The sequence below is a fragment of the Streptococcus sp. 17.1 genome (genome assembly GCF_016648655.1).
Classification (GTDB): Bacteria; Bacillota; Bacilli; order Lactobacillales; family Streptococcaceae; genus Streptococcus; species Streptococcus salivarius_E.
Window position 1 is genome coordinate 63,351 of record NZ_JACLQM010000006.1, and the last position, 50,918, is coordinate 114,268.

The window sequence follows — 50,918 nt, forward strand, 5'->3', positions numbered from 1 at the left end:
GCTATTGCAAATAACGGTGCAAAATCAGCTCCACTACCGTCATCGACTAGAATAATGTCAAACATTTGATTTTCCTTATCCCGAATATTTTTCAAAAGTTCCAACAAACGGTCATCAGGTTCATAGGCAGGAATGACAATAACAACATCTTGAAACATCATCGACGTTCTCCTTTCTGACTTTTATTTTCGTACATTTTCTTATCAGCTATTGCAAATAACGGTGCAAAATCAGCTCCACTACCGTCATCGACTAGAATAATGTCAAACATTTGATTTTCCTTTCTGACTTTTATTTTCGTACATTTTCTTATCAGCTATTGCAAAAAAATCAACGAAGTTTTTATGTGATTGATAAGAGTCCGTATAAGCACCTAAAGATGCTGTAATCCCCATATCTTTGAGAGTCATTTCTGCTTGAACAAGTTTTATTAAAAATTCAGCTTGATTTTCAGAAACTCCAGGGAGTAAAACCGCAAATTCATCTCCACCTAACCTTGCTATTACAGCACTTTCAGGCATTATCTTCGTTAAAATATCACCAAATTCAATTAGAATCTTATCTCCCGTAGCATGTCCAAAGGTATCATTTGCTTCTTTGAATTTATCCAAATCAGATATAATAACCGTAATTTGTTCTTCTTTACGTGTCAGACATTCCTCAAAAGCAAGCTCAATATATCGTCGATTATGAACCCGTGTTAAAACATCTTCGTATGCCATCCTCTGTATTTCAAGTTCATGAAGTCTCTGCTCTGTAACATCAAGAACAAAACAAAAAACACCAATCACTTTTTGGCGATTGTTATAAATGGGAGAATACATATTTTGCCAGTAAAGCGTTTTGTCGCCTGTCTTAATAGTATCCATAAATATAAATGTTTCACCCTTTTTCGCACGATCAACATTTGCTTTTAAACGCGCAGCATCTTCACTATTAAGATAATTCATTGGAAAGTCACCAATTTTGGGAGTGAAATAAAAGATTTCTTCCATGAGCCGAATATCATTCTTATTAACCGCAATAAAACGATAATCTAAGTCTACAGCATAGACGTTAATAAGTTTCGAACTCTGTAAGATAAAGTGGGATAGCATATGCTGTCTTCGATTAAGGTAAGATGCTAGGGTCCAAAGAACTAGTATTCCTATAAAGATTGCTAAAACGATGGGATTATCATGGTCAATCAAAACATCATCATACACTAAGCGCATTAATAACATTAACGCAGCAAAAATACTTAAGTATGTTAACAATCTTTGATGCTTGATTAAAAAATCACTTACTTTTCCTAATACCATTACAGTCTCACCATTCTAAGTAGTTTTAATACCTTCAGCATCCAAACTGTCTGTAACAAAACGTCCTGTAAAACCACCGATGAAGCCCGTAGCAGTATTGTCAATTCCTAAACGTTGTAGAATACGGCTGACATTAATACCCTTACCGCCAGCGAATTTATCATCACTCTCTATACGGTTAACTTCACCAATCTCTACCTTGTCGATACGAACAATGAAGTCGATTGATGGGTTTAGCGTCACAGTATAAATCATACTTCAATAACCCTCGTTTTCTCTTTTAATTATTTAAGGAGCCCTTCTTCCGAAGCATTTGTGATTATGGTTACTTTCTCAACCTCGGCTACCTTAGCATAGGTTGAGAAAGTTTAGAAGCATCAGCTAGAACATAGGCTTTTTGCGCATTAGCTATCACTGTTCGTTTAATGACCGCCTCTTCCATATCTGGCGTTGTGAAATAATTGGCATCAACTCCATTAGCACCAATGAAAGCACAATCAAAATTCAGTTGTCTGATTTGTTCCAGAGCTGTACTTCCAATAGAGGCATCTGTTGAATGTTTAACCTTACCACCAATAATCCTAGTACTAATACCGAGATCTACCAGCTTAACAGCATGATGGATAGAATTAGTCACAACCGTCACCTGACGATTCATTTCCTCTGGATATGGTGAATATTTGTCATAAGTTCTAAGCCCAGCCTCAACGTGACCAATACTTACTTTATTGTAAAATGCAACCAATCCAGCAGCAAAAGTTGTTGTAGTATCACTATGAACTAAAACCAAATCAGGTTGTTCTTTCTTAACAACTGGATCAAAATTAGCCAAAATTTTAGAAGTAATTTCCTGAAGTGATTGATTTTTTTCCCATGATATCCAAATCATAATCAGGAACTATTTCAAAAGTCTCCAAAACCTGGTCAAGCATTTGACGGTGTTGAGCTGTGACTACTGTAATAGTATTAATGGTTTCTTGATGTTTTTTTCAACTCAAGAATTAACGGCGCCATCTTAATTGCCTCTGGTCTTGTCCCAAAGACAACCATAATATTTAATTTTCCCATAAGATCCCCCCCTATGACCTATACGAAATCAATATAATATTGACAAATAAGACTCTACATTATCACTTTATTATCCCCAATAAAAAGGAAAATGAGTTATCCTTTCTCCAAAAGCATTAAAGGGAATGCCCTCGCTATTGGTCTTGTTTTGCAAATGATGTAAAGTAGATAAAGAAAAAGGTCTCAATAAAAAGACTATCATTACGTATAAAATTCAAGAAGTAAGACAAGAAAACTAAGTCATATCATCCAAGGATATCAATTGTTTTGAGATTTTCTAGTCTTCTCCCCCGAATTTAAAAATACACTATTTAATAAATAAAAAAACTGCAGGAGAAAAAACGCTTTGCTAATAAAAGTGTTTTTGAATCCAGCAGTATTGCTAATTTACATATATTTCATAAAAACTTCTCCCCATTTTAAAGAGCGTCCCCTTTACTTACGCTCTATCCCCATCTTACAAATCAAAACATCGGTATGATAACCCTATCCCAATACCATATCACATAGCACCAAGTACCAACAAGTAATCATTCAACTCTCCCCAAAAGAGTCAAAATATTACAAACAGGTTGGCTTCGAGTTACTACTACCCATGTTCCCTATTCATATAGACGCTATAATTATAGCATGTTATTTTTATTTTTCAACCTTCTTTCAATTTTTTATTATTTTAATGTATGTGATAAGCATTATAATGAGGTCGTTTGAATTAAGCACTCCTACTTAACAAATACTAATCAAATGATATTTATCTATATTTTAATAAATAATAATTAAACACCCTTTGGCTTTTAAATGGATTTGCATAAAAAAATCAGAATTCCTATTAAAATTCTGATTCAGAATGAAGACAAACATCGTTTTTGATGTTTGTCTTTTTTTATATTCACACTTAATTCTCCCATAATCCAATAATATTGAGGTATTTGGATAAAATAACAGGTCTTCCCTACCATCATTTTTACCAATTTTTTGATATTTAGACATGCCAAAGTAAGCCCAACCTTATCTTCCATTTTGGACTTTCCTTTTTCTCTGGTATAACGCAAGTTATGATATTCTTTAGCTGTTCCGAATAAACGTTCTATCGTTTCTTTCCGGTGTTGGTACCGTTCCTTCATCCCACTTTGATGACGGATATCTTCACAGATTTCTAAGGCATCTTTCCAAATATGACGCACAACAACTTTTTGGTGCTGGCGACTTTCAGTACAAATCGCTAACAAGGGACAGGTCTTACAAATTTCGGGATTACTTTTATATTCTCTATAACCTTCACGTGTCGTTGTACGGTAAGTTAATACCTGGTTCTCTGGACAAAGATAGCAGTCAAAATGCTCGTCATAGACAAAGTCTTTAGGACGTAGAAAGCCTCTCTTACTCTTGGCCTAGTGTAAGGGAATACTGGCGTAATCTCTTTTTCTAAAAGAAACTTGGCAATACTAGGTGTTTTGTAGCCTGAATCCGCAATAATGAATTCAGGGGAGAAGGGTTCTAACTTGGCGAAAAGAACAGGAAAGGCCTGACTATCATGGATGTTACCTGCTTCAACTGTATAAGCCAAGGCCCAACCATGTTTATCACAAGCTACCTGAGCATTATAAGCGAAGACTTCCTTGTGTTCTCCCTTGTGAAACCAACCACTATCTGGATCAGTCGTTGATTGTTTCTTAGATTTAGCTTCGCCTTTTTTGGCGGGCTTTAAGAACTTTTTTGCATGCTTCTTCCTGTCTAAATTAATCTCAACATCCAGTTGTTCACTCATGAATTTAGCTTTTTGATCAACAACAACATTTTTGTACTTATGATTATTAGCAGCTGCCTTGATATGTGTCCCATCGATGAAGATTTCTGAGGGATCAATGAGCCCCGCCTCCAAAACGTGATGAAGCACATGACTAAAAATGTGTGCTAACAATTCTTTATTTTGAAAGCGTCAGCTATAGTTCTTACCGTAAGTTGTAAAATGTGGTACCTTATCATCCAGAGATAAGCCAAGAAACCAACGATAAGCCGTATTCACCTCGATATCCTTGATGGTTTGGTGCATAGAACGAATGCCATAAAAACATTGAATCAAAGGAATCTTAACTAACAAAACAGGGGCTAGACTAGGGCGACCATTATCTGAAGAATAACTATCCTCAACAACATCATAAATAAAAGAAAAATCAATCGTTTCTTCAACTTTTCTTAGAAAATGGTCTTTAGGCACAAGTTCATCAAGTGTATAGAAACCTATTTGACGACGATTATATTCAGGATTATCTTTGTGAAACATAGGAGTACCTCATCAAATACCTTTTCTTTTATTATACTCCTTCGAAGCAAGAAAAGTCCCCAGAAGTATAACTTCTGAGGACTTTGTCTTCAATCAGATCTATTTATTTTTTATGAATAAGTTGTACAACCTTGCTAAAGGTTGATATAAAGCTATTTATAAATAACTTGGACACAAACCGTGTCCAATCAGATTTTACGATAAAAAGGTAGAGAAAAAGGTAGAGTTTGAATTGAAATACAGTGCAATAAACTGCAATTGACAAAAAGAAAAAACGCTTGAAATCAGCGTTTTTCTTTTGTATTGATTCGTATTGAATCCTTATTTTACCTCAGTAAAGATTACGTGTTTACGCAATTTTGGTGAGTATTTTTTCAATTGAAGACGGTCTGGAGTGTTACGTTTGTTTTTTGAAGTAAGGTACAAGCGTTCACCAGATTCTTTGTGTTCAAGTGTAATATTTACGCGCATGGTATCTCCCTTCTATTATTTAGCTGCGTTAGCTTTAGCGATTTTACGTCCTTTGTAGTATCCTTTAAGTGATACACGGTGTGAACGTGAGTAATCTCCAGTTGTTTCGTCAAATTGTACTGATGGAGCAGTCAATTTGTAGTGTGTACGACGTTTGTTTTTCTTCGCTTTTGAAGTGTGACGTGCAGGTACTGCCATTTCTTTATTTCCTCCGAATTAATATTTATGTTCTTGATTTTAAATCAACTATAACAGAATAACATATCTTTTTTGTAAAGTAAAGTTACTTGACAAAAAACTTCTCAAGAAAACATATAGTTAAAAACTATACAATTTGATAGTAAATACATATTTCACAGCTATAACAGCAAGTGCTAGAATAGGCTTATTATTACATTAAATGAAAGAATAAAAAGGAGTAAATAACTATGAGTAAAGTTCATTATCATTTTGATCATGTTGGTTCTTACCTTCGTCCACAAGCTTTAAAAGAAGCACGTGAAAAATTTGCCAATGGTGAGATTTCGCAAGAGGAATTGTTGAAAGTACAAGATGAATTGGTTAAGGAATTGGTTCATCATGAGGTAGAAAATGGCCTTCAAGTCGTTTCTGATGGTGAATTTGGTCGTTCTTGGTGGCACCTTGACTTCCTATGGAACCTAACTGGTTTTGAAGCTTACCAACAAGAGGATTCATATAAATTCCATGGAGCTAAGACACGTACAACTAACGTTCGTATCAATGGTAAAATTGCTGAAAATCCTAATCATCCTTTCTATCGTGACTTTGAATATCTTAAATCAGTGACTCCTGAAGGAATTACTCCAAAAGTAACTATTCCAAGTCCATCACTCATCATTAACCGTGACCACCGTAGTGATCTTTATGCTGATTACTATGATTCATGGACAGATTTCCTTGATGATTTGGCTAAAGCTTACCATGATACCATCCAACATTTCTACGATTTGGGTGCACGTTATGTACAATTGGATGATACGACTTGGGGTTATTTGATTCAACAGTTTGAGAATGAAAAAAATAATCCTGAGAAAACAGCTGAGTTGGCAAAAATTGCTGAGGATGATGTATATACTATCAATAAAGCTTTGGAAGGTCTTCCAGAAGATTTGACTTTGGCTACTCACATTTGTCGTGGGAACTTTAAGTCAACTTATCTTTTTGAAGGTGGCTATGATTCAGTCGCTAAATATCTTGGTCAATTGAACTATGATATCTTCTTCTTGGAATACGATGATGCGCGTTCAGGTAGCTTCGCACCACTTCCAACGATTTGGAATAACCGTGATCATGTTGAATTGGTACTTGGTGTGATTACTTCTAAGGATCCAGCTTTGGAAGATGTAGATGCTGTTATTGCTCGTATCCATGAAGCGGCTGAACTTGTACCACTTAAGAACCTTGGTATCTCAACTCAATGTGGTTTTGCCTCAACTGAAGAAGGTAATATCTTGACTGAGCAAGATGAGTGGAATAAATTGAAATTGATTAAAACAATTACTGATAAAGTTTGGTCATAATAGAAAAAATGCAGAGGACGGGCTCAGCCTGTTCTCTCTTTTTATGAATATAGAAAGGAAGTGTCATGAATTATAAAGAGACAGGTCAGAAGATTTTAGAAGCTGTAGGAGGAAAGGAGAACGTTCAGAATCTAACACACTGTGCTACACGTTTACGTTTTACCTTAGCAGATGATTCTAAAGCTGATGATGAGGCTGTTAAAGCTATCGATGGTGTGGTGAGTTTGGCTAAGAGTGGTGGCCAGTATCAAGTTGTTGTTGGGAGTGATGTACCAAATGTATACCGCGCTTTAGAAGGTTTATTGGATCTGGATGAAGTATCTAAGGAATCATCGGAAAAACAAGATAGAACTCCTCTTCAAAGCTTTTTAGCTCTTATTTCTGGGATTTTCACCCCAATCTTACCAGTAATTACAGCAGCAGGGATGATCAAGGCCGTTTTGTCCCTTTTGGTTGTCTTTAAGGTAGTAGCTGTAGATGATGTTAACTATCAAGTTCTTAATTTTATTGGCGATGCTGGATTTTATTTCTTACCTGTATTTTTAGGTGCCTCAGCAGCTCGACAGTTTAAGACGAATGCTCAATTGGGGATGTTGATTGGTGCTATTTTATTACACCCAACTTTTACTCAGATTGTGACAACTGCCAAGGAATCAGGTCATGGCGTCTCTTTCTTTAGTATTCCTCTTACATTAACTTCTTACTCATCAACGGTTATCCCTGTTATTTTGGCAGTTTGGTTTATGAGTTACGTGGAGCGCTTTGCGATTAAAATTTCACCAAAAGCTGTGAAGTTTTTCTTGGTTCCTATGATTACGACCTTAATTACTGCAATCGTAACACTTTAGATTTTAGGTCCAATTGGTGCTGTCATTGGTAACTGGTTGGGTGACTTCTTTAAGTGGTTGGAAAACTTTGGCCCATGGGTTGTTCCGACAATTGTAGGAGCAACCTTCCCGTTAATGGTTACAACAGGAACTCACTATGGCTTAGTATCCATTGGAATCAATAACCGTATGACTATTGGTTATGATACGATTGCACAGCCAGGTGCTTTGGCTTCAAATGTGGCTCAGGGTGGAGCAGCCCTTGCTATTGCTTTAAAAACTAAGGATACCAATAAAAAAGCTCTGGCTTCATCTGCTGGGATTACTGCGATTTGTGGAATTACGGAACCGGCTCTTTATGGGGTAACTTTACAAAATAAAGCAGCCCTTATAGGATCTATTGTTGCCGGGGGAGTAGGTGGCTTCTTCCTTGGTATTTTAGGTGCGAGAAATTTTGCGGGTGGTTCCCCAGGTCTCTTGACGATTGCTGCGTATATTGGTGAAGATACACTTAAATATTTTTACACAGCTATTGCAGGTCTTGTAATTTCTGTTGTGGTATCTTTCATTGTGACCTTCATTCTTTATAAGGAAGATTAATGATTGTGGCAGGCCGAGAGGTCTGTTTCTTTCTGACGTTGAAAAATCCTCCACCATTTCCCAAAAGCTATATAAATTATGATAGAATAGAGTGATTATATCTGTAATAACGGAAAAGGAGGGCAGGTCTATCTGAGGCCTGTATCATCATTATGAAACTTCAAAAACCTAAGGGAACGCAGGATATTTTACCTGCGGATAGTGCCAAATGGCAGTACGTAGAAAATGTTGCACGTGAAACATTTAAGAAATACAATTATGGTGAAATTCGTACACCTATGTTTGAACATTACGAGGTCATTTCACGTTCAGTAGGTGATACAACTGACATCGTTACTAAGGAAATGTATGATTTTCATGATAAGGGAGACCGTCATATTACACTTCGTCCAGAAGGAACAGCACCGGTTGTACGCTCTTATGTAGAAAACAAACTCTTTGCGCCAGAGGTCCAAAAACCTGTTAAAGTTTATTATATTGGATCAATGTTCCGTTATGAACGTCCTCAAGCAGGACGCTTGCGCGAGTTCCACCAACTAGGTGTAGAGTGCTTTGGATCAAAAAATCCTGCAACAGATGTTGAAACCATTGCTATGGCCTACCAACTCTTTAATACGCTTGGCATTAAGGATGTTACCCTTCATTTGAATAGCCTTGGAAATACTGAGAGTCGTCTGGCTTATCGTCAGGCCTTGATTGACTATTTGACACCAATGCGTGAAAGTTTGTCAAAAGATAGTCAACGTCGTTTGGATGAAAATCCTTTGCGAGTACTCGATTCAAAAGAAAAAGAAGATAAGGTTGCCGTTGAAAATGCTCCATCTATCCTTGATTATTTAGATGAAGAAAGTCAAGCGCACTTTGACGAAGTACGTACCATGCTTGATAGTCTTAACATTCCTTACGTGATTGATACTAATATGGTACGTGGTCTTGATTACTACAACCACACGATTTTTGAATTTATTACCACTATTGATAAGTCTGAATTGACAATTTGTGCAGGCGGTCGTTACGATAGTTTGGTTGAATACTTCGGTGGTCCAGAAACAGCTGGTTTTGGTTTTGGACTTGGTTTAGAACGCTTGCTTTTGGTTCTTGATAAACAAGGTATTGAGCTTCCGGTGGAAGAAAATCTGGATGTTTACATTGCAGTACTTGGTTCAGGTGCCAATGGCAAAGCTCTTGAGTTAGTTCAAGCTATCCGCTATCAAGGATTTAAGGCTGAACGTGATTATCTTGGACGTAAGATTAAGGCACAATTTAAGTCAGCAGATACCTTCAAGGCCAAGACGGTTATCACATTAGGTGAGAGTGAAGTGGAGTCAGGTCAGGTTAATGTCAAAAATAATGCTACTCGTGAGGAAGTTACTGTAAGTTTCGAAGAGCTAACTAAAAACTTTGCTGCAGTCCTCGAACAGTTAGAAAAGTAGGGGGCGTATGGTTAGTATAGTTGATATGCTCAAACGGAGTGAAAAGTTCAGTTTGGCTTTTGATCGCAGTATGTCCATTCGTTTCCAACAACAGTTTTGGCAGTTGATTGCCTTTCTTGATAAACATGATATTACTTGGTTTAATGATGAGCCTGCAAGTGATCATGCGATGTGTCAGCAATTACTTGGTCAAGTTTGGCGTCAGGATTGTCAAGATGTGGTCTTGAGTTTTGAAACCCAGGAACGTTATTTGGGATGGCAGGTAGACGAGGAAACTGATGAACTTAGTGTTATCATTGAAGATGTTTACGGATTCCGTTGGAATAGTTTACTTGACTTAGAAACAGCCGATTATCGTTTTGAAGATTTTGAAGAGTTTGCTGAGGATTACGTGGATACTAGTGATTTGTTGAAACAATTTGGCAAATAGTTTTATAAAAAAGAAAGTCTATTAAAATTCTAACCTGAAATGGGTGGGGTTTTGATGGGCTTTTTGCTATAATAGTTAAGACTAAAAAATTAACGAAAGAAGTGTATTTATGGAACGTTCTATGTATGCCGGACGTGTTCGTAGTGAACACATCGGAACTACTATTACTTTGAAAGGTTGGGTATCTCGCCGTCGTAACCTCGGAGGTTTGATTTTCATCGATCTTCGTGACCGTGAAGGTTTGATGCAGTTGGTTGTTAACCCTGAAAATGCGGATGCTAATGTTGTTGAAACAGCTGAAAGCTTGCGTAGCGAATTTGTTATTGAAGTAACAGGAACTGTTGAAGCGCGTGAACAAGCTAATGATAACTTGCCTACAGGTGCTGTCGAACTTAAAGTTGAAGACCTTAAAGTCCTTAATACTGCCAAAACAACACCATTTGAAATCAAAGATGGTGTTGAGGCTAGTGATGATACACGTATGCGTTACCGCTATTTGGATCTTCGTCGTCCAGAGATGTTGGAAAACTTTAAGCTCCGTGCAAAAGTAACTCACGCCATCCGTAATTATCTTGATGACTTGGAATTTATCGATGTTGAAACACCAATGTTGACAAAATCTACACCAGAAGGTGCTCGTGATTACTTGGTTCCAAGCCGTGTTAGCCAAGGTCACTTTTATGCTCTTCCGCAAAGTCCTCAAATCACTAAACAATTATTGATGAATGCTGGTTTTGACCGTTATTATCAAATTGTTAAGTGTTTCCGTGATGAAGATTTGCGTGGAGACCGTCAACCTGAGTTTACACAAGTTGACTTGGAAACGTCATTCCTTAATGAGCAAGAAATCCAAGATATTACAGAAGGATTGATTGCTAAGGTTATGAAAGAAACTAAAGGAATTGAAGTTACACTACCATTCCCACGCATGTCTTACGATGATGCCATGAATAACTATGGTTCTGACAAGCCAGATACACGCTTTGACATGCTTTTACAAGACTTGACAGAGGTTGTCAAGGGTGTAGACTTCAAAGTGTTTGCTGAAGCGCCAGCTGTTAAGTCAATTGTTGTCAAAGGAAATGCAGACAAATACTCACGTAAAAGTATTGACAAGTTGACAGAGTTTGCCAAACAATTTGGCGCTAAAGGTCTTGCTTGGGTTAAGATGACTGACGGAGCTCTAGCAGGTCCAGTTGCTAAATTCTTGACAAGTATTGAAGATAAGTTGACAGATGCTTTACACCTTGAAGAGAATGATCTAGTTCTTTTTGTAGCAGATACACTTGAAATCGCTAATAACACACTTGGTGCTTTGCGTAATCAAATTGCTAAAGAACTTGACATGATTGACAACACTAAGTTCAACTTCCTTTGGGTTGTCGATTGGCCAATGTTTGAGTGGTCTGAAGAAGAAGGACGCTATATGTCTGCTCACCACCCATTTACTTTGCCAACAGAAGATTCTGCAGCAGAGCTTGAAGGAGATCTTTCCAAGGTACGTGCTGTAGCTTATGATATTGTCTTGAATGGTTATGAGCTTGGTGGAGGAAGTCTACGTATCAATCATAAAGACCTACAGGAACGTATGTTGAAAGCCCTTGGTTTCTCTGAAGAATCAGCCTATGAGCAATTTGGATTCCTTCTTGAAGCTATGGACTATGGTTTCCCACCACATGGTGGTTTGGCTATCGGTCTTGACCGTTTTGTTATGCTTCTTGCAGGTAAAGATAATATCCGTGAAGTGATTGCCTTCCCTAAAAATAATAAGGCATCAGATCCTATGACTCAGGCCCCAAGTCTTGTGGCTGATAAACAGTTGGAAGAACTTGCCCTTCATGTAGATTTAGAAAATGAATAAAGCACCTCTTCATAAACATGTTAAATTTGTAGCGAAAAAGTCTGCGAAGAAAATGGGCGTTTTGCAGGCTGTACGTAGTATTTCCCGTGAAAAATATACTGAAAAAGTCTCAGCTTCTTTACTTTATGGTCTCTTATCGTCAATCGCCGTTAATTTCTTTTTTCAACCTGGACATGTTTACTCCAGTGGAGCAACAGGTTTGGCACAGGTTTTATCGGCATTGAGTGTTAGAACTTTGGGCTTTGAGATACCAGTATCATTGACTTTCTATGCGATTAATATCCCTCTCTTGATTATGGCTTGGTACAAGATTGGCCATAAATTTACAATCTTTACCTTCATTACAGTAACGATGAGCTCCCTTTTTATTCAGGTGATGCCACATGTAACCTTGACAGAGGATCCTTTGATCAATGCTATCTTTGGTGGTTTGGTCATGGGTACGGGGATTGGTTTCGGTTTAAAATCACGTATCTCTAGTGGGGGGACGGATATCGTTAGCCTCACTATTCGTAAGAAAACAGGTCGTGATGTTGGTAATATCTCCTTGATTGTCAATGGAATTATCATGGTTTTTGCGGGCATTCTTTTTGGTTGGAAATATGCTCTTTATTCAATGGTGACTATTTTTGTTTCTAGTCGAGTTACAGATGCGATTTTCACAAAACAAAAGAAAATGCAGGCTATGATTGTCACAAGTAATCCTGACCCAGTTGTAAGGATGATTCAGAAGAAACTCCACCGTGGAGTAACGCTGATTAATGATGCGGAAGGGACTTATAATCACGAAAAGAAAGCAGTATTACTGGCGATTATTACGCGTGAAGAGTATACTGACTTCAAGCATTATATGAGAAAGGCAGATCCCAAAGCCTTTGTCTCCATCGCAGAAAATGTACATATTCTAGGTCGTTTTGTTGATTTAGATGACTAACAAAAAAAGGAAGTTGACGAACGTTAGCTTCTTTTTTGTTGGAGAGAATTCTTGACGAAATGCCTGCTTGACTTTACAATATCAGTATGATTAGATTTTTAATTCCAACCGCAAAAGAAATGAAGGCCAGTAAGGAAGTTTCGTCTCAAAAATTATCCGAAAAGAGTGCGGCTATCCTAACTGAAATGGCAAAATTGTCCACAGATGAATTATCCACAGCTTATAAAATAAAGCCTGAGCAGGCTGAGAAAGAAAAGCAGCGCTGGGCTGCGATTTTATCGGGAGAAGCGAAAACCTATCCGGCTATCGAGCTTTTTAATGGACTGATGTATCGTCACATCAAACGTAGTGACTTATCCACATGTGAAAAAGAATTCTTAGACCAACAAGTATTTATCACATCTTCTTTTTATGGAATCATTCCCGCTTTTTACCCGATTCAAGAACATCGTCATGACTTTCATACGAAGATTAAGGTTGATGGTCAGTCCTTAAAAAACTATTGGCGTGCTGAATATGATCAATTTTTAGAGGAGAGTCAAGTTCCGGTTGTTTCTTTGCTTTCAAGTGAATTCGAGGATGTTTTTAGTCCAACTCTTCGTAAGCAGTTATTCACGGTTAGTTTTATGGAAGACCGCAATGGGGTTCTTAAGACTCACTCTACGATTTCCAAAAAGGCAAGAGGGGCTTTTTTGACAGCTGTTATGGAGGAGAATTGTCAAACGATTAATGATTTACGAAAATTGTCTTTTGATGAGTTTAATTATCGTGAGGATTTATCCTCTAATAATGAGCTAGTTTTTGTTAAAATTGCATAAAAAGTCTGAGTTATAAGCTCAGACTTTTTTATAGCATATCTTTACGATCGACTTGTTCATAGTTCGTTTGACCGTCATTTAGCTTGTCCCAAATAACGACTTCTCCTTGATTAAGAGATTTTTTGACATCAATAATACGTTGATTAGATGATCCTCGAAACTGGAGCATAAGGTTCTTTTTAGTGATGTCAAAGCGGCCGTCAACGAGAATGTCAACGAGTTGAAGAAGTTCTAGTTTATCAGGAGTTTCAAGCATCAACTCCTCCCAAGTATAACCAGTCCAAGACCAGATATCTTTTTCCGGGAGTTCCTCACGAATGCGTTTGACTAGGGGAATGAGAATTCCTGTGTTTAGGAAGGGTTCACCACCAAGTAGCGTGAGACCTTGTACGTAAGGTTGAGCTAGATCCCTCATGATTTGTTCTTCAAGTTCTTTAGTATAGGGAATTCCTGCCTTAAAGGACCAGGTGGCAGCGTTATAGCATCCCTCGCAATGAAACATGCAACCAGAGACGTAAAGGGAGTTACGCACGCCTTCACCATCAACGAAATTAAAAGCTTTGTAGTCAATAATACGTCCTTGGCTAAGTTCTTCAGACTTCCATTCCTGTGGTTTTGGTGTATTCCATGTCATGATTCTACTCCAAATCTATCCAATAGCGCTCAGTTTCATGGCGAATGTTCTCCAACTGGCCACCGTTGGCTAATATAACAGCTCGACTAGCAGGATTCTTGATACTACAAGTGACCAGAGCACGATGAATATTCTTGTCTTTAGCTACTTGTAAGCCTTGACGGAGTGATTCTTTCGCATAACCCTTTCCTCGTTCGGATGGACGGATAGAGTAGCCAATATGGCCCCCTTTTTCTAGTAAGTAGTCATTTAATCGGAGACGAAGGTTGAGGAAACCAAGAGCATGATCCGCTTCGTCAAAACTAACCAGCTGGATAGCAGGAACCCAGTTTTCAGGAATATTGAGTCCCGCTTCCGCTTGAATATTTTCTTCCAGCCACTCTTCATAAACAAAATTGTCGGGGTTCCAAAATCCACCATCATGAGCAGATTGCTCCCTTTCAAATTCAGCCATCATCTCTAAGATAGCTTCTTTATCTGTTTGACTCGGTCGGCGTAAGATCATATTATTTCTTCTTTCCAGCTTTTTTCAAAAGGGCTTGGACACGTGCTTTTTTATCGTTTTTTACAGTTGCATTTTTTTCGTGGTAACGTTCCACTTGTTGCATACCTTTATAATCTAACTGATATTTTCCCATTATATTCCTTTCTAAAAATGAAATAAGCAAAGCAGTTGGAAGGTATCATCCAGCTGCTTCTAGTTTATTATAATGTATTCTAGGTCTTATTAAAGGTGTTTACCTTCATATTTTATGGTTGAACCGTTCATGTGTTTGACTCGAGCAGAGATTTCTTTGTGGCGTCCTTTAACCATTGGGCGTGCCTGTGGATTTCCTAGATAGCCGCAAGTACGTTTGACAACATCAACTGTTTTAGGATCTGTGTTGCCACAGTTAGGACACATGAATCCACGTTCTGTTGGGGTGAAGTCCCCTTCAAAGTCACACTTGTAGCATTTATCAATTGGAGTATTCGTTCCGAGGTAACCGACACGGTCATAAGCAAAGTCCCAGACAGCTTCGAGTGCCTTTGGATTTTGCTGGAGAACTGGATATTCGCAGTAATGGATGAATCCACCAGTTGCGCCAGCTTCGGGGTAAGCTTTTTCGAATTCTAATTTTTCAAATGGTGTTGGATTTTTACGAACATCGTAGTGGAAAGAGTTGGTGTAATACTCTTTATCTGTGATATCAGTCACGACACCGAACTTTTCAGTATCCAAACGACAGAAACGATCCGTCAAACTCTCTGATGGTGTTGAATAAACAGAGAAATGATAATCATATTCGTCAGACCAACTTTCACAAGCATTTTTCATAGATTTAACGATATCTAACGTGAATGCTTTGGCTTCTGGATTAGTCTCCCAGTCACTACCATAAAAAACGGATGCTACTTCATAAAGCCCAATATAACCAAGTGATACAGTTGCACGACGATGTTTGAAGAGTTGATCTACATTATCGAATTTACCTAGACGTTGGCCAAAGGCCCCGTACTGATAAAGAATAGGTGCATTAGCAGGTGTAGCTTCTTTGACACGTTCAACTCGGTAGACGAGTGCATCTTTGGCAATTCCCATTCTTTCTTCAAAAATTTCCCAAAATTTATCTTGGTCTCCCTTAGATTCTAGGGCAATTCGAGGAAGATTAAGGGTTACAACACCCAGATTCATTCGTCCAGAATTAACTTCAACACCATTTTCATCCTTCCACCCCTGGAGGAAGGAACGACATCCCATAGGAGCCTTAAAGGAACCTGTCAATTCAACGATTTTGTCATATGACAAGACATCTGGATACATACGCTTTGTTGCACATTCAAGAGCTAGTTGCTTAATATCGTAGTTAGGTGAGCTAGGCTCTAAGTTAAGTCCACGTTTTAAGGTAAAAATGAGTTTAGGGAAAATGGCTGTACGGTGCTCGGAGCCAAGTCCTAAAATACGAACTTGTAGGATAGCCTTTTGGATTTCACGCTCAAACCAGTTTGTCCCTAAACCGAAACCGAGGGAGGTAAAGGGAGTTTGTCCATTCGAAGTGAAAAGCGTATTAATCTCGTATTCAAGAGATTGCATAGCATCGTAGATATCTTTACGCGTTTTGGCGCGTGCATAGTCTTCACGTTTTTCTTCAGCTACCCACTCTTTAGCATCAGCTAAGTGTTTTTTGTAGTTAAGTTCTGCGTAAGGAGCTAAAAACTCATCGATACGGTCTGCAGTACAGCCACCATATTGACTAGAGGCAACATTTGCGATGATTTGTGAAATTTGTGCTGTTGCAGTTTGAATGGATTTAGGACTTTCAACTTCAGCGTTACCAATTTTAAAACCATTTGCCAACATGCCTTTGAAGTCAATCAAACAACAGTTGGTCATAGGTGTGTAAGGGCTGTAGTCTAAATCGTGGAAATGGATATCTCCCTTTTGATGAGCATTTGCTACGTGTGGAGGAAGCATCTTAAGTCCTACAGATTTTCCGACAATTCCTGCGGTTAAATCACGTTGCGTATTGTAAAGATCGCTATCTTTATTAGCATTTTCGTGAACAACAGCCTGGTCTTTATTAACAAGTTTACTAATGGTGAAATTGATGTCAGTAGCCTGAGAACGCTCAAAATCACGTTTGGTACGATAGTTGATATATTCTTGAGCGATAGCATATTCGTTAGCTTCGAGTAACTCGTGCTCTACTATGCTTTGGATTTCATATATTTTGATATTTTGAGTGAAGCGGTCATTGATTTCAGCAACAATACGGTTGGCAATTCCCTCCAACTTTGCTTCAATCAAGGGTGTGATAGGTGTAATAGCTTCACTTGCTTTTAGGATAGCCTCATATATTTTACTTGAATCAAAGACAACCATACGACCATCACGTTTGATGACTTTGATATCAGGGTTGATTGTAACCTTTTCTTTTTCTAATGTAATCATCTAAAAATCACCTCGCTACTAATTATAGCACTAGGCAAAAAAAAATCAATATATTGTGGTATATTTTTATCTCAACCACTATATATTGATTTTTTGACCTATTTTAGGACGTAAACAGTGTATCGTTCAACGCCTTTTACAGGGGCTTTTTTATAGTTTTTTGAAAGTGTAGATTTAACATCAGAAGGTAGTTGTGTATCTTGTTGGACAACGATATATTGTGCTGAATCTTGGATAATAGTATCTGAGAGAGCTTTCTGATGACTAGATTTAGCTGTGTTAAGTTCTGGAAGAACAAATTGTGAGGCTGCTTTACGACCGCTTTCCAAATAAATTTTTGCTGATGAATCGTAAACGTAGATAGTTTCATCCTTCTTAGTATTTTTAGCGAGGTAATTTGCAACAGTACTACGTTCAGTATTATTTCCTAAATTAAATAGGAATATAATGATTGGCATCGCGAAAGCAAATGCAAAGACTGCAATAGGTAAGAAGTAATTACGACTAAGGAAGATACCAAAAACTTTAAGTGTGTGAATCTGGTTACCATTACGACGTCGGTGAGAAGTTCGCTCTGCTCTCTTTTTAATAGCATCATCTAAAGAAAGTGCTGTCAAGACTAGACCATAAGGTACGATGTTGAGAATACTGTAAAGCCCAAAGCTTTGAGAGAACAAGCTGTAAACTACTGTAAAGATAAAACTAAGGAGTAGTACCCACTTGATGCTCTTATCTTTAGCATCGCCAAGAAGGTGGTTGCTTGTAGTCAGTGCACCAACAAGTAATCCAGAGCCTATAACAGCAAAACTTTGGTAAGCTAACGTAAGTAGAAAGTCATTTTTTTCTACAGCGAGTTGTGTAAAGTTGTAAACCAAAACTTGGTTAATATAGTCCGATGTAATTTGTAAATTTAGGATAAAGTAAAGACATAGATACAATACTAGAATGTTACCAAAAATAATACAAAGAACTTGATAAAAACCACGAGCAAAGTGTTTGTTGACAAGGTTGTAAACGAAGATTGTCACAAGTGACAATATCCAGAAAATAAGAGTTCGAGCTTCAAAAAGAGCTCCCGCAGTGCCAGCGAAGCCGTAAAGAATAAAGGCTTCATCACGACTGTGACCCGCAAAGTAACGAGTTAAGAAGAAGATGGCACCTAGGACAAAAGGCATAGCAAATTGGATAGGGTAGAGACCACCAAAACCAAGTGTTCCATTAGTGACATAGAAAATAATACTAATTAGAGTGGCAATTTCCTTCTTGTTTGTCATGTGCATGACAGTCTTGTAAAGGTAACTTCCAGAAAGATAGTAGGTAAGGAATTGAATAGGAATCAGCCAAAGAGTTGATCCTAAACGGAAAGCCAGAGAAACTAGTAAGTAATAAAAGAAGCCGCCTGTCGCAAAAAAGTCAGAGTAGGGTAAGCTACCATTGGCAAACATTTTTGCAATGTAAAGGTTTTGAGACTGTATATTATTGGCAAAGTCTGTAAAGCAGGGAACTGCTATACTAAAAATACTTAAGATCAAACTGAAAATCAGGATATGACCTTTATGCTTCCATGGAAGTGAGATCTTAGTTTTTTTCTCTATTTGAGAAGAATCTGATTCTTCGGTATGTCCTTGAATTGTCACTTCAATCTTTTCGAATTGACTATCTTGTGTATGAGATCGATGGTGGCTTCGATGATAACCTTGGTAGCCACTTGAATCTACAGTATTGTCTTCGTTGTATGGACTCACAATTAAACTCCTTTGTTGACATTTGGAAAGTTATAAATAGAAGGGTCTTGCCTCCTAATTGTCTTATTTAAAGTATATCAGATAATACCATTTAGTCAATTTTCCTCTAATTTCTTACATTTAATAAAAAATATCTAAAAAAGAGACTGAGATACAATATCCCAATCTCTTTTTAACAAGCCATTTCTTTGCCTATGGCATTGATTATTTTTTAGTTTTCATCGATGAAGCTATTGAAAACTTCTTCAATCATATCCCATTCAGCATCTGAATCTTCAGGGATTGGTTGAAGGTCGCCTTCAGTACCGTCTTCATTTTCAGTGAATGAGTATGCTTGGATTTCAATTTCTCCATTAGCATCTTCTTCAGCACCAGCTGGTACCAAAAGAACATAGTTTTTACCAAATTCTTCGCGTCCATCAATAGTCAACAAGATTTCAAAAAGTGTTTCATTTCCTTGTTCGTCTACTAAAGTGATGACTTCATGATCATGGTTGTGGTCGTGATTGTGTGACATATTGTTCTCCTTTTTGTAGAGAGCACTGAATAGTGAGGAAATCTAGTATATTGCTTGGCAGTTTACTAGATTGTCACTTGACTATTAGGTCTCTATTACACTTTCTTAAAACATTCGATCGAGGTAGTTTTGTAGAATAAGTTGGGCAGCTAATTTATCAATAACTTTTTTACGTTTACCACGGCTGATATCTGCTTGTTCAACCAACATACGCTCGGCTTGAACAGTTGTCAAGCGTTCGTCTTGGTAATCTACAGGAATTCCAAAGATTTCCTTGATTTTGTAACCATAGGCTTTGCTTGCCTCAACACGTGGTCCTTCAGTGTTATTCATATTTTTAGGAAGACCAACAACAAATTTTTCTACCTTATATTCTTTAACGAGCTCGCCTAGTCGGTCGAAACCAAACTCTTCAGCCTCCTCGTCAATTTTAATAATTTCAACGCCTTGGGCTGTAAAACCGAGGGGATCACTAATCGCAACTCCTACTGTTTTTGAGCCAACATCAAGTCCCATTACTCGCATTAGAGGTCAATTCCATTTCCTTTAAGATAATAGCGAACGAGTTCTTCAACGATTTCATCACGTTCGTATTTACGAATCTGGTTACGGGCGTCATTATAACGCGGAACATAAGCAGGGTCACCGCTCAGAACATAACCGACGATTTGGTTGATAGGATTATAACCTTTCTCAGCTAACGAACGGTAGACATTTGTCAAAGTATTACTGATTTCATCTTTGCTACCGTCGTCTAGGTTGAAACGAACAGTTTCATCTGTAAATCCCATACTGACACCTTCTTTCTATAAGAATTATCTGTTAGTTCTTTATTATAACATAAGTATAGCCAAAAGGGAAAGACGATGAACAAAAAAAGAGACGACTGAAGCCATCTCTCTTAATATCCAATAAGATTAAACGCGTTCAACTTTACCAGATTTAAGCGCACGAGCTGAAGCCCAAACTTTTTTAGGTTTACCATCAACAAGGATAGTAACTTTTTGAAGGTTAGGTTTAACGGCACGTTTAGTTTTGTTCATAGCGTGTGAACGGTTGTTTCCAGAAACAGTTTTACGTCCTGTAAAGTAACATACTTTAGCCATTTCGTGTTTTCCTCCTAGGTAGAATTTATTACGGATGTGCTAGCACCACATACCAAAACATTCTATCATAAGAATTTAGGTTTGACAAGAACTATTTATAATTTCTTTTTATAACAAAATAGTATATGCTTATTATAATAAGAAAAAATCAGTTAAAAAAGGAGAGAAGATGCCAGATAATCTTGCTCTACGCATGCGTCCACGTACAATTTCAGAGGTGATTGGTCAGAAGCATTTGGTTGGTGAAGGTAAAATTATTCGCCGTATGGTAGAAGCGAATATGCTGTCGTCAATGATTCTCTACGGGCCACCAGGAATCGGGAAGACCTCAATAGCTAGTGCTATTGCAGGAACAACAAAATTTGCTTTTAGAACCTTTAATGCTACTGTTGATAGCAAGAAACGCCTACAGGAAATTGCGGAAGAGGCTAAATTTTCAGGTGGCTTAGTTCTGCTTCTAGATGAGATTCATCGTTTGGATAAAGCTAAACAAGACTTTTTATTGCCACTCTTAGAGAATGGTAATATTATCATGATTGGGGCTACAACGGAGAATCCGTTTTTTTCTGTCACACCAGCCATCCGTAGTCGTGTACAAATATTTGAGTTGGAACCACTCTCTAACGAGGATATTAAGGAAGCTATACTAGGTGTTCTAGAGGACAAGGAGCGTGGCTTTGACTTTGATGTCCAGTTAGATGAGGATGCTCTAGATTTTATTGCTACGGCTACTAATGGTGATTTACGTTCGGCTTATAATTCCTTAGATTTAGCTGTCATGTCGACGCCAGCTTCAGAAGATGGGCTTCGCCATATTACTTTAGATACAGTGGAAAATAGTTTACAACGTAGCTATATCACCATGGATAAAGACGGTGATGGACACTATGATGTACTTTCTGCTTTGCAAAAATCTATTCGAGGCTCTGATGTTAATGCCAGTCTTCACTATGCAGCACGTTTGGTTGAAGCAGGAGATCTCCCTAGTCTAGCACGACGCTTGACTGTGATTGCGTACGAGGATATTGGTTTAGCTAATCCTGATGCGCAAGTTCACACGGTTACAGCTTTGGAAGCTGCACAGAAAGTAGGTTTCCCAGAGGCGCGTATTTTGATTGCCAATGTAGTTGTTGACTTAGCTTTATCTCCTAAGTCGAATTCGGCTTATATGGCTATGGATGCTGCCTTGGCAGACCTTAGAAAATCAGGGAATTTACCTATTCCTCGTCATTTGAGAGATGGACACTATGCTGGAAGCAAGGAACTGGGCAATGCACAAGATTACAAGTATCCCCATGCTTATCCTGAAAAGTGGGTCAAACAACAATATCTTCCGGATAAATTAAGAGGTGTGAATTATTTCCAACCCAATGAAACCGGGAAATATGAAAGAGCTCTTGGAGCTAATAAAGAACGGATCGATAAGTTATCTAGGTAATACGAGAGGAATCAACGAAAACGATTGCAATAAAATTGATTTTTCCTCTTGCAATAATTTTCAAAAGTGGTATTATAAAAACATAGAAATTGCTGTGGTATACGAATCCACATATAAGTGTTGACCGACTAATTTTTGTATTATCGGGAGACAGAGGTCTATTAACAGTGTGCAGGCTGGCTCACCCAGAAGCAACTGAAGTTAGTAGCGAGTCGCCCACCTGCTTTTTTACGTCGCGGGTTCAATACAAACGGTGGATCATCGGTACCAATACAGCATCCAGCCTCCTTAGCTCAGTTGGTAGAGCAGTGGACTCTTAATCCATGGGTCACAGGTTCGAGCCCTGTAGGGGGCATCAAACTCCAACAGTAAAAGCCTTGATAACCAAGGCTTTTTTGCTTGTCTTAAGAGCATTTGCCCCATCGTTTGCCCCACATTTTTTTATGAGCAATCTTTCCAGATATCTCTGATTTGATTAAATTCCTCAAAAATTTTCTCTTCTAAAGTGTGTCCATATACTTCTACCAACATTGAAATATCTCTATGCCCTAGAATTTTTGCAATAACTCCAAGGTCAAACCCTTTGTGCCAGAGGTAGCTTCCATAGGTGTGACGTGCTCCTTTTGTCGTGATAATTGGATAAATGTCCAACTCATTTAAGAGAACACTCAAAGCTTTATTGACGCTTGCAATATCTGGAACTGAATGAATATATCCAAAATGTTGAAAGATCATTCGATATCGATTTTTGATTCCTAACTCCATGTTTGCTCTTTCTTGCTCCGTTTGTAAAAGGCGCAAAATTTTGATACATTCTTCGTCTATCGGTACCATACGAATAGACGTTTTGTTTTTTGGAGGGACAAATTTATGAGAAAGGGTATTAAACCTCCTATATGTTTTTAGCAGTCCTCTGTCAAAGTCAACTTCATTCCAAGTTAACGCTATTAACTCTCCAAACCTCATGCCTGTTTTTAATAGAAAATAGATGATATAAGGAACAATTGAACGTTGGTAATCAAATTTTTTCTTTACTGCTAAAAGTAAATCCAGATAGTCCCTTTCTGTATGTAAATATTTCTCTTCTGTCATCTGTTGTTCTTTGGATGAAAATAACTCGACATGTTGTGTAAAATCATCTATTAGAACTTTGTCGGCAATTGCCATTTGGATGCTCTGATGAATCCCAGTATTCAATCTACCAAGAAAATTTCTACCAACTGTTTGTCCATACTTATTCATAATTCTTTGGTATTCACTCGCACGAATTTGAGTGACTTTTTTATTTCCAAATAATCTTTCAATTGTGTTTTTACGGAGAAGATATTTTTTCTTTGTCTCTTCCGATCTACTACTCGGTAGAATTTTTAGTTCAAGCCATTCTTGATATAGATCGACAAGAGAAATATCTCTAGAAATTCTTTTCCCTAAACGAAGTTCTTGCAGAATCGGTTCAGCTTCTGACTCTGCAAGTTTTTTTGTTTTAAAACCGCTATTATGAGCAACAGTTTTTCCTTCGTTACGAATTTCATAGGTCCATAAGTTACTATCTCCTCGCTTTCGATAACGAACACTTGCCATATTACGCCACCTCTGTTCCTAGAATCTCATTTACAACACTTTTTGGAACAACCATCAAACGTTTGCGATTATAAAATGTATAGCCTCGTGATACAAGTAATTCTCTTGCCTGATGAATGATATCATTCGCTGTATGAGGGCGATAGCCCATTTCAATTAATTCTTTGTTACTAATTAAATTATTATCCATAGTTATCCTCCTTAATTATTTTCTAAATTCAGAAACTCGCCTACAAGTAGTTTTAATTCTGTATTTAATTTAGGGAGATTCTGTATTAATACTTCTTTTAATTCTTCCGCAAATTGGTTCGTTTCTTCTCTCAATAATTTGCGGACTCTTGTTTTTTTCTTTTTGATGCTGTCAGATTTTAAATTTGGAAAAGCTAATGATAACAGTTCAGGATTATTGAGAAAGATAATTGTAAATGCTCTTTGCTCTACTCGAATATGTTCTAGCTTATAAAATCCGAAATTATCAAGTCGATTCATAATATCTTGGACCATCTCCTCACCAATCGCTTTGGTTCTGAGTTGGAACTCCAGTCTCCACCAAAACGGATTTACAGCCAAATCTAGCTTCTCTTCGCGCTTATGAGCAATGATTTCTTTGTTCTTATCATATAACCTAACTTGTACATTACTACCGCTAGAACCCCAATATTTCGTCTCTAATTCGCCCCCTCGACCATAGAAGACCTTATGGGTAACACCACCTTTAATATGTTGCAAATTAACGATTTCAGGCCTGTTAAAAATGTCAAATGCCAAATCAAAACGAGACAAACGTACCGTCAATGAATTCAATCTAGCAAAGTACATTAATTGTCGCCATACTTTCATTCCATCAAATTCTTTTAAAGTATTAGGATTGAAATCAATTCGAATCAATTGTTCACCTCCATAAGTGGATAATTGAAAAAATATAATATTGATCGAATCATACTCATTAAAAACTTTAGCTAAAGTAAAGACATCATCTCGAACATTATCATATATTTCAAATGAGTCAACTCTTGTACTTATTGCCTGTTTCAGATTTTTGAAAATTCGTCTTAGGGAACCAGTGTCTGTATCCCAGATAACCGTTAATCTATCAATACTGACATCTAACATCTGTACTAATTCTCCTATTTCACATCGTTCTTGAATGCTTCTTAAATCTTGTAAAGAAACCAACAAAATTGTCCCCCCTTCTTTTAGATTTTTTAGGTCTCAGAAACACCGTCAAATCAACGTTTGCTCGTTCCGTCGTTCTTTGGACGTTGTCCTAAGTGTACCTTTTTGCTGGCTGTTAGAATAGCCAGCTTTTGCTTGGCTAGAAATTGTCTGGACGACAGTCTGCAGGACTTCGCCTGACTTCCCGTCAGGCTCGTCCCTTGACCTTGTCCACACAATTTCTAGCTCCAAGGCTTCGAATAGTCATAAGTCATAGTCTCGCCCTCAACTTCCTCCTCACTCACTGTCCTTAAACTTACGAACCATTTTGTATAGTTTATAACTTGTTTATAAGTTATAAATATATTTTATAAAAATTATTTTGGATAGTCAACTAAAAACTTGATTTGTAAGTTTATAGGTGATAAAATAAGTTAAAAATAAAATTAGGAGTTTCCCATGACCTTTATTATTCAAAATTTTGGACCCAATTTGGCACGACTACGCATAGAAAAAGGAGTAAGTCAAACTCAACTTGCGGAAGATTTAGGAATCGGTAAACAGTCCATCTCTGATTATGAAAAACAAAAAAGCTATCCTACCTTTGCAAATTTGGATAAGATAGCAGAATATTTTAACGCAACTCCAACCCAACTATTTGGAACTAGTAAAGAGATTGAGTTAGAAAAGAGTGTTCTTGAATCGAATGAATACTCTGATAAAGTAAGTGAGATTTTAAAAGCTGTCAAATACATCGAGCATTTCCTACATACTAATGGACAACACTTAGAGGATTTACTTTACCTAACAAGAGGCAACCAACTATACACAGAAGATGGAGAAGAGTTGTATATTGATCCAACTTCTCAGAAAAGAACATTTCATACCCAATATGAACCTGGTTTTATTGTAGCAAGAGAAAAATCTCCACTAGAACTCTTGATTGAAAATAAGGAATTGTTTGATAAATAGAAAAAGCGAGGATAACCTCGCTTCAGATTGAAGTTAAAATCTTTAGAAGACACTTTTATAAGGACTTTGTCTTCAATCTGTGAAAAGGAGTGGAAACTCCTTTTCTTTTTGTAAGTCAGACTGAAACTTCCAAATTGTTTATTTATTTTATTGACATTTTCTATAAAAATAAGTATAATAGTTTAATTATCAGACTATACTATATAGGGGGTATTGAAATGAAATTTTCTAATCGTTTACTGCTATTCCTTGCAGGAGTTGTTTTTGTCCTTTTAGGACTTTTCCTATTTACAAACCCAGTAGCTAATCTTGTTGCTTACAGCTGGTGGATTTCATTTGGTTTACTGGTTTCTTCTATAGCAGCTATTTTAGGCTATTTCTCTGCACCAAAAGAGCTTCGCTCACCTGTTTATCTTTTCCAAGGGTTTGTTAGTCTTCTCTTAGCTCTTTACCTCGTTGCTTATGGCTTTGTGACCCTGCCGGTCGTCATTCCGACCATTGTAGGAATTTGGTTAATTGTAGAAGCCATTATTGCTTTCTTTAAAGGCAATCGTCTAGGATTGATTTTCCCTATTATTGGTAGCAATATCACGTGGGTAGCCTTGCTTGTATTTTTACTAGGTCTAGTGATTCTGTTCAATCCAGTGGCTACAGGTGTCTTTGTCGTTTATGTCATTGCCTTTTCATTTTTAGTTACTGGCTTCACCTACATTATTGAGGCCTTTCGTAAATAGTCTAGTTGCTATTTCTATCGCATTCAAAAAAGCTGGGAAATCATATTCTCAGCTTTTTTGTCTCTTTAATTATCACTTTTTCGCATTCCATTCTGCGTAGAATTGCTCCAAGTATTCTTCCAAAAAGTGATGGCATAGTGCTCTAGCATTCGATAAGTTGCAATAATAACCGGTCGAGAACGGGGCATCGACTCAATCATACCGAAAATAAAAGAGCGAATGTTATCTGCAAAAAGAAAGCTTAGATTCTTTGCGATTTCAACAAAAAAAGCACTGTTTGTACTGATCCCAAAAGTTAGATTTTTTCTGTCTAACTTTTGGGGTGCAGTACATTTTCAACTCTCTTATTTATTTTCTTATCTCACATAATTACTTCACATATCCAGGCTCATCAAATTCATTTTTTTCAATAACATATGCCACATTTGCATCCTTATTGATCAAAGAACATATATCTATTAAACTACAAAAGCTCTCTGACCGCAAAATTCCGTTAATTTACAACCTTATTCCTACTGTTTATTTTACTTTTCTGACAGATAAGATTATAATAAGGAGTATTTATTTTCGGAGGTTTTTATGTCATTTCTATCAAAAAATTGGGCAGGACTGTTAGTCTGTCTGATCATTTCTATCATCTCTTGGGTTTTAGGAGGCTTTCTGCCTGTTGTGGGAGCACCTGTTTTCGCCATTTTTATCGGAATGATTCTCTACCCCTTTCTCACTCCCTATAAACAACTGGATGCTGGTTTGACTTATAGCTCCAAAAAATTGCTTCAGTATGCTGTTATCTTACTTGGTTTTGGACTCAATATCTCTCAAGTTTTCGCAGTTGGAAAATCTTCTCTTCCCGTTATTCTTTCAACCATTTCTATCGCCTTGATTGTAGCTTATCTCTTCCAGAGATTTTTTGACTTAGATACAAAGCTAGCTACCTTGATTGGTGTTGGTTCCTCTATTTGTGGAGGTTCTGCTATTGCTGCTACAGCCCCTGTCATTCATGCTAAAGAAAAAGAGGTGGCTCAAGCCATCTCTGTCATCTTTTTCTTCAATGTCTTGGCAGCTCTTATCTTTCCAACTCTAGGTTCTTGGCTCCATCTCTCCAACGAAGGTTTTGCTCTCTTTGCGGGTACTGCGGTCAACGATACTTCCTCTGTAACAGCCACAGCTAGCGCCTGGGATAGTCTGTATCATACCAATACTCTAGAATCTGCAACCATTGTCAAACTGACTCGTACCTTAGCTATTATCCCTATTACTCTCTTCCTCTCCTATTGGCAAAGCCGTCAACAAGACAACAACCAAGGAGTAAAGCTTAAAAAAATCTTCCCCGTTTTCATTCTCTACTTCATCCTAGCTTCTCTGCTAACTACCGTCCTTACTTCTTTTGGTGTTAGCAATAGCTTCTTTTCACCTCTCAAACAGCTCTCCAAATTCCTCATCATCATGGCTATGAGTGCTATTGGTCTCAAAACTAACCTCGTTGCTATGATCAAATCCAGTGGAAAATCCATTCTTCTTGGAGCCCTTTGCTGGATCGCTATCATCCTGACTAGTCTTGGCATGCAATTACTCATCGGTATTTTCTAAGAAAAAAGGGAGCCTAAAGGCTACCTCAGAACGTAGACAAACGTCATTTTTGGCGTTTGTCTTTTTGTATCTTCAAAGATATTTTGTCTTATCATCTACTATTCCATCCAAAAATCTGATTTAAAGCAAAATAAAAAGGGATATTCCCTATCCATTTCGATAATTTTTTCATTACCCATTCTTCATTATCAATCATCAAACACTCTGCCTGTGAGTTGGTACATGAGGTAAATGTGCTCCAAGGTTTTGACAATTCGCGTCACATGAAGTTATTTAAGCATCTCCTTTTCTCTCATTACCATTTTCTGTTATAATAAATTGTACTTCTAGAATAGAAAGGTCTTAAGATGGCAACTCTTATTAAGCATAAACGTGTAGAATTTTCAGAACTATTTTATGACCTAGTGTTTGTTTTTGCAATTTCAAAAGCAACTGCTTTAATTCACCCTATTCATAACGGTGTTTTGGCTTGGGACTCTTTACTTGATTTCTTCATCTCTGTCATGGTTATCATCAATTCCTGGATGATTCAAACCATTTATACCAATCGCTATGGAACAAACTCGTTATTTAACATGGTAATCATGTTTATCAACATGGGACTTATGCTCTTTATATCCAATATGATTGGATACAATTGGCAACAATGGTACTATCATACCTGTTGGGCTGTTGGCACATTAACCCTTACCTTATTTTTTCAATATTTGGTTCAGTTTTTTAGAGGATCAACCGATAGTGCTGATCGGGAAAGTATCAAAGGTTTTCTATGGTTGACAGGTCTACAAAGCTTAGGAGTCTATCTGGCAGCTCTTTTTCCTATTTACGTTGGAGTCTATATCTTTATTGCTAGTATTCTGCTAACATTTATTGTGCCAATTTTCTTGATTACTAAAGATGAGCATTTCCAAGTAAATCTTCCCCATTTAATCGAGCGCGTCTCCCTTCTTGTCATTATTACGTTTGGAGAGATGGTTATTGGGCTAGTTAACTTCTTTACAGTTGAGAATTTCTCGATATATTCGGTTCTTAATTTCGTTATCATGCTTTCTCTGTTCTTGTTTTATTTTGGTGAATTTGACCATGCTATTGACGAAGGATCCAATCAAAAGGGATTATTTATAATTTATAGTCACTATCCTATTTTCATTGGGCTTATGTTGATGACAGTTTCGATGGGTTTTCTTCTGAATCCTGAGGCTAATCTTCTCGTTGCAATCAGCTTCTTTTATATCGGAATTGGCCTCTTCCAAGCTGCTGTCCTAGCAAATGGGCCCTATAACAAAAACTATCTTCGCTATTCGAAAAGTTACTACTGTGCTCAAGCGACACTCTATCTGGCTGCCTTGATTCTCTCTTTGGTTTTCGCTTCGAATCCTACAATAGTGCTGAGTATTGCAACCATCTTCGCTCTAGCTATAGCCATTCATTTTATTTATTTTTATGTGACACAGAATAAAAAATATTCCAAATCTAACTGGGGGTTCTTTTAATGAGTTTATAACATAAAAAAGCTTTGGGAACCAAGGCTTTATATGATATCAATCACCGACCACGAAAATGTTTAGCTTACAGAACTGCTAGTGAAGCTCTAGAGGATGAGTTCGAGTAAATGTTGCACTTATTCTTGCAATTTATCATTTACTTGATGCACGAACTCGATATTTTTTTCGTTAATTTGTTTTTGCCCCACTTTTGCCCCATTTTTAAATCCTGACATTGAAAATACCTAAAAGTATTTCCCTAAAATCAGCTATATTTCAACATTTTTGTTTATTTTCAATATGAAAAGTTCTTACAAATTCATGTAGGGGGCAGTTTAATATCGAAAAGAGACTTGATTGTAGGTCTCTTTTTTTTATTTTTCTAAGAAAGAACTCACTTTAAACAGAACTTTACGTGCTTGTTTGTCCAAACGAGAGTTGTTCCAAATGATAATTCCTTCTAAGATATATGCTTTGTGTTATGATATTAGTCAGGAAACAGAATTGAAAAAGGAGACCTGTATTGAAAATTGCAATCATTGGCTATAGCGGCTCTGGAAAGTCTACTTTGGCAAACTTTTTAGGTCAACACTACAATTGTGAGGTTCTTCATTTAGATAAAATTCATTTCACATCAAATTGGCAAGAGCGAACAGTTGATGAAATGACTGACGATATATCAACATTTATGCTACAACGTGATTGGATTATTGAAGGGAATTACTCGGCCTGTCTTTATGAAGAACGCATGAGGGAAGCTGACTGTATTGTCTATTTCAACTTTAACAGAGTTAATTGTCTCTATCGGGCATTTAGGCGCTATTTAACATATAGGGGAAAGACACGTCCTAGCATGGCAGAAGACTGTAATGAAAAATTTGATTTTGCATTTGTGAAATGGATTTTATTAGACGGACGTTCTAAAAAATATGTCGAGCAATATAATGTAGTTATTAAAAATTATTCTGACAAGACAATTATTTTAAAGAATCAAAGGCAGTTAAATCATTATATGAAGCAGGTTAAATAGCTAGTAGAATTATTTAGTCATAAAATAGCTGGTAGTTTTACATAAAATACACAGTAAGCAACCAGTCGCAAACCGAGACATAACTGTCAGAATATTTCGTAAGAAGCGCTTTCAACGTTGAACAAATAGCCTTTTTTCTGCTATAATAAACTGTAACGCGAAACTTGTGGGTGAAATTCCCACCGTGAAGTTTTTCAAGAAAGGTGGGGACAGCCTCGTAAAGGTGGAGCTGTCCGTTATCAAAATAATATGACATCAGTAGTTGTTGTGGGTACCCAGTGGGGTGATGAAGGTAAAGGGAAAATTACAGATTTCCTAAGTCAAGATGCCGAAGTGATCGCACGTTATCAAGGTGGAGACAATGCAGGTCACACGATTGTTATCGATGGTAAGAAATTTAAATTGCACTTGATTCCATCAGGTATTTTCTTCCCAGAGAAAATCTCTGTTATCGGGAACGGTGTAGTGGTCAATCCTAAATCACTTGTCAAAGAGTTGGAATATCTTCATGCCGAAGGTGTGTCAACAGAGAGCCTTCGTATTTCTGACCGTGCGCACGTTATCTTGCCGTACCATATTAAACTTGATCAACTGCAAGAAGCTGCTAAAGGTGATAATAAGATTGGTACAACTAACAAAGGTATTGGTCCTGCCTATATGGATAAGGCTGCGCGTGTAGGTATCCGTATTGCAGACCTTTTGGACAAAGAAATCTTTGCTGATCGTTTGAAAACAAACTTAGCTGAGAAAAACCGTCTTTTCAGTAAGATGTATGAATCTGAAGAATTATCATTCGAAGAGATTTTTGAAGAGTACTATGCTTATGGACAACAAATTAAGCAATATGTCACAGATACATCTGTAATCTTGAACGACGCTCTTGATGCAGGCAAACGTGTCCTCTTTGAAGGAGCTCAAGGGGTTATGCTTGATATTGACCAAGGTACTTACCCATTTGTAACGTCATCAAACCCAGTTGCGGGTGGTGTTACAATCGGTTCAGGTGTTGGTCCATCTAAAATCAACAAGGTCGTTGGTGTATGTAAGGCCTATACGAGTCGTGTTGGTGATGGTCCTTTCCCAACTGAGTTATTTGATGAAGTGGGTGAACGCATCCGTGAAGTTGGTCATGAATATGGAACAACAACTGGACGTCCACGTCGTGTAGGATGGTTTGACTCAGTGGTGATGCGCCATAGCCGTCGTGTATCAGGTATCACAAACCTCAGCTTGAACTGTATCGATGTTCTCTCAGGTCTTGACACTGTAAAAATTTGTGTAGCTTATGATCTTGATGGTGAGCGTATTGATTACTACCCAGCTAGTCTTGAGCAATTGAAACGCTGTAAACCAATCTATGAAGAATTGCCAGGTTGGGAAGAAGACATCACAGGTTGCCGTAGTTTAGATGAGCTTCCTGAAAATGCTCGTAATTATGTTCGTCGTGTTGGTGAATTGGTAGGTGTACGTATCTCTACTTTCTCTGTAGGACCAGGACGTGAACAAACAAACATTCTTGAAAGTGTTTGGTCAAATATCTAAAGCCAACAAAAGGAGAATCTAGGAAACTAGGTTCTCTTTTCTCACGCCTTAAACTTATGGATTAATATGAATGTTGCAACTATTAAAAAAGGTTACTAATTTTTCGATATGATTAGGAGAGAAACCTTTCTATTTGATTAGTTTTTCGGTATAATATGGATTGATTAAATGAAAATTAATGAGAACCTACTTTCATGATTTAAAAGTGTGTTCGTAATTTTGACAAAGAAAATAAGTGAGCATATCTCTTAATAGCTTTGGGCAAGAGGTGAATAATGAAGAAGATTGTATTTGTTTGTCTGGGGAATATTTGTCGTAGCCCAATGGCAGAATTTGTGATGAAAGAGCTGGACCAAGGAGAGTCTTTGCATATCGAAAGTCGCGCGACATCTTCATGGGAGCATGGAAATCCAGTTCATCAAGGTACCCAAAAGATTTTAAGGAAATATGCTATTTCTTTTGACTCTTCCAAGGGCTCACAGCAGATTAGTCAGGCTGATTTTGAGTTCTTTGATCTAGTTGTGGGAATGGATGAGTCAAATGTTGAGGATCTTCTACAGATATCTGCAGGGCATTATGACGATAAAATCAAGCTTTTCAGACCTGGTGGAGTGCCGGACCCATGGTACACAGGTGACTTTGAAGAAACATATAAATTGGTAACTGCAGGTTGTCGAGACTGGTTACAGTGGATTAAGGATAGACAATGAATTTTAAACAACTAAAGGATTTTGATTTTAAAAATATTGATATTGACCGAAATCAATTTGAGCGTATCACAGTAGGGGTTATTATTTTATGTGCCCTGTCCTTGTTTTTGGTGACTATAAAAACGCAACATTCTATCAAGATTGATGGGACTAAGATTACCTATAAAGGTCAGATGCAGAACCACCGTTTGAATGGTCAAGGAACTTTGACCTATGACAATGGTGATACCTACACAGGAGAATTTAAGAATGGTTCCTTTAATGGTCAAGGAACCTTCAAATCTCATGAGGGTTGGATTTATCAAGGTGAGTTCAAGTCTGGCCAAGCCGATGGTCAAGGAAAATTGACTACTGAAAATAAGGTTACCTACAAAGGAAAATTTAAACAGGGGATTTTTAAAGGATGAGAATTAACTGGTTTTCTTATATTCGTGTGACAGGACTTCTTTTGGTTCTGATCTATCATTTCTTCCCAAGTATTCTTCCTGGGGGCTTCATCGGTGTTGATGTCTTCTTTACCTTCTCAGGGTATTTGATTACAGCGCTTTTGATTGATGAGGTATCTAGGACGCATCGCATTGATTACCTTGGTTTTATGCGACGACGCTTCTACCGGATAGTACCACCACTTGTGTTGATGGTTCTTATCTGCACCCCTTTGGCACTCTTGGTTCGAAATGATTTTATTGCAGGTATTGGACGTCAAATCACCTCTGTTATCGGTTTTGTAACTAACTATTATGAGATTTTGACCGGGGGAAATTATGAGAACCAGTTTAACCAGCATATTTACCTCCATACATGGAGTCTGGCTATTGAGGTTCACTATTATATTCTTTGGGGTGCCTTGCTTTGGTTCCTAGCTAAGCGTGTTAAACATCAAAATCAATTTAGAAGCCTAGTCTTTATGGTATCTCTTGCCTGCTTTATGGTGAGTTTTCTATCAATGTTTATTAGTGCTTTCTTTGTTGATAGTTTTTCTCGCTTATATTTCTCATCAATTACGCATGCCTATCCATTCTTCCTAGGTTCTCTCTTTGCGACACTTTCAGGTGTGTATGAAACGACCGCTAGGTTCAAGAAAAATATACGCCTTTGGACTCTGAAAAAGACAGTCCTTTATATGGTAGGAAGTTTTGCCTTGCTCGTATTGTTGGGCTTAGTTCTCCATTTTGAGGAACGCATTACCTATCTATTTGGTTTTGTTTTAGCTAGTTTGTTCACGGCTGTTATGATTTACTCTGCCCGTGTCCTCCATGAGAAATTGCCTGGAAAATCAGAGCCTGCTCTTATTAGTTATTTGGCAGAGATTAGCTATAGTGTCTATCTTTTTCACTGGCCGCTATATATTATCTTTAGTCAATTGACCAATAATATTATTGCAGTCATTCTGACAACGATTCTGTCAATTGTTTTCGCAACACTTTCCTACTATATAATAGAGCCATTTATTGCAGGAAGAAAGGCCAGTCTCTTTGGAATAGATTTAGACTTGACGCCGTACCGACATATTGTGCTTTATGTTTTTAGTGGTCTTACTTTAATTACAGTGCTTATTTCTCTCTTTGCGCCAGCTGTAGGGAACTTCGAGAAAGATTTAGAAGCTAATGGTTTGTCGCAAGCTCAGACTAAGATGAAATTAACGCGTACCAATGCGGAAAACAGTCAGGCTACTTCATTTGGTGTGAATAAGGGAGTGACAGTTTTAGGGGACTCCGTAGCTCTTAGATCAAAAGATCAGCTGGAATCAAGTATTGATAATGTCGCTATAGATGCAGTTGTCAGTCGTAACCTATCAACAATCAATGATTTGCTTAAAGATTACGCGGATAGTAATGCTCTTGCTAAGGATGTTGTCATTGCTGGTGGTGTTAATGAGATTGACGACTATAAAGGCGTTATTAATAAAATCATCAAGAATTTACCTAAGGGTCACCATATTATCTTTGTGACACCATATAATGGTAGTAAATCTGGTAATGAGGCCCAATCTTTGATTCAGTTACGTAAGTATGAGTTAGAGATGGCTAAGAAATACGACTTTGTGACGGTTGCTGACTGGTATCAAGTGGCTAAAGAAAATATTTCTATCTGGAATGGTACAGATGGGGTTCACTTTGGATCCGATAGCGACTCAATTAACCGTGGTGCTAAACTCTATACTAAGACAATTAAAGAAGCTATAGAGAAAGCTGATAAAGCACCAGTTAAGGGTGGTAAGAAATAATTAAAAGAGAAGGCAAGTCTTGTCTTCTTTTTTATGGACAAATTTTGACTGCATTTTTTGTTTTGTGCTAAAATAAGCCTATGACAAGAATATTAGATAATGATTTACTAGGAGATGAAGAGTATGTTGAGCGTACCCTTCGTCCTCAGTACTTTAAGGAATATATTGGTCAAGATAAGGTTAAAGACCAATTAAAGATTTTTATAGAGGCAGCTAAACTTCGTGATGAAGCACTAGATCATACTCTTTTGTTTGGTCCTCCAGGTTTGGGGAAAACAACCATGGCTTTTGTGATAGCTAATGAGATGGGCGTTAATTTAAAGCAGACGTCTGGGCCAGCAATTGAAAAGGCTGGTGATTTAGTTGCCATACTCAATGACTTGGAGCCAGGTGATATCTTATTTATTGATGAGATTCACCGGATGCCTATGGCAGTGGAAGAAGTTCTTTATAGTGCTATGGAAGATTACTACATTGATATCATGATTGGTGCAGGCGAAACAAGTCGTAGTGTCCATCTAGAGTTACCACCTTTCACATTAGTAGGTGCAACTACTCGAGCAGGTATGTTGTCAAATCCATTGAGGGCTCGCTTTGGGATTAATGGTCATATGGAATATTATGAGCTACCAGATTTGAAGGAAATTATTGAACGTACTTCAGAAATCTTTGACATGACTATAACACCTGAAGCTGCTCTAGAGCTAGCACGTCGTAGCCGTGGGACGCCTCGTATTGCTAACCGCCTACTTAAGCGCGTGAGAGACTATGCACAAATTATGGGTGATGGCATCATTGATGATAAGATTGCAGACAAGGCGTTGACTATGTTGGATGTGGACCATGAAGGACTAGATTATGTCGACCAAAAAATTCTCCGAACCATGATTGAGATGTATGGTGGTGGACCGGTTGGTCTAGGGACCTTGTCAGTTAATATTGCTGAAGAGCGAGAAACGGTAGAAGATATGTATGAACCCTATCTAATTCAAAAAGGATTTATTATGCGAACACGAATAGGACGTGTTGCAACGGTTAAAGCCTATGAACACATGGGGTACGACTACACTAAAGAAAGTTGATAAAAAATCCATCGAAGGTGGATTTTTTTGTTTAGTCAAAAAGAAAATAAAGAAAAAAGAAAAAAACTTTAAAAATCCCTTGCAATGAGTGGGTTCTTTTGTTATTATATTATGGTGCTGTAAATACAGCGCTTAGCTATGATACAAGAGGTTGCGACACGCCTGGTTGCACTGCCACGCAATCCGTGTTGGTTTTCTTGAGGAGCTAGCCTATTATCTTAAATAGACGAAAGAGGAGAAAAAATGGCAAACAAAAAAATTCGTATCCGTTTGAAAGCTTACGAACACCGTACGCTTGATACAGCGGCTGAAAAAATCGTAGAAACTGCAACTCGCACAGGTGCGACAGTTGCTGGGCCAGTTCCACTTCCAACTGAACGTAGTCTCTACACAATTATTCGTGCGACTCACAAATATAAAGATTCTCGCGAACAATTTGAAATGCGTACACACAAACGTCTTATCGACATCATCAACCCAACTCAAAAAACAGTTGACGCTTTGATGAAACTTGATCTTCCAAGTGGTGTGAACGTAGAAATCAAACTTTAATTTAAAGCTTGATTCATTGAGCATAAAAAACGCTCGTTAAAAACTTTTTTGAGCATAAAAAACGCTCATAAAAAACTTTTTGAAAAAACAATAAAGTAAAGGAAATATTTTCTCATGACAAAAGGAATCTTAGGGAAAAAAGTGGGAATGACTCAAATCTTCACTGAAGCAGGTGAATTTATCCCTGTTACTGTCATCGAAGCTACTCCAAACGTTGTGCTTCAAGTTAAAACTGTTGAAACAGACGGTTACGAAGCAGTTCAAGTTGGTTTTGACGACAAACGCGAAGTATTGAGCAACAAACCTGCCAAAGGCCACGTAGCGAAAGCTAACACAGCTCCTAAGCGCTTCATTCGTGAATTCAAAAACATTGAAGGCTTGGAAGTTGGATCAGAAATCACTGTTGACACATTCGAAGCTGGAGATGTTGTTGACGTAACTGGTACTTCAAAAGGTAAAGGTTTCCAAGGTGTTATCAAACGCCACGGTCAATCACGCGGACCTATGGCTCACGGTTCTCGTTACCACCGTCGTCCAGGTTCAATGGGACCTGTTGCGCCTAACCGTGTTTTCAAAAACAAACACTTGGCAGGACGTATGGGTGGCAACCGTGTGACAATTCAAAACCTTGAAGTTGTACAAGTTATCCCAGAGAAAAACGTTATCCTTATCAAAGGTAACGTACCAGGTGCTAAGAAATCTCTTATCACTATCAAATCAGCAGTTAAAGCTGCTAAATAATAAGAAAGGAGAAATCAGTTAAAAATGGCAAACGTAAAACTATTTGACCAAACTGGTAAAGAAGTTAGCACAGTTGAACTTAACGACGCTATCTTCGGTATCGAACCAAACGAATCAGTAGTATTTGATGTCGTAATCAGCCAACGTGCTAGCCTTCGCCAAGGTACTCACGCGGTTAAAAACCGTTCAGCAGTATCAGGTGGTGGACGTAAACCATGGCGTCAAAAAGGAACTGGACGTGCTCGTCAAGGTTCTATCCGCTCACCACAATGGCGTGGTGGTGGTGTTGTCTTCGGACCAACTCCACGTTCTTACGGATACAAACTTCCACAAAAAGTTCGTCGCCTTGCATTGAAATCTGTTTACTCAGCTAAAGTTGCAGAAGATAAATTTGTAGCAGTTGAAGCTCTTTCATTTGCAGCTCCAAAAACTGCTGAATTCGCAAACGTTCTTTCAGCTCTTAGCATCGATTCTAAAGTACTTGTTATCGTTGAAGAAGGAAACAAATTCGCTGAACTTTCAGCACGTAACCTTGCAAACGTAACTGTTGCAACTCCTGCAACTGCAAGTGTACTTGACATCGTAAACGCAGATAAACTTCTTGTTACTAAAGAAGCTATCTCATCAATCGAGGAGGTTCTTGCATAATGAATTTGTATGACGTAATCAAAAAACCTGTTATCACTGAGAAATCTATGATTGCTCTTGAAGCAGGAAAATACACTTTCGAAGTTGATACACGTGCACACAAACTCTTGATCAAACAAGCAGTTGAAGCTGCATTTGAAGGTGTTAAAGTTGCTAGCGTGAACACTGTAACTGTTAAACCAAAACAAAAACGTGTTGGACGTTACACTGGTTTCACTTCAAAAACTAAAAAAGCTATCATCACTCTTACAGCTGATTCTAAAGCAATCGAGTTGTTTGCAGCTGAAGCTGAATAATCAAAGGAGAAATTAACGTGGGTATTAAAGTTTATAAACCAACGACAAATGGCCGTCGTAACATGACTTCTTTGGATTTCGCAGAAATCACTACAAGCACTCCTGAAAAATCATTGCTTGTTTCTCTTAAGAACAAAGCTGGTCGTAACAACAACGGTCGTATCACAGTACGTCACCAAGGTGGCGGACACAAACGTCACTACCGTTTGATTGACTTCAAACGTAACAAAGATGGCGTTGAAGCAGTTGTTAAAACAATTGAGTATGATCCAAACCGTACTGCAAACATCGCTCTTGTACACTATACTGACGGGGTTAAAGCTTACATCATCGCACCTAAAGGTCTTGAAGTAGGTCAACGTATCGTTTCAGGTCCAGATGCGGATATCAAGATTGGTAACGCTCTTCCACTTGCAAACATCCCAGTTGGTACAGTTATCCACAACATCGAGCTTCAACCAGGTAAAGGTGCTGAACTTATCCGTGCCGCTGGTGCTTCTGCTCAAGTTTTGGGTCAAGAAGGTAAATACGTACTTGTTCGTCTTCAATCAGGTGAAGTTCGTATGGTTCTTGGTACATGTCGTGCAACTATCGGTACTGTAGGTAACGAACAACAATCACTTATCAACCTTGGTAAAGCCGGCCGTAATCGCTGGAAAGGTATTCGCCCAACAGTTCGTGGTTCTGTAATGAACCCTAACGATCACCCACACGGTGGTGGTGAAGGTAAAGCACCAGTTGGACGTAAAGCGCCATCTACTCCATGGGGTAAACCTGCGCTTGGTCTTAAAACTCGTAACAAGAAAGCTAAATCTGACAAACTTATCGTTCGTCGTCGTAACGAAAAATAATTTAGTCGCTTAGCACATAACATCCGCCAACTCGGTAGCATTTCTTAGTGCAAGCCGCTGTGGTACATTCAATTTAAAGGAGAAAACTACAAAATGGGACGTAGTCTTAAAAAAGGACCTTTCGTCGATGAGCATTTGATGAAAAAAGTTGAAGCTCAAGCAAATGACGAAAAGAAAAAAGTAATTAAAACTTGGTCACGTCGTTCAACGATTTTCCCAAGTTTCATCGGATACACTATCGCAGTTTATGATGGACGTAAACACGTTCCTGTTTACATCCAAGAAGACATGGTAGGTCACAAACTTGGTGAATTTGCACCAACTCGTACTTACAAAGGTCACGCAGCTGACGATAAGAAAACACGTCGTTAATAGGAGGAGGACACAATGGCAGAAATTACTTCAGCTAAAGCAATGGCTCGTACAGTGCGTGTTTCACCTCGTAAAACACGTCTTGTTCTTGATCTTATCCGTGGTAAGAACGTTGCTGATGCAATCGCAATCTTGAAATTCACTCCAAACAAAGCAGCTCGCATTGTTGAGAAAACTCTTAACTCTGCTATCGCTAACGCAGAAAACAACTTTGGTTTGGAAAAAGCTAACTTGGTAGTATCTGAAACATTCGCAAACGAAGGACCAACAATGAAACGTTTCCGTCCACGTGCGAAAGGTTCAGCTTCACCAATCAACAAACGCACAACTCACGTAACAGTAGTTGTGTCAGAAAAATAAGGAGGTAAACTCGTGGGTCAAAAAGTACATCCAATTGGTATGCGTGTCGGGATCATCCGTGACTGGGATGCGAAATGGTATGCTGAAAAAGAATACGCAGATTACCTTCACGAAGATTTGGCAATCCGCAAATTCATTCAAAAAGAACTTGCAGACGCTTCAGTTTCAACTATTGAAATCGAACGTGCTGTAAACAAAGTTATTGTTTCACTTCACACTGCAAAACCAGGTATGGTTATCGGTAAAGGTGGATCAAACGTTGACGCTCTTCGCGCTCAACTTAACAAATTGACTGGAAAACAAGTACACATCAACATCGTTGAAATCAAGAAACCTGATTTGGACGCTCACCTTGTTGGTGAAACAATTGCTCGCCAACTTGAGCAACGTGTTGCTTTCCGTCGTGCACAAAAACAAGCTATCCAACGTGCAATGCGTGCTGGAGCTAAAGGAATCAAAACTCAAGTATCAGGTCGTTTGAACGGTGCAGATATCGCCCGTGCAGAAGGATACTCTGAAGGTACAGTTCCACTTCACACACTTCGTGCTGATATCGATTACGCTTGGGAAGAAGCTGACACAACTTACGGTAAACTTGGTGTTAAAGTTTGGATCTACCGTGGAGAAGTTCTTCCAGCTCGTAAAAACACTAAAGGAGGCAAATAACAAATGTTAGTACCTAAACGTGTTAAACACCGTCGTGAATTCCGTGGAAAAATGCGCGGTGAGGCTAAAGGTGGTAAAGAAGTATCATTCGGTGAATACGGTCTTCAAGCTACAACTAGCCACTGGATTACAAACCGTCAAATCGAGGCTGCTCGTATTGCCATGACTCGTTACATGAAACGTGGTGGTAAGGTTTGGATTAAGATCTTCCCACACAAATCATACACTGCTAAAGCTATCGGTGTACGTATGGGTTCTGGTAAAGGGGCACCTGAAGGTTGGGTAGCACCAGTTAAACGTGGTAAAGTAATGTTCGAAATCGCAGGTGTTTCTGAAGAAGTTGCACGTGAAGCGCTTCGTCTTGCTAGCCACAAATTGCCAGTTAAATGTAAATTCGTGAAACGTGAAGCAGAATAAGGAGAAGACATGAAACTTGAAGAAATCAAAAAGTTTGTTGCTGAGCTTCGTGGCTTGTCTCAAGAAGAGCTTGCTAAAAAAGAAAACGAACTTAAGAAAGAACTTTTCGACCTTCGTTTCCAAGCTGCAGCAGGTCAACTTGATCAAACTGCCCGTTTGAACGAAGTGAAAAAACAAATTGCACGTGTTAAAACTGTGCAATCTGAAATCAAATAATAGATTGGGAAAGGAGCAATTCTAATAATGGAACGTAATCAACGTAAAACCCTTGTTGGACGCGTAGTATCTGACAAGATGGATAAAACAATCACAGTTGTAGTTGAAACTAAACGTAACCACCCAGTCTATGGTAAACGTATCAACTATTCTAAAAAATACAAAGCACATGATGAAAACAACGTTGCTAAAGAAGGCGATATCGTTCGTATCATGGAAACTCGCCCACTTTCAGCTACAAAACGCTTCCGTCTTGTAGAAGTTGTGGAAGAAGCTGTTATTATCTAATAAAACTAAAAGGAGACAATTGAAATGATTCAACAAGAAAGTCGCTTAAAAGTTGCTGATAATAGCGGTGCTCGTGAAATCTTGACTATCAAAGTTCTTGGTGGTTCAGGACGTAAATTCGCTAACATCGGCGACGTTATCGTTGCAACTGTTAAACAAGCTACACCAGGTGGAGCTGTTAAAAAAGGTGATGTTGTTAAAGCTGTTATCGTTCGTACAAAAACTGGTGCTCGCCGTCCAGACGGTTCATACATCAAGTTTGATGATAACGCTGCAGTAATCATCCGCGATGACAAAACTCCTCGTGGAACTCGTATCTTTGGCCCTGTTGCACGTGAATTGCGTGAAGGTGGATACATGCGTATCGTATCTTTGGCGCCAGAAGTACTTTAATCTGAATTAACACAAACTTAGTCCCCTGAAATGTTCAGGGTGCCCATTAGGGCGTAAGAAATAATAGGAGAAATACTCAAATGTTTGTAAAAAAAGGCGATAAAGTTCGCGTTATTGCTGGTAAAGACAAAGGAACTGAAGCAGTAGTTCTTAAAGCTCTTCCAAAAGTAAACAAAGTTGTTGTTGAAGGTGTTGCAATCATCAAAAAACACCAAAAACCATCAGCTGAAAACCCTCAAGGTGCTATCGTGGAAAAAGAAGCACCAATCCACGCTTCAAACGTTCAAGTTCTTGACAAGAACGGTGTAGCTGGACGTGTAGGTTACAAAGTTGTTGACGGCAAAAAAGTTCGTTACAACAAAAAATCAGGCGAAGTGCTTGACTAATCACGAAGGAAAGGAGAAAGTATTAAATGGCTAACCGTCTTAAAGAAAAATACACTAACGAAGTAATTCCAGCTTTGACTGAAAAATTCAATTATTCTTCAGTTATGGCTGTACCAAAAGTTGATAAAATCGTTATCAACATGGGTGTTGGTGAAGCTGTAAACAACGCTAAAACTCTTGAAAAAGCTGCTGCTGAGTTGGCACTTATTTCAGGTCAAAAACCATTGATTACTAAAGCTAAGAAATCAATCGCTGGCTTCCGTCTTCGTGAAGGTGTAGCGATCGGTGCTAAAGTTACCCTTCGTGGTGAACGCATGTACGAATTCTTGGATAAATTGGTATCAGTATCACTTCCACGTGTTCGTGACTTCCATGGTGTTCCAACTAAATCATTTGATGGACGTGGTAACTACACACTTGGTGTTAAAGAACAACTTATCTTCCCAGAAATCAACTTCGACGATGTTGATAAAGTACGTGGTATGGATATCGTTATCGTAACTACTGCTAACACTGACGAAGAAGGTCGTGAATTGCTTAAAGGCCTTGGAATGCCTTTTGCAAAATAATCTAGGAGGTAAATAAATTGGCTAAAAAATCAATGATTGCTAAGAACAAACGCCCTGCGAAGTTCTCTACGCAAGCTTACACTCGTTGCGAACGTTGTGGACGTCCACACTCAGTTTATCGCAAATTTAAACTTTGCCGTGTTTGCTTCCGTGAATTGGCTTACAAAGGTCAAATTCCAGGTGTTACCAAAGCTTCTTGGTAAAAACATGGTACATTTAAGTTAGTTTCATCTAATTTGAATGTATTTAATACAATCTGAGCCTAGCTCAATCATTAACTAGCAAGTGAATTATTCAAACTACTAGTAAGAGGAGAAAATATAAAATGGTTATGACTGACCCAATTGCAGATTTCTTGACACGTATTCGTAACGCTAACCAAGCTAAACACGAAGTACTTGAAGTACCTGCATCAAACATTAAAAAAGGTATCGCTGAAATCCTTAAACGTGAAGGTTTCGTAAAAAATGTTGAAGTTATCGAAGATGATAAACAAGGCATCATCCGCGTATTCTTGAAATACGGACAAAACGGTGAACGTGTTATCACTAACTTGAAACGTATTTCTAAACCAGGTCTTCGTGTTTACTCTAAACGTGAAGATGTTCCTAAAGTTCTTAACGGACTTGGAATCGCGATCATCTCTACTTCAGAAGGTCTTTTGACTGATAAAGAAGCTCGCCAAAAGAACGTTGGTGGAGAAGTTATCGCTTACGTTTGGTAAGAAGCTGATACTAAGCACTTATCTCAAATGATTTGTGCGAGTTTCGTTGATTATATTCTATGAAACTCATCCCCGTGAAAACTAGTCACTTTGTGGCTTGATAATCTAACAGGAGAATTAAATACTATGTCACGTATTGGTAATAAAGTTATTACTTTGCCTGCTGGTGTTGAAGTAACAAACAACGATAACGTTGTTACTGTTAAAGGACCTAAAGGCGAACTCACTCGTGAGTTTAACAAAAACATTGAAATCAAAGTTGAAGGCAATGAAGTTACACTTCACCGTCCAAACGACTCAAAAGAAAACAAAACAATCCACGGTACTTCACGTGCAAACTTGAACAACATGGTTGTTGGTGTTTCTGAAGGTTTCAAAAAAGAACTTGAAATGCGCGGTGTCGGATATCGTGCGCAACTCCAAGGAACAAAACTTGTTCTTTCAGTTGGTAAATCTCACCAAGACGAAGTTGAAGCTCCAGAAGGTATTACTTTTGAAGTACCATCTGCAACTTCAATCGTTGTAAGTGGTATTAACAAAGAAGTTGTTGGTCAAACAGCTGCTTACATCCGTAGCCTTCGTTCACCAGAACCTTACAAAGGTAAAGGTATCCGTTACGTTGGTGAATACGTACGTCGTAAAGAAGGTAAAACTGGTAAATAATAGGATTTTATCCTTTTGGCAATTCTTTTTGGATTGTCTCTTTACCAAAAGCTCTCATGAGCAAGCATTATAATTAAGAGGTGAAAATTGTGATTTCGAAACCAGATAAAAACAAACTCCGCCAAAAACGCCACCGTCGCGTTCGCGGAAAACTCTCTGGAACTGCTGATCGCCCACGTTTGAACATTTTCCGTTCTAATACAGGCATCTACGCTCAAGTTATTGATGACGTAGCGGGTGTAACGCTCGCAAGTGCATCAACTCTTGATAAAGAAGTTTCTAAAGGAACTAAAACAGAACAAGCCGTTGTTGTCGGTAAACTTGTTGCTGAACGCGCAGTAGCTAAAGGTATTTCTGAAGTGGTGTTTGACCGCGGTGGATATCTCTATCACGGACGTGTTAAAGCTTTGGCTGACTCAGCTCGTGAAAACGGATTGAAATTCTAATAGGGAGGACACTTAATAATGGCATTTAAAGATAATGCAGTAGAACTTGAAGAACGCGTAGTTGCTATCAACCGTGTTACTAAAGTTGTAAAAGGTGGACGCAACATGCGTTTTGCTGCTCTTGTTGTTGTTGGTGACCGTAATGGTCGCGTAGGATTTGGTACTGGTAAATCTCAAGAGGTTCCAGAAGCTATCCGTAAAGCAGTTGAAGCAGCTAAGAAAAACCTTATCGAAGTTCCTATGGTTGGTACAACTATTCCTCACGAAGTTCGTTCAGAATTTGGTGGAGCGAAAGTATTGTTGAAACCAGCTGTTGAAGGGGCTGGGGTTGCCGCTGGTGGTGCAGTTCGTGCCGTCATCGAATTGGCGGGTGTTGCTGATGTAACATCTAAATCACTCGGTTCAAACACTCCAATCAACATCGTTCGTGCGACTGTTGAAGGATTGAAACAACTTAAACGTGCTGAAGAAGTTGCGGCTCTTCGTGGCATCTCAGTATCTGACTTGGCATAAGAAAGGAGATAACAATGGCTCAAATTAAAATTACTTTGACTAAGTCTCCAATCGGACGCAAACCAGAACAACGTAAAACAGTTGTTGCTCTTGGACTTGGTAAATTGAATAGCTCAGTTGTTAAAGAAGACAACGCTGCTATCCGTGGTATGGTCAACGCAGTATCTCACTTGGTAACTGTGGAAGACGTTAAATAAAAATTGATTTAAGTCGTGAGGGTTCCCTTGCGACTTAAACTGAATTTCATGTATAGGCGAGTTTCTAATTGAGCTACCTTACTTGGTTAGAGGCGCTAGCATTTTACAAAAAGAGGAGAAAATAATAATGAAACTTCATGAATTGAAACCTGCTGAAGGTTCTCGTAAAGTCCGTAACCGTGTAGGTCGTGGTACTTCATCTGGTAACGGTAAAACTTCAGGCCGTGGTCAAAAAGGTCAAAAAGCTCGTAGCGGTGGTGGCGTACGTCCAGGATTTGAAGGTGGACAAACTCCATTGTTCCGTCGTCTTCCAAAACGTGGATTCACTAACATCAACGCTAAAGAATACGCACTTGTAAACCTTGATCAATTGAACGTCTTTGAAGATGGTACAGAAGTAACTCCAGCAGTTCTTAAAGAAGCTGGAATCGTTCGTGCTGAAAAATCAGGCGTTAAAGTTCTTGGTAACGGCGAATTGACTAAGAAATTGACTGTTAAAGCAGCTAAATTCTCAAAATCTGCTGAAGCAGCTATCACTGCTAAAGGTGGTTCAATCGAAGTCATCTAATGAGGGGTAACTCATTATGTTCTTTAAACTATTAAAAGACGCATTGAAAGTCAAAAACGTTCGTAATAAGATTTTATTTACAATCTTCATTATTTTCGTTTTTCGTGTAGGGACTCATGTAACAGTTCCTGGTATCAATGCGGAAAGTTTGAAACAATTAAGTGATTTACCTTTCTTGAACATGCTTAACTTGGTGTCTGGTAATGCCATGAATAACTTCTCTATCTTCTCGATGGGGGTTAGTCCTTACATTACAGCATCAATCATTGTCCAACTTTTGCAGATGGATATTTATCCAAAATTTGTAGAGTGGGGCAAACAAGGGGAAGTTGGTCGTCGTAAATTGAACCAAGCGACTCGCTACATCACTCTTGTTTTAGCCTTTGTTCAATCGATTGGTATTACAGCAAGTTTTAATACTCTCTCATCAATTTCATTGGTTAAAACACCAAATGTTTCAACCTACCTATTGATTGGGACAATTCTAACTGCTGGTAGCATAATTGTGACATGGCTTGGTGAACAAATCACAGATAAAGGTTTTGGTAATGGTGTGTCAATGATTATCTTTTCAGGGATCATTGCTTCTATTCCAAAAATGTTCTCAACGATTTACGAGGATTTCTTTGTCAATGTTCGTTCAGGAGAATTGACTCGTTCATATATCATAGTTGCTTTGTTAATTGTGGTAGGTTTGGCGATTGTCTTCTTTACGACCTTTGTTCAACAGGCAGAATATCAAATTCCAATTCAATATACTAAATTGGTTCAAGGGGCTCCAACGAGTTCTTACCTTCCATTGAAAGTAAATCCAGCTGGTGTTATTCCCGTTATCTTTGCTAGCTCGATTACAACAATTCCTAGTACTATTCTTCCATTCTTCTCGAAGGTTACATGGTTATCACACTTACAAGGACTACTCTCGTATAATACACCTAGTGGAATGATTACTTATGCGATATTGATTATCTTATTCTCATTCTTCTACACATTTGTCCAAGTAAATCCTGAAAAAACTGCTGAAAATCTTCAAAAGAATGGGTCTTACATTCCTAGTGTTCGTCCAGGTCGTGAGACTGAAAAGTACATGTCTTCATTGCTTAAGAGATTGGCAACAATCGGGGCTGTATTTCTCGCGTTTATTTCATTGGCTCCAATTGCGGCTCAACAGTTTATGCACCTTACAAGCTCAATCGCGCTTGGTGGTACATCTCTCTTGATCTTGATTTCAACTGGTATCGAAGGTATGAAACAACTCGAAGGTTACCTATTGAAACGTCAGTACGTTGGATTTATGAATCTTGAAGACTAAGTCTTCTCATGAACAATTGAGAGGGAAAGAAAGGTTACTTTCTGTCCCTTCTCTTTTGTTTTTTGATAACTCTACCAATGTGTTAAAACCTTGATAGAGTTATTTGAAAACAAAAATAAGGAGTTCGTAAGATGAATCTTTTAATTATGGGTCTACCAGGTGCTGGTAAAGGGACTCAAGCTGCAAAAATTGTTGAAGAATTTGGTGTAGCTCACATCTCAACTGGTGATATGTTCCGTGCTGCTATGGCTAACCAAACTGAAATGGGTGTTTTGGCCAAATCATTCATCGATAAAGGTGAATTGGTACCAGATGAAGTAACAAACGGAATCGTTAAAGAGCGTTTGGCTCAAGACGACATTAAGGAAAAAGGATTCCTTTTGGATGGTTTTCCTCGCACAATCGAACAAGCTCATGCCTTGGATCAAATCTTGGTTGATCTTGGTTTGGAGCTTGATGGAGTAATCAATATCGAAGTGGATCCATCTTGCCTTCTTGAACGCTTGAGTGGTCGTATTATTCACCGCGAAACAGGTGAAACTTACCATAAAGTATTCAACCCACCAGCTGACTACAAGGAAGAAGACTATTACCAACGTGAAGATGACAAACCAGAAACAGTGAAACGCCGCTTGGATGTGAATATTGCTCAAGGTGAGCCAATTATTGCACATTACCGTGAGCTTGGTCTTGTATCTGATATTCAAGGTAACCAAGATATCGACGATGTATTCGCTGATGTTAAAAAAGCGATTGCAGCAATTAAATAATTATATAATCTTACTTGCGTATCAGACTTAAGCATGTTATAATACTTTAGTCTGACTTATAATTGTTACCTCTGTGCTCAGAGGAAATCAAATCGAAATTTTAGGGGGTACTTTTGCGTGGCAAAAGAAGACGTGATTGAAATTGAAGGTAAAGTTGTAGAAACTATGCCTAATGCTATGTTTACTGTTGAATTGGAAAATGGACACCAAATTTTGGCGACAGTTTCTGGTAAAATCCGTAAAAACTACATTCGTATTTTGGTCGGTGACCGTGTGACTGTTGAAATGAGTCCTTATGATTTGACACGTGGACGCATCACATACCGCTTTAAATAATCGAAATAATTGGAGGGATTGAAACATGAAGGTAAGACCATCGGTTAAACCAATTTGCGAATACTGTAAAGTTATTCGTCGTAACGGTCGTGTTATGGTAATTTGTCCAACAAATCCAAAACACAAACAACGTCAAGGATAATATAGAAAGGAGAAATCATGGCTCGTATTGCTGGAGTTGACATTCCAAACGATAAACGTGTAGTAATTTCACTTACTTACGTATACGGTATCGGACTTGCAACATCTAAGAAAATCTTGGCTGCTGCAGGCGTTTCTGAAGACATCCGCGTTAAAGATTTGACAAATGATCAAGAAGACGCTATCCGTCGCGAAGTGGATGCAATCAAAGTTGAAGGTGACCTTCGTCGTGAAGTTAACCTTAACATCAAACGTTTGATGGAAATCGGTTCATACCGTGGTATCCGTCACCGTCGTGGACTTCCTGTCCGTGGACAAAACACTAAAAACAATGCCCGCACTCGTAAAGGTAAAGCTGTTGCGATTGCAGGTAAGAAAAAATAATTAAAATAAAATAGGAGGTAAAAACATTGGCTAAACCAACACGTAAACGTCGTGTGAAAAAGAATATCGAATCTGGTATTGCTCACATTCACGCTACTTTCAATAACACTATTGTTATGATTACAGATGTGCATGGTAACGCTGTAGCATGGTCATCAGCTGGTGCTCTAGGTTTCAAAGGTTCTCGTAAATCTACACCATTTGCTGCACAAATGGCTTCAGAAGCTGCTGCTAAATCTGCACAAGAACATGGTCTTAAAACAGTTGAAGTAACTGTTAAAGGTCCTGGTTCAGGTCGTGAGTCTGCTATCCGTGCTCTTGCTGCTGCAGGTCTTGAAGTAACAGCAATCCGTGATGTAACACCTGTACCACATAATGGTTGTCGTCCTCCAAAACGTCGTCGTGTGTAATCTTTAATAACAATAGTACACAAGGTTCGTTTCGAGGGAGTATAATAAATGATTGAGTTTGAAAAACCAATAATAACAAAAATTGATGAAAATAAAGATTACGGCAAATTTGTCATCGAACCACTAGAACGTGGTTATGGTACAACTTTGGGTAACTCTCTTCGTCGTGTACTTTTGTCATCACTTCCAGGTGCTGCCGTAACATCAATTAAGATTGATGGAGTACTCCACGAATTTGATACCGTACCAGGCGTCCGTGAAGACGTGATGCAAATCATCCTTAATATTAAAGGACTTGCTGTAAAATCTTACGTCGAAGACGAAAAGACAATTGAACTTGATGTCCAAGGTCCAGCTGAAGTTACTGCTGGAGACATCTTGACTGATAGCGACATTGAAATTGTTAACCCTGATCATTATCTTTTCACTATCGCTGACGGCGCTTCTTTGAAAGCGACTATGACAGTGGCTACAAACCGTGGTTATGTTCCAGCAGATGAAAACAAGAAAGATGATGCACCAGTGGGAACATTGGCTGTAGATTCAATCTACACACCAGTGAAAAAAGTCAATTATCAAGTTGAACCTGCCCGTGTAGGTAGCAATGATGGTTTTGATAAATTGACAATCGAAATCATGACAAACGGAACAATCATCCCTGAAGATGCCCTCGGTCTCTCGGCTCGCGTTTTGATTGAACACTTGAACTTGTTTACTGACCTTACTGATGTTGCTAAAGCTACTGATGTAATGAAAGAAACTGAAAAAGTGAACGATGAAAAGGTGCTTGACCGTACCATCGAAGAACTTGATTTGTCTGTACGCTCATATAACTGTTTGAAACGTGCCGGTATTAATACCGTTCATGATTTGACAGAAAAAACTGAGCCTGAAATGATGAAAGTCCGTAACCTAGGTCGTAAATCTCTTGAAGAAGTCAAAGTTAAGTTGGCTGATCTTGGACTTGGACTCAAAAACGATAAATAATAATATAGGAGGATAACATGGCTTACCGTAAACTTGGACGCACAAGCTCACAACGTAAAGCGGTTCTTCGTGATTTGACTACAGATCTTATCATTAACGAAGCAATCGTTACAACTGAAGCACGTGCTAAAGAAATCCGTAAAACAGTTGAAAAAATGATCACTCTTGGTAAACGTGGTGATTTGCACGCACGTCGTCAAGCAGCTGCATTTGTACGTAACGAAATTGCATCTGAAAGCTATGATGAAGCAACTGATAAATATACATCAACAACTGCTCTTCAAAAACTTTTCTCAGAAATCGCACCTCGTTATGCTGAACGTAACGGTGGATACACTCGTATCCTTAAAACAGAACCACGTCGTGGCGATGCTGCCCCAATGGCAATCATCGAACTTGTTTAATTTTTATCAATTTTGTTGAGTGTTATGATGATGGAATAGCTTAGCTTTTCTTAGTCTAGCTCTGGTCTACCGCTGGGCATACGCCTAGCGGGAACACTCATCATAAAAATGGGAATAAATAAGCATGTAACGCTTGTTTACGAAAGGTAATACGGTTATTTTTCGTAAGCAGGCGTTTTTTTGTGGCTCCTTGTCAACTGTAGTGGGTGACGAAAAGCTAACATCTAGAGAGAACCTGATAGGTTTTCTCTTTTTGTATGT

At 38.3% G+C, this 50,918-nt stretch carries 63 protein-coding genes, 1 tRNA gene, 1 other RNA gene and 5 pseudogenes; 49 read left to right on the forward strand and 21 right to left on the reverse strand.

Features of this window, described 5'->3' with window-relative positions; all coding sequences use genetic code 11:
• From H7T99_RS10750 to rpmF, 8 genes and pseudogenes are all read right to left on the reverse strand, one after another.
• On the reverse strand, positions 1-161 hold a 161-nt coding region (locus H7T99_RS10750), incomplete at its 3' end, for a glycosyltransferase family 2 protein (RefSeq protein ID WP_201035959.1).
• 102 nt (positions 162-263) lie between these two features.
• On the reverse strand, positions 264-1,301 hold the full coding sequence (locus H7T99_RS05165) for a GGDEF domain-containing protein (protein ID WP_014635176.1): 1,038 nt from the start codon (positions 1,299-1,301) through the stop codon (positions 264-266).
• 21 nt (positions 1,302-1,322) lie between these two features.
• A pseudogene (locus H7T99_RS05170) lies at positions 1,323-1,556 on the reverse strand (PfkB family carbohydrate kinase); the annotation flags it as partial.
• A 29-nt stretch (positions 1,557-1,585) separates the two neighbouring features.
• Positions 1,586-1,968: pseudogene (locus tag H7T99_RS05175) on the reverse strand (UDP-N-acetylglucosamine 2-epimerase); the annotation flags it as partial.
• A pseudogene (locus H7T99_RS10570) lies at positions 1,942-2,369 on the reverse strand (UDP-N-acetylglucosamine 2-epimerase); the annotation flags it as partial. The pseudogenes H7T99_RS10570 and H7T99_RS05175, both read right to left, overlap by 27 nt.
• 829 nt (positions 2,370-3,198) lie before the next feature.
• Positions 3,199-4,653, reverse strand: a pseudogene (locus H7T99_RS05180) (IS1182 family transposase).
• 321 nt (positions 4,654-4,974) lie between these two features.
• Entirely contained in the window at positions 4,975-5,124 is a 150-nt protein-coding gene (rpmG, locus tag H7T99_RS05185; protein WP_002262412.1) for a 50S ribosomal protein L33, read from the reverse strand.
• Between the two features lie 15 nt (positions 5,125-5,139).
• Positions 5,140-5,322 (reverse strand): 50S ribosomal protein L32, encoded by a 183-nt coding sequence (rpmF, locus tag H7T99_RS05190; protein ID WP_002885630.1) that lies wholly within the window; start codon positions 5,320-5,322, stop codon positions 5,140-5,142.
• A 230-nt stretch (positions 5,323-5,552) separates the two neighbouring features.
• Here rpmF and H7T99_RS05195 point away from each other — a divergent pair, with 230 nt between their 5' ends.
• From H7T99_RS05195 to yaaA, 7 genes and pseudogenes are all read left to right on the forward strand, one after another.
• A complete protein-coding gene (locus tag H7T99_RS05195) occupies positions 5,553-6,665 on the forward strand; it encodes a vitamin B12 independent methionine synthase (protein ID WP_022496170.1) in 1,113 nt (370 codons plus the stop codon).
• A gap of 65 nt (positions 6,666-6,730) precedes the next feature.
• Positions 6,731-8,092: pseudogene (locus H7T99_RS05200) on the forward strand (PTS transporter subunit EIIC).
• 152 nt (positions 8,093-8,244) lie between these two features.
• Positions 8,245-9,525 carry a histidine--tRNA ligase gene (hisS, locus tag H7T99_RS05205; RefSeq protein WP_002885861.1) on the forward strand — a complete coding sequence of 427 codons (1,281 nt, stop codon included), beginning with the start codon at positions 8,245-8,247 and terminating at the stop codon, positions 9,523-9,525.
• Positions 9,526-9,532: 7 nt separating this feature from the next.
• Positions 9,533-9,955 carry a hypothetical protein gene (locus H7T99_RS05210; RefSeq protein ID WP_037601262.1) on the forward strand — a complete coding sequence of 141 codons (423 nt, stop codon included), beginning with the start codon at positions 9,533-9,535 and terminating at the stop codon, positions 9,953-9,955.
• Between the two features lie 109 nt (positions 9,956-10,064).
• The gene (gene aspS, locus H7T99_RS05215; protein WP_037601265.1) at positions 10,065-11,816 is read left to right on the forward strand and encodes an aspartate--tRNA ligase; all 1,752 of its coding nucleotides are present in this window, start codon (positions 10,065-10,067) and stop codon (positions 11,814-11,816) included.
• Positions 11,809-12,750 carry a YitT family protein gene (locus H7T99_RS05220; protein ID WP_002885781.1) on the forward strand — a complete coding sequence of 314 codons (942 nt, stop codon included), beginning with the start codon at positions 11,809-11,811 and terminating at the stop codon, positions 12,748-12,750. Before aspS ends, H7T99_RS05220 begins: the two co-directional genes overlap by 8 nt.
• Positions 12,751-12,836: 86 nt before the next feature.
• Positions 12,837-13,568 (forward strand): peroxide stress protein YaaA, encoded by a 732-nt coding sequence (gene yaaA / locus H7T99_RS05225; RefSeq protein ID WP_002885850.1) that lies wholly within the window; start codon positions 12,837-12,839, stop codon positions 13,566-13,568.
• A gap of 28 nt (positions 13,569-13,596) precedes the next feature.
• On the opposite strand, the gene nrdG is transcribed toward yaaA, so the two are convergent.
• From nrdG to rpmB, 9 genes are all read right to left on the reverse strand, one after another.
• The gene (gene nrdG, locus H7T99_RS05230; protein WP_002885801.1) at positions 13,597-14,202 is read right to left on the reverse strand and encodes an anaerobic ribonucleoside-triphosphate reductase activating protein; all 606 of its coding nucleotides are present in this window, start codon (positions 14,200-14,202) and stop codon (positions 13,597-13,599) included.
• Between the two features lie 4 nt (positions 14,203-14,206).
• Positions 14,207-14,707, reverse strand: coding sequence for a GNAT family N-acetyltransferase (locus tag H7T99_RS05235; RefSeq protein ID WP_002885693.1), 501 nt, complete (start codon positions 14,705-14,707; stop codon positions 14,207-14,209).
• 1 nt (position 14,708) lies between these two features.
• Positions 14,709-14,840 carry a hypothetical protein gene (locus H7T99_RS10575; protein WP_002885877.1) on the reverse strand — a complete coding sequence of 44 codons (132 nt, stop codon included), beginning with the start codon at positions 14,838-14,840 and terminating at the stop codon, positions 14,709-14,711.
• Between the two features lie 89 nt (positions 14,841-14,929).
• A complete protein-coding gene (gene nrdD, locus H7T99_RS05240; protein ID WP_002885751.1) occupies positions 14,930-17,134 on the reverse strand; it encodes an anaerobic ribonucleoside-triphosphate reductase in 2,205 nt (734 codons plus the stop codon).
• Positions 17,135-17,232: 98 nt separating this feature from the next.
• Entirely contained in the window at positions 17,233-18,879 is a 1,647-nt protein-coding gene (locus H7T99_RS05245) for a hypothetical protein (protein ID WP_037601268.1), read from the reverse strand.
• 211 nt (positions 18,880-19,090) lie between these two features.
• Positions 19,091-19,396 carry a DUF1292 domain-containing protein gene (locus H7T99_RS05250; protein WP_002887079.1) on the reverse strand — a complete coding sequence of 102 codons (306 nt, stop codon included), beginning with the start codon at positions 19,394-19,396 and terminating at the stop codon, positions 19,091-19,093.
• A gap of 105 nt (positions 19,397-19,501) precedes the next feature.
• Positions 19,502-19,921, reverse strand: coding sequence for a Holliday junction resolvase RuvX (gene ruvX / locus H7T99_RS05255; RefSeq protein ID WP_022496180.1), 420 nt, complete (start codon positions 19,919-19,921; stop codon positions 19,502-19,504).
• Positions 19,921-20,187, reverse strand: coding sequence for an IreB family regulatory phosphoprotein (locus H7T99_RS05260; RefSeq protein ID WP_002885737.1), 267 nt, complete (start codon positions 20,185-20,187; stop codon positions 19,921-19,923). Before H7T99_RS05260 ends, ruvX begins: the two co-directional genes overlap by 1 nt.
• A gap of 126 nt (positions 20,188-20,313) precedes the next feature.
• Entirely contained in the window at positions 20,314-20,502 is a 189-nt protein-coding gene (gene rpmB / locus H7T99_RS05265) for a 50S ribosomal protein L28 (RefSeq protein ID WP_002885786.1), read from the reverse strand.
• 169 nt (positions 20,503-20,671) lie between these two features.
• Here rpmB and H7T99_RS05270 point away from each other — a divergent pair, with 169 nt between their 5' ends.
• From H7T99_RS05270 to H7T99_RS05280, 3 genes are all read left to right on the forward strand, one after another.
• Positions 20,672-21,940 carry a replication-associated recombination protein A gene (locus tag H7T99_RS05270; protein WP_002885641.1) on the forward strand — a complete coding sequence of 423 codons (1,269 nt, stop codon included), beginning with the start codon at positions 20,672-20,674 and terminating at the stop codon, positions 21,938-21,940.
• A gap of 86 nt (positions 21,941-22,026) precedes the next feature.
• Positions 22,027-22,222, forward strand: a non-coding RNA gene (gene ssrS / locus H7T99_RS05275) — 6S RNA.
• Positions 22,223-22,295: transfer RNA gene (locus H7T99_RS05280), tRNA-Lys, on the forward strand.
• 86 nt (positions 22,296-22,381) lie between these two features.
• On the opposite strand, the gene H7T99_RS05285 is transcribed toward H7T99_RS05280, so the two are convergent.
• From H7T99_RS05285 to H7T99_RS10670, 4 genes are read right to left on the reverse strand one after another with little or no spacing between them, the layout of a single operon-like run.
• Positions 22,382-23,521 (reverse strand): site-specific integrase, encoded by a 1,140-nt coding sequence (locus H7T99_RS05285; protein ID WP_037601275.1) that lies wholly within the window; start codon positions 23,519-23,521, stop codon positions 22,382-22,384.
• A gap of 1 nt (position 23,522) precedes the next feature.
• Entirely contained in the window at positions 23,523-23,711 is a 189-nt protein-coding gene (locus H7T99_RS05290) for a DUF3173 domain-containing protein (protein WP_000369785.1), read from the reverse strand.
• An 11-nt stretch (positions 23,712-23,722) separates the two neighbouring features.
• On the reverse strand, positions 23,723-24,700 hold the full coding sequence (locus tag H7T99_RS05295; RefSeq protein ID WP_037601278.1) for a replication initiation protein: 978 nt from the start codon (positions 24,698-24,700) through the stop codon (positions 23,723-23,725).
• A 45-nt stretch (positions 24,701-24,745) separates the two neighbouring features.
• Positions 24,746-24,928, reverse strand: coding sequence for a hypothetical protein (locus tag H7T99_RS10670; RefSeq protein ID WP_080702562.1), 183 nt, complete (start codon positions 24,926-24,928; stop codon positions 24,746-24,748).
• A gap of 207 nt (positions 24,929-25,135) precedes the next feature.
• Here H7T99_RS10670 and H7T99_RS05300 point away from each other — a divergent pair, with 207 nt between their 5' ends.
• From H7T99_RS05300 to rplQ, 39 genes are all read left to right on the forward strand, one after another.
• Entirely contained in the window at positions 25,136-25,648 is a 513-nt protein-coding gene (locus H7T99_RS05300; RefSeq protein WP_037601283.1) for a helix-turn-helix domain-containing protein, read from the forward strand.
• A gap of 218 nt (positions 25,649-25,866) precedes the next feature.
• The gene (locus H7T99_RS05305) at positions 25,867-26,382 is read left to right on the forward strand and encodes a DUF308 domain-containing protein (RefSeq protein ID WP_037601286.1); all 516 of its coding nucleotides are present in this window, start codon (positions 25,867-25,869) and stop codon (positions 26,380-26,382) included.
• Positions 26,383-26,961: 579 nt separating this feature from the next.
• Complete coding sequence (locus H7T99_RS05310) at positions 26,962-27,972, forward strand: YeiH family protein (RefSeq protein WP_037601289.1); 1,011 nt, start codon at positions 26,962-26,964, stop codon at positions 27,970-27,972.
• Positions 27,973-28,319: 347 nt separating this feature from the next.
• Complete coding sequence (locus H7T99_RS05315; protein WP_014635148.1) at positions 28,320-29,465, forward strand: low temperature requirement protein A; 1,146 nt, start codon at positions 28,320-28,322, stop codon at positions 29,463-29,465.
• A gap of 514 nt (positions 29,466-29,979) precedes the next feature.
• Positions 29,980-30,486, forward strand: a complete 507-nt coding sequence (locus H7T99_RS05320) for a DNA topology modulation protein (protein WP_022495839.1) — start codon at positions 29,980-29,982, stop codon at positions 30,484-30,486.
• A 249-nt stretch (positions 30,487-30,735) separates the two neighbouring features.
• Positions 30,736-32,028, forward strand: coding sequence for an adenylosuccinate synthase (locus H7T99_RS05325; protein WP_037601293.1), 1,293 nt, complete (start codon positions 30,736-30,738; stop codon positions 32,026-32,028).
• Between the two features lie 275 nt (positions 32,029-32,303).
• Complete coding sequence (locus H7T99_RS05330; RefSeq protein WP_022496078.1) at positions 32,304-32,738, forward strand: low molecular weight protein-tyrosine-phosphatase; 435 nt, start codon at positions 32,304-32,306, stop codon at positions 32,736-32,738.
• Positions 32,735-33,145, forward strand: coding sequence for a membrane protein (locus tag H7T99_RS05335; protein ID WP_002885750.1), 411 nt, complete (start codon positions 32,735-32,737; stop codon positions 33,143-33,145). Before H7T99_RS05330 ends, H7T99_RS05335 begins: the two co-directional genes overlap by 4 nt.
• Entirely contained in the window at positions 33,142-34,965 is a 1,824-nt protein-coding gene (locus H7T99_RS05340) for an acyltransferase family protein (protein WP_014635144.1), read from the forward strand. Before H7T99_RS05335 ends, H7T99_RS05340 begins: the two co-directional genes overlap by 4 nt.
• A gap of 80 nt (positions 34,966-35,045) precedes the next feature.
• On the forward strand, positions 35,046-36,047 hold the full coding sequence (ruvB, locus tag H7T99_RS05345) for a Holliday junction branch migration DNA helicase RuvB (RefSeq protein WP_037601298.1): 1,002 nt from the start codon (positions 35,046-35,048) through the stop codon (positions 36,045-36,047).
• A 243-nt stretch (positions 36,048-36,290) separates the two neighbouring features.
• Complete coding sequence (rpsJ, locus tag H7T99_RS05350) at positions 36,291-36,599, forward strand: 30S ribosomal protein S10 (RefSeq protein ID WP_002885653.1); 309 nt, start codon at positions 36,291-36,293, stop codon at positions 36,597-36,599.
• Between the two features lie 114 nt (positions 36,600-36,713).
• Positions 36,714-37,340, forward strand: coding sequence for a 50S ribosomal protein L3 (gene rplC / locus H7T99_RS05355; protein ID WP_002885755.1), 627 nt, complete (start codon positions 36,714-36,716; stop codon positions 37,338-37,340).
• Positions 37,341-37,364: 24 nt separating this feature from the next.
• Positions 37,365-37,988 (forward strand): 50S ribosomal protein L4, encoded by a 624-nt coding sequence (rplD, locus tag H7T99_RS05360; protein ID WP_002885795.1) that lies wholly within the window; start codon positions 37,365-37,367, stop codon positions 37,986-37,988.
• Entirely contained in the window at positions 37,988-38,284 is a 297-nt protein-coding gene (locus tag H7T99_RS05365) for a 50S ribosomal protein L23 (RefSeq protein WP_002887066.1), read from the forward strand. The genes rplD and H7T99_RS05365 overlap by 1 nt, the downstream gene beginning before the upstream one ends.
• A 17-nt stretch (positions 38,285-38,301) precedes the next feature.
• Positions 38,302-39,135: a 50S ribosomal protein L2 gene (gene rplB, locus H7T99_RS05370; protein WP_002887065.1), complete on the forward strand. Its 834-nt coding sequence runs from the start codon at positions 38,302-38,304 to the stop codon at positions 39,133-39,135.
• A 93-nt stretch (positions 39,136-39,228) separates the two neighbouring features.
• The gene (gene rpsS, locus H7T99_RS05375; protein ID WP_000533765.1) at positions 39,229-39,507 is read left to right on the forward strand and encodes a 30S ribosomal protein S19; all 279 of its coding nucleotides are present in this window, start codon (positions 39,229-39,231) and stop codon (positions 39,505-39,507) included.
• A gap of 15 nt (positions 39,508-39,522) precedes the next feature.
• On the forward strand, positions 39,523-39,867 hold the full coding sequence (gene rplV / locus H7T99_RS05380) for a 50S ribosomal protein L22 (protein WP_002887063.1): 345 nt from the start codon (positions 39,523-39,525) through the stop codon (positions 39,865-39,867).
• Positions 39,868-39,879: 12 nt separating this feature from the next.
• On the forward strand, positions 39,880-40,533 hold the full coding sequence (gene rpsC / locus H7T99_RS05385) for a 30S ribosomal protein S3 (RefSeq protein ID WP_002885727.1): 654 nt from the start codon (positions 39,880-39,882) through the stop codon (positions 40,531-40,533).
• Between the two features lie 3 nt (positions 40,534-40,536).
• Positions 40,537-40,950: a 50S ribosomal protein L16 gene (gene rplP, locus H7T99_RS05390; protein WP_000960950.1), complete on the forward strand. Its 414-nt coding sequence runs from the start codon at positions 40,537-40,539 to the stop codon at positions 40,948-40,950.
• A gap of 9 nt (positions 40,951-40,959) precedes the next feature.
• The gene (rpmC, locus tag H7T99_RS05395; protein WP_002885754.1) at positions 40,960-41,166 is read left to right on the forward strand and encodes a 50S ribosomal protein L29; all 207 of its coding nucleotides are present in this window, start codon (positions 40,960-40,962) and stop codon (positions 41,164-41,166) included.
• 27 nt (positions 41,167-41,193) lie between these two features.
• A complete protein-coding gene (gene rpsQ / locus H7T99_RS05400) occupies positions 41,194-41,454 on the forward strand; it encodes a 30S ribosomal protein S17 (RefSeq protein ID WP_002885836.1) in 261 nt (86 codons plus the stop codon).
• A gap of 24 nt (positions 41,455-41,478) precedes the next feature.
• Positions 41,479-41,847: a 50S ribosomal protein L14 gene (gene rplN, locus H7T99_RS05405; protein WP_002885711.1), complete on the forward strand. Its 369-nt coding sequence runs from the start codon at positions 41,479-41,481 to the stop codon at positions 41,845-41,847.
• Positions 41,848-41,927: 80 nt separating this feature from the next.
• Positions 41,928-42,233, forward strand: a complete 306-nt coding sequence (gene rplX / locus H7T99_RS05410) for a 50S ribosomal protein L24 (RefSeq protein ID WP_002885874.1) — start codon at positions 41,928-41,930, stop codon at positions 42,231-42,233.
• Between the two features lie 26 nt (positions 42,234-42,259).
• A complete protein-coding gene (rplE, locus tag H7T99_RS05415; RefSeq protein WP_002887058.1) occupies positions 42,260-42,802 on the forward strand; it encodes a 50S ribosomal protein L5 in 543 nt (180 codons plus the stop codon).
• Positions 42,803-42,819: 17 nt separating this feature from the next.
• Positions 42,820-43,005, forward strand: a complete 186-nt coding sequence (locus tag H7T99_RS05420; protein ID WP_001085699.1) for a type Z 30S ribosomal protein S14 — start codon at positions 42,820-42,822, stop codon at positions 43,003-43,005.
• 122 nt (positions 43,006-43,127) lie between these two features.
• Positions 43,128-43,526, forward strand: a complete 399-nt coding sequence (gene rpsH / locus H7T99_RS05425; RefSeq protein WP_002885642.1) for a 30S ribosomal protein S8 — start codon at positions 43,128-43,130, stop codon at positions 43,524-43,526.
• Positions 43,527-43,652: 126 nt separating this feature from the next.
• Positions 43,653-44,189, forward strand: a complete 537-nt coding sequence (rplF, locus tag H7T99_RS05430) for a 50S ribosomal protein L6 (protein ID WP_002887056.1) — start codon at positions 43,653-43,655, stop codon at positions 44,187-44,189.
• An 89-nt stretch (positions 44,190-44,278) separates the two neighbouring features.
• On the forward strand, positions 44,279-44,635 hold the full coding sequence (gene rplR / locus H7T99_RS05435; protein WP_002885810.1) for a 50S ribosomal protein L18: 357 nt from the start codon (positions 44,279-44,281) through the stop codon (positions 44,633-44,635).
• An 18-nt stretch (positions 44,636-44,653) separates the two neighbouring features.
• Complete coding sequence (rpsE, locus tag H7T99_RS05440) at positions 44,654-45,148, forward strand: 30S ribosomal protein S5 (RefSeq protein ID WP_002885626.1); 495 nt, start codon at positions 44,654-44,656, stop codon at positions 45,146-45,148.
• 14 nt (positions 45,149-45,162) lie between these two features.
• Entirely contained in the window at positions 45,163-45,345 is a 183-nt protein-coding gene (gene rpmD, locus H7T99_RS05445; RefSeq protein ID WP_002885773.1) for a 50S ribosomal protein L30, read from the forward strand.
• A 127-nt stretch (positions 45,346-45,472) separates the two neighbouring features.
• Positions 45,473-45,913, forward strand: coding sequence for a 50S ribosomal protein L15 (gene rplO, locus H7T99_RS05450; RefSeq protein ID WP_002885849.1), 441 nt, complete (start codon positions 45,473-45,475; stop codon positions 45,911-45,913).
• A gap of 16 nt (positions 45,914-45,929) precedes the next feature.
• Positions 45,930-47,225, forward strand: coding sequence for a preprotein translocase subunit SecY (gene secY / locus H7T99_RS05455; protein WP_002892081.1), 1,296 nt, complete (start codon positions 45,930-45,932; stop codon positions 47,223-47,225).
• 131 nt (positions 47,226-47,356) lie between these two features.
• The gene (locus tag H7T99_RS05460; RefSeq protein ID WP_021144709.1) at positions 47,357-47,995 is read left to right on the forward strand and encodes an adenylate kinase; all 639 of its coding nucleotides are present in this window, start codon (positions 47,357-47,359) and stop codon (positions 47,993-47,995) included.
• 117 nt (positions 47,996-48,112) lie between these two features.
• Positions 48,113-48,331: a translation initiation factor IF-1 gene (infA, locus tag H7T99_RS10580; RefSeq protein WP_001040189.1), complete on the forward strand. Its 219-nt coding sequence runs from the start codon at positions 48,113-48,115 to the stop codon at positions 48,329-48,331.
• A 25-nt stretch (positions 48,332-48,356) separates the two neighbouring features.
• Positions 48,357-48,473 carry a 50S ribosomal protein L36 gene (gene rpmJ / locus H7T99_RS05470; protein ID WP_000868345.1) on the forward strand — a complete coding sequence of 39 codons (117 nt, stop codon included), beginning with the start codon at positions 48,357-48,359 and terminating at the stop codon, positions 48,471-48,473.
• Positions 48,474-48,490: 17 nt separating this feature from the next.
• On the forward strand, positions 48,491-48,856 hold the full coding sequence (gene rpsM / locus H7T99_RS05475; RefSeq protein WP_002885820.1) for a 30S ribosomal protein S13: 366 nt from the start codon (positions 48,491-48,493) through the stop codon (positions 48,854-48,856).
• 26 nt (positions 48,857-48,882) lie between these two features.
• Positions 48,883-49,266, forward strand: a complete 384-nt coding sequence (gene rpsK / locus H7T99_RS05480) for a 30S ribosomal protein S11 (protein ID WP_002885718.1) — start codon at positions 48,883-48,885, stop codon at positions 49,264-49,266.
• Between the two features lie 48 nt (positions 49,267-49,314).
• Entirely contained in the window at positions 49,315-50,253 is a 939-nt protein-coding gene (locus H7T99_RS05485; protein ID WP_002885793.1) for a DNA-directed RNA polymerase subunit alpha, read from the forward strand.
• 17 nt (positions 50,254-50,270) lie between these two features.
• A complete protein-coding gene (gene rplQ / locus H7T99_RS05490) occupies positions 50,271-50,657 on the forward strand; it encodes a 50S ribosomal protein L17 (protein ID WP_002885709.1) in 387 nt (128 codons plus the stop codon).
• Positions 50,658-50,918: the final 261 nt, after the last annotated feature.

Excerpts from the sequence above, each read along its gene's own strand:
- rpmJ (WP_000868345.1), top strand. The coding sequence starts at position 48,357 with ATGAAGGTAAGACCATCGGTTAAACCAATTTGCGAATACTGTAAAGTT.
- rpsS (WP_000533765.1), top strand. The coding sequence starts at position 39,229 with ATGGGACGTAGTCTTAAAAAAGGACCTTTCGTCGATGAGCATTTGATG.
- H7T99_RS05195 (WP_022496170.1), top strand. The coding sequence starts at position 5,553 with ATGAGTAAAGTTCATTATCATTTTGATCATGTTGGTTCTTACCTTCGT.
- ruvB (WP_037601298.1), top strand. The coding sequence starts at position 35,046 with ATGACAAGAATATTAGATAATGATTTACTAGGAGATGAAGAGTATGTT.
- H7T99_RS05285 (WP_037601275.1), bottom strand. The coding sequence starts at position 23,521 with ATGGCAAGTGTTCGTTATCGAAAGCGAGGAGATAGTAACTTATGGACC.
- nrdD (WP_002885751.1), bottom strand. The coding sequence starts at position 17,134 with ATGATTACATTAGAAAAAGAAAAGGTTACAATCAACCCTGATATCAAA.
- rpsE (WP_002885626.1), top strand. The coding sequence starts at position 44,654 with ATGGCATTTAAAGATAATGCAGTAGAACTTGAAGAACGCGTAGTTGCT.
- nrdG (WP_002885801.1), bottom strand. The coding sequence starts at position 14,202 with ATGACATGGAATACACCAAAACCACAGGAATGGAAGTCTGAAGAACTT.
- rpmC (WP_002885754.1), top strand. The coding sequence starts at position 40,960 with ATGAAACTTGAAGAAATCAAAAAGTTTGTTGCTGAGCTTCGTGGCTTG.
- H7T99_RS05290 (WP_000369785.1), bottom strand. The coding sequence starts at position 23,711 with ATGGATAATAATTTAATTAGTAACAAAGAATTAATTGAAATGGGCTAT.
- rpsJ (WP_002885653.1), top strand. The coding sequence starts at position 36,291 with ATGGCAAACAAAAAAATTCGTATCCGTTTGAAAGCTTACGAACACCGT.
- rplD (WP_002885795.1), top strand. The coding sequence starts at position 37,365 with ATGGCAAACGTAAAACTATTTGACCAAACTGGTAAAGAAGTTAGCACA.
- H7T99_RS05250 (WP_002887079.1), bottom strand. The coding sequence starts at position 19,396 with ATGTCACACAATCACGACCACAACCATGATCATGAAGTCATCACTTTA.
- H7T99_RS05310 (WP_037601289.1), top strand. The coding sequence starts at position 26,962 with ATGTCATTTCTATCAAAAAATTGGGCAGGACTGTTAGTCTGTCTGATC.
- H7T99_RS05485 (WP_002885793.1), top strand. The coding sequence starts at position 49,315 with ATGATTGAGTTTGAAAAACCAATAATAACAAAAATTGATGAAAATAAA.
- ruvX (WP_022496180.1), bottom strand. The coding sequence starts at position 19,921 with ATGCGAGTAATGGGACTTGATGTTGGCTCAAAAACAGTAGGAGTTGCG.
- rplP (WP_000960950.1), top strand. The coding sequence starts at position 40,537 with ATGTTAGTACCTAAACGTGTTAAACACCGTCGTGAATTCCGTGGAAAA.
- H7T99_RS05305 (WP_037601286.1), top strand. The coding sequence starts at position 25,867 with ATGAAATTTTCTAATCGTTTACTGCTATTCCTTGCAGGAGTTGTTTTT.
- rplO (WP_002885849.1), top strand. The coding sequence starts at position 45,473 with ATGAAACTTCATGAATTGAAACCTGCTGAAGGTTCTCGTAAAGTCCGT.
- yaaA (WP_002885850.1), top strand. The coding sequence starts at position 12,837 with ATGATTAGATTTTTAATTCCAACCGCAAAAGAAATGAAGGCCAGTAAG.
- H7T99_RS05315 (WP_014635148.1), top strand. The coding sequence starts at position 28,320 with ATGGCAACTCTTATTAAGCATAAACGTGTAGAATTTTCAGAACTATTT.
- rplX (WP_002885874.1), top strand. The coding sequence starts at position 41,928 with ATGTTTGTAAAAAAAGGCGATAAAGTTCGCGTTATTGCTGGTAAAGAC.
- H7T99_RS05210 (WP_037601262.1), top strand. The coding sequence starts at position 9,533 with ATGGTTAGTATAGTTGATATGCTCAAACGGAGTGAAAAGTTCAGTTTG.
- H7T99_RS05335 (WP_002885750.1), top strand. The coding sequence starts at position 32,735 with ATGAATTTTAAACAACTAAAGGATTTTGATTTTAAAAATATTGATATT.
- H7T99_RS05260 (WP_002885737.1), bottom strand. The coding sequence starts at position 20,187 with ATGGGATTTACAGATGAAACTGTTCGTTTCAACCTAGACGACGGTAGC.
- H7T99_RS05325 (WP_037601293.1), top strand. The coding sequence starts at position 30,736 with ATGACATCAGTAGTTGTTGTGGGTACCCAGTGGGGTGATGAAGGTAAA.
- rplF (WP_002887056.1), top strand. The coding sequence starts at position 43,653 with ATGTCACGTATTGGTAATAAAGTTATTACTTTGCCTGCTGGTGTTGAA.
- rpsH (WP_002885642.1), top strand. The coding sequence starts at position 43,128 with ATGGTTATGACTGACCCAATTGCAGATTTCTTGACACGTATTCGTAAC.
- hisS (WP_002885861.1), top strand. The coding sequence starts at position 8,245 with ATGAAACTTCAAAAACCTAAGGGAACGCAGGATATTTTACCTGCGGAT.
- H7T99_RS05235 (WP_002885693.1), bottom strand. The coding sequence starts at position 14,707 with ATGATCTTACGCCGACCGAGTCAAACAGATAAAGAAGCTATCTTAGAG.
- H7T99_RS10575 (WP_002885877.1), bottom strand. The coding sequence starts at position 14,840 with ATGGGAAAATATCAGTTAGATTATAAAGGTATGCAACAAGTGGAACGT.
- H7T99_RS05340 (WP_014635144.1), top strand. The coding sequence starts at position 33,142 with ATGAGAATTAACTGGTTTTCTTATATTCGTGTGACAGGACTTCTTTTG.
- H7T99_RS05365 (WP_002887066.1), top strand. The coding sequence starts at position 37,988 with ATGAATTTGTATGACGTAATCAAAAAACCTGTTATCACTGAGAAATCT.
- H7T99_RS05220 (WP_002885781.1), top strand. The coding sequence starts at position 11,809 with ATGAATAAAGCACCTCTTCATAAACATGTTAAATTTGTAGCGAAAAAG.
- secY (WP_002892081.1), top strand. The coding sequence starts at position 45,930 with ATGTTCTTTAAACTATTAAAAGACGCATTGAAAGTCAAAAACGTTCGT.
- rpmD (WP_002885773.1), top strand. The coding sequence starts at position 45,163 with ATGGCTCAAATTAAAATTACTTTGACTAAGTCTCCAATCGGACGCAAA.
- rpmG (WP_002262412.1), bottom strand. The coding sequence starts at position 5,124 with ATGCGCGTAAATATTACACTTGAACACAAAGAATCTGGTGAACGCTTG.
- rpsQ (WP_002885836.1), top strand. The coding sequence starts at position 41,194 with ATGGAACGTAATCAACGTAAAACCCTTGTTGGACGCGTAGTATCTGAC.
- H7T99_RS05460 (WP_021144709.1), top strand. The coding sequence starts at position 47,357 with ATGAATCTTTTAATTATGGGTCTACCAGGTGCTGGTAAAGGGACTCAA.
- rpmF (WP_002885630.1), bottom strand. The coding sequence starts at position 5,322 with ATGGCAGTACCTGCACGTCACACTTCAAAAGCGAAGAAAAACAAACGT.
- aspS (WP_037601265.1), top strand. The coding sequence starts at position 10,065 with ATGGAACGTTCTATGTATGCCGGACGTGTTCGTAGTGAACACATCGGA.
- rplQ (WP_002885709.1), top strand. The coding sequence starts at position 50,271 with ATGGCTTACCGTAAACTTGGACGCACAAGCTCACAACGTAAAGCGGTT.
- rpmB (WP_002885786.1), bottom strand. The coding sequence starts at position 20,502 with ATGGCTAAAGTATGTTACTTTACAGGACGTAAAACTGTTTCTGGAAAC.
- H7T99_RS05270 (WP_002885641.1), top strand. The coding sequence starts at position 20,672 with ATGCCAGATAATCTTGCTCTACGCATGCGTCCACGTACAATTTCAGAG.
- H7T99_RS05165 (WP_014635176.1), bottom strand. The coding sequence starts at position 1,301 with ATGGTATTAGGAAAAGTAAGTGATTTTTTAATCAAGCATCAAAGATTG.
- H7T99_RS05330 (WP_022496078.1), top strand. The coding sequence starts at position 32,304 with ATGAAGAAGATTGTATTTGTTTGTCTGGGGAATATTTGTCGTAGCCCA.
- H7T99_RS05300 (WP_037601283.1), top strand. The coding sequence starts at position 25,136 with ATGACCTTTATTATTCAAAATTTTGGACCCAATTTGGCACGACTACGC.
- rplE (WP_002887058.1), top strand. The coding sequence starts at position 42,260 with ATGGCTAACCGTCTTAAAGAAAAATACACTAACGAAGTAATTCCAGCT.
- rplN (WP_002885711.1), top strand. The coding sequence starts at position 41,479 with ATGATTCAACAAGAAAGTCGCTTAAAAGTTGCTGATAATAGCGGTGCT.
- rpsM (WP_002885820.1), top strand. The coding sequence starts at position 48,491 with ATGGCTCGTATTGCTGGAGTTGACATTCCAAACGATAAACGTGTAGTA.
- rplC (WP_002885755.1), top strand. The coding sequence starts at position 36,714 with ATGACAAAAGGAATCTTAGGGAAAAAAGTGGGAATGACTCAAATCTTC.
- rplV (WP_002887063.1), top strand. The coding sequence starts at position 39,523 with ATGGCAGAAATTACTTCAGCTAAAGCAATGGCTCGTACAGTGCGTGTT.